Source organism: Polymorphospora sp. NPDC051019, assembly GCF_040683055.1.
Lineage (GTDB): Bacteria > Actinomycetota > Actinomycetes > Mycobacteriales > Micromonosporaceae > Polymorphospora > Polymorphospora lycopeni.
Genome location: NZ_JBFBCH010000001.1, coordinates 815,435 through 872,070, shown reverse-complemented (window position 1 = coordinate 872,070; position 56,636 = coordinate 815,435). Strand labels below are relative to the sequence as shown.

General features: G+C 72.9%; 53 protein-coding genes (2 of these 53 running past the window's edge). 13 read left to right on the top strand and 40 right to left on the bottom strand.

The features are described from left to right. The 7 genes in view from AB0M79_RS03900 to pyrR are tightly spaced (at most 29 nt apart) and all read right to left on the bottom strand, a layout consistent with a single transcriptional unit that may run on beyond the window. Nucleotides 1-47: the 5' portion of an adenosylmethionine--8-amino-7-oxononanoate transaminase gene (locus AB0M79_RS03900; protein ID WP_364207504.1), read on the bottom strand. 1,228 nt of this gene lie to the left of the window's left edge; the window shows 47 of its 1,275 coding nt (coding positions 1-47); the start codon lies at nt 45-47; the stop codon falls past the left edge of the window. Beyond that, nucleotides 44-1,183: a quinone-dependent dihydroorotate dehydrogenase gene (locus AB0M79_RS03895; RefSeq protein ID WP_364207502.1), complete on the bottom strand. Its 1,140-nt coding sequence runs from the start codon at nt 1,181-1,183 to the stop codon at nt 44-46. Before AB0M79_RS03895 ends, AB0M79_RS03900 begins: the two co-directional genes overlap by 4 nt. Beyond that, nucleotides 1,180-4,545 (bottom strand): carbamoyl-phosphate synthase large subunit, encoded by a 3,366-nt coding sequence (carB, locus tag AB0M79_RS03890; protein WP_364207500.1) that lies wholly within the window; start codon nt 4,543-4,545, stop codon nt 1,180-1,182. Before carB ends, AB0M79_RS03895 begins: the two co-directional genes overlap by 4 nt. Beyond that, nucleotides 4,545-5,708 carry a glutamine-hydrolyzing carbamoyl-phosphate synthase small subunit gene (gene carA, locus AB0M79_RS03885; protein ID WP_364207498.1) on the bottom strand — a complete coding sequence of 388 codons (1,164 nt, stop codon included), beginning with the start codon at nt 5,706-5,708 and terminating at the stop codon, nt 4,545-4,547. The genes carB and carA overlap by 1 nt, the downstream gene beginning before the upstream one ends. A gap of 29 nt (nt 5,709-5,737) precedes the next feature. Continuing rightward, on the bottom strand, nt 5,738-7,015 hold the full coding sequence (locus tag AB0M79_RS03880) for a dihydroorotase (protein ID WP_364207496.1): 1,278 nt from the start codon (nt 7,013-7,015) through the stop codon (nt 5,738-5,740). Continuing rightward, nucleotides 7,015-7,935 carry an aspartate carbamoyltransferase catalytic subunit gene (locus AB0M79_RS03875; RefSeq protein ID WP_364207494.1) on the bottom strand — a complete coding sequence of 307 codons (921 nt, stop codon included), beginning with the start codon at nt 7,933-7,935 and terminating at the stop codon, nt 7,015-7,017. Before AB0M79_RS03875 ends, AB0M79_RS03880 begins: the two co-directional genes overlap by 1 nt. Next, a complete protein-coding gene (gene pyrR / locus AB0M79_RS03870; protein WP_364207492.1) occupies nt 7,932-8,519 on the bottom strand; it encodes a bifunctional pyr operon transcriptional regulator/uracil phosphoribosyltransferase PyrR in 588 nt (195 codons plus the stop codon). Before pyrR ends, AB0M79_RS03875 begins: the two co-directional genes overlap by 4 nt. A 284-nt stretch (nt 8,520-8,803) precedes the next feature. Between pyrR and AB0M79_RS03865 the strand changes: the two genes are divergently transcribed. Continuing rightward, nucleotides 8,804-9,292, top strand: coding sequence for a transcriptional regulator (locus AB0M79_RS03865; RefSeq protein WP_212817128.1), 489 nt, complete (start codon nt 8,804-8,806; stop codon nt 9,290-9,292). Between the two features lie 136 nt (nt 9,293-9,428). Here AB0M79_RS03865 and nusB read toward each other — a convergent pair whose 3' ends face one another. From nusB to AB0M79_RS03785, 16 genes are all read right to left on the bottom strand, one after another. After that, complete coding sequence (nusB, locus tag AB0M79_RS03860) at nt 9,429-9,839, bottom strand: transcription antitermination factor NusB (protein ID WP_357540146.1); 411 nt, start codon at nt 9,837-9,839, stop codon at nt 9,429-9,431. A gap of 23 nt (nt 9,840-9,862) precedes the next feature. Then, the gene (efp, locus tag AB0M79_RS03855) at nt 9,863-10,420 is read right to left on the bottom strand and encodes an elongation factor P (RefSeq protein ID WP_364207490.1); all 558 of its coding nucleotides are present in this window, start codon (nt 10,418-10,420) and stop codon (nt 9,863-9,865) included. A gap of 207 nt (nt 10,421-10,627) precedes the next feature. Further along, on the bottom strand, nt 10,628-11,068 hold the full coding sequence (gene aroQ / locus AB0M79_RS03850) for a type II 3-dehydroquinate dehydratase (RefSeq protein WP_364207488.1): 441 nt from the start codon (nt 11,066-11,068) through the stop codon (nt 10,628-10,630). Beyond that, nucleotides 11,065-12,141: a 3-dehydroquinate synthase gene (gene aroB, locus AB0M79_RS03845; RefSeq protein WP_364207486.1), complete on the bottom strand. Its 1,077-nt coding sequence runs from the start codon at nt 12,139-12,141 to the stop codon at nt 11,065-11,067. Before aroB ends, aroQ begins: the two co-directional genes overlap by 4 nt. A gap of 87 nt (nt 12,142-12,228) precedes the next feature. Further along, nucleotides 12,229-13,980 (bottom strand): hypothetical protein, encoded by a 1,752-nt coding sequence (locus AB0M79_RS03840; RefSeq protein ID WP_364207484.1) that lies wholly within the window; start codon nt 13,978-13,980, stop codon nt 12,229-12,231. A gap of 82 nt (nt 13,981-14,062) precedes the next feature. Next, nucleotides 14,063-14,566: a shikimate kinase gene (locus AB0M79_RS03835; protein ID WP_364207482.1), complete on the bottom strand. Its 504-nt coding sequence runs from the start codon at nt 14,564-14,566 to the stop codon at nt 14,063-14,065. Next, nucleotides 14,566-15,744: a chorismate synthase gene (aroC, locus tag AB0M79_RS03830; protein ID WP_364207480.1), complete on the bottom strand. Its 1,179-nt coding sequence runs from the start codon at nt 15,742-15,744 to the stop codon at nt 14,566-14,568. Before aroC ends, AB0M79_RS03835 begins: the two co-directional genes overlap by 1 nt. A gap of 138 nt (nt 15,745-15,882) precedes the next feature. Further along, nucleotides 15,883-16,701 (bottom strand): shikimate dehydrogenase, encoded by an 819-nt coding sequence (locus AB0M79_RS03825; RefSeq protein WP_364207478.1) that lies wholly within the window; start codon nt 16,699-16,701, stop codon nt 15,883-15,885. Further along, complete coding sequence (gene mltG / locus AB0M79_RS03820) at nt 16,698-17,885, bottom strand: endolytic transglycosylase MltG (RefSeq protein WP_364207476.1); 1,188 nt, start codon at nt 17,883-17,885, stop codon at nt 16,698-16,700. The genes AB0M79_RS03825 and mltG overlap by 4 nt, the downstream gene beginning before the upstream one ends. Continuing rightward, complete coding sequence (gene ruvX, locus AB0M79_RS03815; protein WP_364207474.1) at nt 17,885-18,340, bottom strand: Holliday junction resolvase RuvX; 456 nt, start codon at nt 18,338-18,340, stop codon at nt 17,885-17,887. The genes mltG and ruvX overlap by 1 nt, the downstream gene beginning before the upstream one ends. Before the next feature lie 129 nt (nt 18,341-18,469). Next, nucleotides 18,470-21,151, bottom strand: a complete 2,682-nt coding sequence (alaS, locus tag AB0M79_RS03810; protein WP_364207472.1) for an alanine--tRNA ligase — start codon at nt 21,149-21,151, stop codon at nt 18,470-18,472. Continuing rightward, nucleotides 21,148-21,453 (bottom strand): hypothetical protein, encoded by a 306-nt coding sequence (locus tag AB0M79_RS03805; protein WP_357540008.1) that lies wholly within the window; start codon nt 21,451-21,453, stop codon nt 21,148-21,150. Before AB0M79_RS03805 ends, alaS begins: the two co-directional genes overlap by 4 nt. Before the next feature lie 42 nt (nt 21,454-21,495). Next, nucleotides 21,496-21,957 carry a DUF948 domain-containing protein gene (locus tag AB0M79_RS03800; RefSeq protein ID WP_357540006.1) on the bottom strand — a complete coding sequence of 154 codons (462 nt, stop codon included), beginning with the start codon at nt 21,955-21,957 and terminating at the stop codon, nt 21,496-21,498. Between the two features lie 144 nt (nt 21,958-22,101). After that, a complete protein-coding gene (locus AB0M79_RS03795) occupies nt 22,102-22,791 on the bottom strand; it encodes a hypothetical protein (RefSeq protein WP_364207627.1) in 690 nt (229 codons plus the stop codon). A 2,417-nt stretch (nt 22,792-25,208) separates the two neighbouring features. After that, entirely contained in the window at nt 25,209-26,888 is a 1,680-nt protein-coding gene (locus tag AB0M79_RS03790) for a replication-associated recombination protein A (RefSeq protein WP_364207469.1), read from the bottom strand. 74 nt (nt 26,889-26,962) lie between these two features. Next, entirely contained in the window at nt 26,963-27,151 is a 189-nt protein-coding gene (locus AB0M79_RS03785; protein WP_357540002.1) for a hypothetical protein, read from the bottom strand. A 148-nt stretch (nt 27,152-27,299) separates the two neighbouring features. Between AB0M79_RS03785 and AB0M79_RS03780 the strand changes: the two genes are divergently transcribed. Beyond that, nucleotides 27,300-28,049, top strand: a complete 750-nt coding sequence (locus AB0M79_RS03780; protein ID WP_364207467.1) for a GNAT family N-acetyltransferase — start codon at nt 27,300-27,302, stop codon at nt 28,047-28,049. 9 nt (nt 28,050-28,058) lie between these two features. Here AB0M79_RS03780 and AB0M79_RS03775 read toward each other — a convergent pair whose 3' ends face one another. Next, the gene (locus AB0M79_RS03775; RefSeq protein WP_364207465.1) at nt 28,059-28,961 is read right to left on the bottom strand and encodes a sugar nucleotide-binding protein; all 903 of its coding nucleotides are present in this window, start codon (nt 28,959-28,961) and stop codon (nt 28,059-28,061) included. 112 nt (nt 28,962-29,073) lie between these two features. Beyond that, nucleotides 29,074-30,879: an aspartate--tRNA ligase gene (gene aspS / locus AB0M79_RS03770; protein WP_364207463.1), complete on the bottom strand. Its 1,806-nt coding sequence runs from the start codon at nt 30,877-30,879 to the stop codon at nt 29,074-29,076. Between the two features lie 145 nt (nt 30,880-31,024). Between aspS and AB0M79_RS03765 the strand changes: the two genes are divergently transcribed. The 4 genes from AB0M79_RS03765 (at nt 31,025) to AB0M79_RS03750 (ending at nt 33,312) form a co-directional block, all read left to right on the top strand. Continuing rightward, the gene (locus AB0M79_RS03765) at nt 31,025-31,342 is read left to right on the top strand and encodes a hypothetical protein (RefSeq protein ID WP_364207461.1); all 318 of its coding nucleotides are present in this window, start codon (nt 31,025-31,027) and stop codon (nt 31,340-31,342) included. A gap of 137 nt (nt 31,343-31,479) precedes the next feature. Next, the gene (locus tag AB0M79_RS03760; RefSeq protein WP_357539991.1) at nt 31,480-31,683 is read left to right on the top strand and encodes a hypothetical protein; all 204 of its coding nucleotides are present in this window, start codon (nt 31,480-31,482) and stop codon (nt 31,681-31,683) included. Between the two features lie 191 nt (nt 31,684-31,874). Then, nucleotides 31,875-32,195, top strand: coding sequence for a DUF5713 family protein (locus AB0M79_RS03755; RefSeq protein WP_364207459.1), 321 nt, complete (start codon nt 31,875-31,877; stop codon nt 32,193-32,195). Between the two features lie 250 nt (nt 32,196-32,445). Beyond that, entirely contained in the window at nt 32,446-33,312 is an 867-nt protein-coding gene (locus AB0M79_RS03750) for a CPBP family glutamic-type intramembrane protease (RefSeq protein WP_364207457.1), read from the top strand. Between the two features lie 46 nt (nt 33,313-33,358). Here the strand turns inward: AB0M79_RS03750 and AB0M79_RS03745 are convergent, their stop codons facing one another. Together AB0M79_RS03745 and AB0M79_RS03740 are read right to left on the bottom strand one after the other, a co-directional pair. Then, complete coding sequence (locus AB0M79_RS03745) at nt 33,359-34,963, bottom strand: MFS transporter (RefSeq protein ID WP_364207456.1); 1,605 nt, start codon at nt 34,961-34,963, stop codon at nt 33,359-33,361. A gap of 110 nt (nt 34,964-35,073) precedes the next feature. Further along, nucleotides 35,074-35,547, bottom strand: a complete 474-nt coding sequence (locus AB0M79_RS03740) for a helix-turn-helix domain-containing protein (protein ID WP_357539983.1) — start codon at nt 35,545-35,547, stop codon at nt 35,074-35,076. Between the two features lie 55 nt (nt 35,548-35,602). On the opposite strand from AB0M79_RS03740, the gene AB0M79_RS03735 reads away from it, so the two are divergent. Next, nucleotides 35,603-36,124, top strand: coding sequence for a PaaI family thioesterase (locus tag AB0M79_RS03735; protein WP_364207454.1), 522 nt, complete (start codon nt 35,603-35,605; stop codon nt 36,122-36,124). A 164-nt stretch (nt 36,125-36,288) separates the two neighbouring features. Here AB0M79_RS03735 and AB0M79_RS03730 read toward each other — a convergent pair whose 3' ends face one another. From AB0M79_RS03730 to AB0M79_RS03720, 3 genes are all read right to left on the bottom strand, one after another. Continuing rightward, complete coding sequence (locus tag AB0M79_RS03730; RefSeq protein ID WP_364207452.1) at nt 36,289-37,239, bottom strand: acyl-ACP desaturase; 951 nt, start codon at nt 37,237-37,239, stop codon at nt 36,289-36,291. Nucleotides 37,240-37,315: 76 nt separating this feature from the next. Next, complete coding sequence (gene hisS, locus AB0M79_RS03725; RefSeq protein WP_364207450.1) at nt 37,316-38,644, bottom strand: histidine--tRNA ligase; 1,329 nt, start codon at nt 38,642-38,644, stop codon at nt 37,316-37,318. A 46-nt stretch (nt 38,645-38,690) separates the two neighbouring features. After that, complete coding sequence (locus tag AB0M79_RS03720) at nt 38,691-39,404, bottom strand: MBL fold metallo-hydrolase (protein WP_357539975.1); 714 nt, start codon at nt 39,402-39,404, stop codon at nt 38,691-38,693. A 283-nt stretch (nt 39,405-39,687) separates the two neighbouring features. Here AB0M79_RS03720 and AB0M79_RS03715 point away from each other — a divergent pair, with 283 nt between their 5' ends. Then, nucleotides 39,688-40,572 (top strand): peptidylprolyl isomerase, encoded by an 885-nt coding sequence (locus tag AB0M79_RS03715; protein WP_364207448.1) that lies wholly within the window; start codon nt 39,688-39,690, stop codon nt 40,570-40,572. Nucleotides 40,573-40,623: 51 nt separating this feature from the next. Continuing rightward, nucleotides 40,624-41,457, top strand: a complete 834-nt coding sequence (locus AB0M79_RS03710) for a peptidylprolyl isomerase (RefSeq protein ID WP_364207446.1) — start codon at nt 40,624-40,626, stop codon at nt 41,455-41,457. A gap of 138 nt (nt 41,458-41,595) precedes the next feature. Here the strand turns inward: AB0M79_RS03710 and AB0M79_RS03705 are convergent, their stop codons facing one another. From AB0M79_RS03705 to ruvC, 8 genes are all read right to left on the bottom strand, one after another. Then, nucleotides 41,596-44,412: a RelA/SpoT family protein gene (locus AB0M79_RS03705; RefSeq protein WP_364207444.1), complete on the bottom strand. Its 2,817-nt coding sequence runs from the start codon at nt 44,410-44,412 to the stop codon at nt 41,596-41,598. Between the two features lie 297 nt (nt 44,413-44,709). Continuing rightward, a complete protein-coding gene (locus AB0M79_RS03700) occupies nt 44,710-45,228 on the bottom strand; it encodes an adenine phosphoribosyltransferase (protein WP_364207625.1) in 519 nt (172 codons plus the stop codon). A 258-nt stretch (nt 45,229-45,486) separates the two neighbouring features. Then, the gene (secF, locus tag AB0M79_RS03695) at nt 45,487-46,707 is read right to left on the bottom strand and encodes a protein translocase subunit SecF (RefSeq protein ID WP_364207442.1); all 1,221 of its coding nucleotides are present in this window, start codon (nt 46,705-46,707) and stop codon (nt 45,487-45,489) included. Nucleotides 46,708-46,788: 81 nt separating this feature from the next. Next, on the bottom strand, nt 46,789-48,690 hold the full coding sequence (gene secD, locus AB0M79_RS03690) for a protein translocase subunit SecD (RefSeq protein ID WP_364207440.1): 1,902 nt from the start codon (nt 48,688-48,690) through the stop codon (nt 46,789-46,791). Nucleotides 48,691-48,861: 171 nt separating this feature from the next. Further along, entirely contained in the window at nt 48,862-49,194 is a 333-nt protein-coding gene (gene yajC / locus AB0M79_RS03685) for a preprotein translocase subunit YajC (protein ID WP_364207438.1), read from the bottom strand. Nucleotides 49,195-49,373: 179 nt separating this feature from the next. After that, nucleotides 49,374-50,438, bottom strand: coding sequence for a Holliday junction branch migration DNA helicase RuvB (gene ruvB / locus AB0M79_RS03680; protein ID WP_364207436.1), 1,065 nt, complete (start codon nt 50,436-50,438; stop codon nt 49,374-49,376). Nucleotides 50,439-50,442: 4 nt separating this feature from the next. Then, nucleotides 50,443-51,045, bottom strand: coding sequence for a Holliday junction branch migration protein RuvA (ruvA, locus tag AB0M79_RS03675; protein WP_364207434.1), 603 nt, complete (start codon nt 51,043-51,045; stop codon nt 50,443-50,445). Then, nucleotides 51,042-51,572: a crossover junction endodeoxyribonuclease RuvC gene (gene ruvC / locus AB0M79_RS03670; RefSeq protein WP_212817100.1), complete on the bottom strand. Its 531-nt coding sequence runs from the start codon at nt 51,570-51,572 to the stop codon at nt 51,042-51,044. Before ruvC ends, ruvA begins: the two co-directional genes overlap by 4 nt. A 278-nt stretch (nt 51,573-51,850) precedes the next feature. Here ruvC and AB0M79_RS03665 point away from each other — a divergent pair, with 278 nt between their 5' ends. The 4 genes from AB0M79_RS03665 (at nt 51,851) to AB0M79_RS03650 (ending at nt 55,251) form a co-directional block, all read left to right on the top strand. Next, entirely contained in the window at nt 51,851-52,192 is a 342-nt protein-coding gene (locus tag AB0M79_RS03665; RefSeq protein WP_357539958.1) for a cupin domain-containing protein, read from the top strand. A gap of 67 nt (nt 52,193-52,259) precedes the next feature. Next, the gene (locus AB0M79_RS03660; protein WP_364207431.1) at nt 52,260-53,042 is read left to right on the top strand and encodes a 3-hydroxybutyrate dehydrogenase; all 783 of its coding nucleotides are present in this window, start codon (nt 52,260-52,262) and stop codon (nt 53,040-53,042) included. 18 nt (nt 53,043-53,060) lie between these two features. Further along, on the top strand, nt 53,061-54,980 hold the full coding sequence (locus AB0M79_RS03655) for a helix-turn-helix domain-containing protein (RefSeq protein WP_364207429.1): 1,920 nt from the start codon (nt 53,061-53,063) through the stop codon (nt 54,978-54,980). A 13-nt stretch (nt 54,981-54,993) separates the two neighbouring features. Then, nucleotides 54,994-55,251, top strand: coding sequence for a hypothetical protein (locus AB0M79_RS03650; protein ID WP_364207427.1), 258 nt, complete (start codon nt 54,994-54,996; stop codon nt 55,249-55,251). Between the two features lie 132 nt (nt 55,252-55,383). Here AB0M79_RS03650 and AB0M79_RS03645 read toward each other — a convergent pair whose 3' ends face one another. Next, nucleotides 55,384-56,418: an aminotransferase class V-fold PLP-dependent enzyme gene (locus AB0M79_RS03645; RefSeq protein ID WP_364207425.1), complete on the bottom strand. Its 1,035-nt coding sequence runs from the start codon at nt 56,416-56,418 to the stop codon at nt 55,384-55,386. A 12-nt stretch (nt 56,419-56,430) separates the two neighbouring features. After that, nucleotides 56,431-56,636, bottom strand: the 3' end of a protein-coding gene (locus AB0M79_RS03640; protein WP_357539946.1) for a YebC/PmpR family DNA-binding transcriptional regulator. 544 nt of this gene lie beyond the right edge of the window; only the last 206 of its 750 coding nucleotides appear in the window; its start codon lies off the right edge, out of view; its stop codon occupies nt 56,431-56,433.

Below are 56,636 nucleotides of genomic sequence, written 5' to 3'. Positions count from 1 at the left end.
TGCCAGACGTGGCGGCGGTCGATCGCGACGACCTCGTCGGGTGTCACGCCCCGCTCCCACCCGCGCCGCCCGGTTGCGCTGATCGGGGGGAAGCTGATCGAGGGGAAGTCCTGGATGGAATGTCCCCTTCCAGGGACGACTTGTCCTTGATCGACGCACTAGCCGCCCGGGACGCACGACTGCGGCGGGCCACCGCGCGGACCAGCCCCGGGCCGCCGTAGATGAAGCCGGTGTAGAGCTGCACGAGGCTCGCCCCGGCGTCGAACATCCGGGCCGCGGCGTCCGGGTCGACGATGCCGCCGACCCCGATCACCGGCAGCTTCCCGCCGGTCTCCCGGTGCACGAAGGCGACCACGTCGCGGGCCCGGCCGGTCAGCGGCCGCCCGGACAGCCCGCCCGTCTCGGCGGCGCGGTCGGCATCGGCGGCCGCCAGTCCGTCGCGGCGCAGCGTCGTGTTCGTGGCGATGATCCCGGCGGCGCCCCGGTCGAGGCAGACCTGGATCACCTCGGCGACCGCCGGCTCGGTCAGGTCGGGCGCGATCTTCACCAGCACCGGCTTGTCGCCGGCCAGCGCCCCGAGCAGCGCGTCGAGGTGTTCGCGGTCCTGCAACGCGCGCAGCCCGGGGGTGTTGGGCGAGGAGACGTTGACCGCGAAGTAGTCGCCGTGTTCGCGCAGCGCCTTGTACGAGGTCAGGTAGTCGTCGACCGCCGCGTCCAGCTCGGTGACCTTGGACTTGCCGAGCGAGATGCCCAGCGGTACGCCCAACGGCCGGGGCAGCGCGTCGAGCCGCGCGGCCAGCGCCGCCGCGCCGGCGTTGTTGAAGCCCATCCGGTTGATCACCGCGCCGCTGTCCGGCAGCCGGAACAGCCGCGGCCGGGGGTTGCCCGGCTGGGCGTGCGCGGTGACCGTGCCGACCTCGACGAAGCCGAAGCCGAGCGCCGGCCAGGCGGGCAGCGCCGCCCCGTCCTTGTCCATGCCGGCGGCCAGCCCGACCGGGTTCGGGAACCGTACGCCGAAGACGGTGCGCGGCGCGGCCACCGCGTACCGGGCGCGTAGCGCGGCCAGCGCCACCCGGTTGCGGGACAGGCCGGCGAGCCGGTGCAGGGTCCACTCGTGGGCGGTTTCCGCGTCCCCGCCCCCGAGCCGGAACAGCGCCGGCCGGACCAGCCGCTCGAAGATCACTCGCCGGCCCGGAGTGTGGCGTGCAACTGCTGGAGCGGGCGGACCGCCATGTCGCCGCGGATCAGCGCCTCGATGCCCATGACGGCGGCGGCGGCGCCGGGCACCGTGGTGACGCACGGGATGTCGGAGGCGACGGCGGCGCTGCGGATGCCGTACCCGTCGGTGCGGGCACTGGCCCCCGCCCCCTGCGGGGTGTTGATCACCAGGTCGACCTCGCCGGCGGCGATCAGCGACACCGCGTCCGGGCCGGCACCGTCGTCCTCCCAGTGCTTGCGGATCACCTCGCAGTCGATGCCGTAGCGGCGCAGCACCTCGCCGGTGCCGCTGGTCGCCACGATCCGGAAGCCGAGGTCGGCCAGCCGCTTCACCGGGAAGATCATGCCCCGCTTGTCGCGGTTGGCGACCGAGACGAAGATCGTTCCCTGGGTCGGCAGCGAGCCGTACGCGGCCGCCTGCGACTTGGCGAACGCGTGCCCGAACGACACGTCGACGCCCATCACCTCACCGGTCGACTTCATCTCCGGCCCGAGCAGCGAGTCGACACCCCGGCCGGCCGGGGTACGGAACCGCTTGAACGGCAGCACCGCCTCCTTGACCGCGATCGGGGCGCCGGCCGGCGGGCTGCCGCCGTCACCGTCCGGCGGCAGCAGCTTCTCGGCCCGCAACTCGGCGATGGTCGCGCCGAGCATGATCCGGGCCGCGGCCTTGGCCAGCGGGACCGCGGTCGCCTTCGACACGAACGGCACGGTCCGCGACGCGCGGGGGTTCGCCTCCAGTACGTAGAGGGTGTCGTCCTTGAGCGCGTACTGGACGTTGAGCAGGCCGCGTACGCCGACCCCGCGGGCGATCGCCTCGGTGTAGCGGCGCACGGCGGCCAGGTGCGGGCCGGCGAGCGTGATCGGCGGCAGGGCGCACGCCGAGTCGCCGGAGTGGATGCCGGCCTCCTCGATGTGCTCCATCACCCCGCCGAGGAACACCTCGCCGGTGGCGTCGCAGAGCGCGTCGACGTCGATCTCGATGGCGTCGTCGAGGAACCGGTCGACGAGCACCGGGTGGTCGGGCGAGATGTCGGTGGCCCGGCCGATGTAGTCCCGCAGCGTCGCGTCGTCGTACACGATCTCCATGCCGCGCCCGCCGAGCACGTACGACGGGCGGACCAGGACCGGGTAGCCGATCTCGTCGGCGATCGCCTTGGCCTCGTCGTACGAGGTGGCGGTGCCGTGCGCGGGGGCGCGCAGCCCGGCCCGGGCCAGTACGTCGCCGAACGCGCCCCGGTCCTCGGCCAGGTGGATCGACTCCGGGCTGGTGCCGACGATCGGCACCCCGGCGTCCTTGAGCCGCTGGGCGAGGCCGAGCGGGGTCTGGCCGCCGAGCTGCACGATCACCCCGACGACGCCGGGGCCGCCGGCCGCCTTGCCGGAGGCGTCCTCGGCGTGCCACGCCTCGAACACGTCCTCGAAGGTCAGCGGCTCGAAGTAGAGCCGGTCGGCGGTGTCGTAGTCGGTCGACACGGTCTCCGGGTTGCAGTTGACCATGACGGTCTCGAACCCGCCGGCACCGTCGGACCCGCCGGCCGGCGCCGACCGCAGCGCCATGACCGCGTGTACGCAGGAGTAGTCGAACTCGATGCCCTGGCCGATCCGGTTCGGCCCGGAGCCGAGGATCAGCACCTTGGGCCGGGCCGACGGGGCGACCTCGGTCTCCGCGTCGTCGCCCCAACCCTCGTACGTCGAGTAGTGGTAGGGCGTGGTCGCCTCGAACTCGGCGGCGCAGGTGTCGACGGTCTTGTAGACCGGGCGTACGCCGAGGCGGTGCCGCAGCGCGCGGACGGCGTCCTCGCCGCCGACCTCGGGGCGCAGCGCGGCGACCTGACGGTCGGACAGGCCGGCCCGCTTGGCCCGGCGCAGCAGGAACCCGTCGAGTTCGGCGGCCTCGACGATCTCGGCCCGCAGCTCGATGAGCGCGGCGATCTGGTCGAGGAACCACGGGTCGATCCCGCCGGACGCGGCGGCGACCTGCTCGATCGTGCCGCCGAGCCGCAGCGCGCGCTCGACGGTGTAGAGCCGCCCGTCGTGCGGGGTGCCCAGCGCGGCGAGGGTGGATTCGAGGGTGGCGCCGTCCGGGTCGGGCTGGGTCCAGAAACCGGCCGCCTTGGTCTCCATCGACCGCATCGCCTTGTTGAGCGCCTCGCCGAAGTTGCGGCCCAGGCTCATCGCCTCGCCGACCGACTTCATCGTGGTGGTCAGCTCGGGGTCGGCGCCGGGGAACTTCTCGAACGCGAACCGCGGGATCTTCACGACCACGTAGTCGAGGGCCGGCTCGAACGCGGCCGGGGTCTTCAGGGTGATGTCGTTCGGGATCTCGTCGAGGGTGTAGCCGATCGCCAACTTCGCCGCGATCTTGGCGATCGGGAAGCCGGTCGCCTTCGACGCCAGCGCCGACGAGCGGGACACCCGCGGGTTCATCTCGATGACGACCAGCCGGCCGTCGACCGGGTTGATCGCGAACTGGATGTTGCAGCCGCCGGTGTCGACACCGACCTCGCGCAGCACCGCGATGCCGACGTCGCGCAGCCGCTGGTATTCCCGGTCGGTCAGCGTCATCGCCGGGGCGACGGTGACGCTGTCGCCGGTGTGCACACCCATCGGGTCGACGTTCTCGATGGAGCAGACGACCACCACGTTGTCGTGCCGGTCGCGCATCAGCTCCAGCTCGTACTCCTTCCAGCCGAGCACGCTCTCCTCGATGAGGACCTCGTGCACCGGGCTGGCGGCCAGGCCGGCGCCGGCGATCCGCTCCAGGTCCTCGTCGGTGTGCGCCATGCCGGAGCCGAGGCCGCCCATGGTGAAGCTGGGCCGGATGACCACCGGCAGGCCGAGGTCGGCGACGGTGGCGCGTACCTCGTCCATCGAGTGGCAGACCCGGCTGCGCGGGGTCTCCCCGCCGGCCTTGGCGACGATCTCCTTGAACAGCTGCCGGTCCTCGCCGCGCCGGATCGCCTCGATGTCGGCGCCGATCAGCTCGACGCCGTACTTCTCCAGGACGCCGGCCTCGTGCAGCGCGACGGCGGTGTTCAGCGCGGTCTGGCCGCCCAGGGTCGGCAGCAGCGCGTCCGGGCGCTCCTTGGCGATGACCAGCTCGACGAACTCCGGGGTGATCGGCTCGACGTACGTCGCGTCGGCGAACTCCGGGTCGGTCATGATCGTCGCCGGGTTGGAGTTGACCAGGCTGACCCGCAGCCCCTCGGCGCGCAGCACCCGGCACGCCTGGGTGCCGGAGTAGTCGAATTCGCAGGCCTGCCCGATGACGATCGGGCCGGAGCCGATCACCATGACGTGGCGCAGGTCGGTCCGTTTCGGCATCAGGCGGCCTTCCCGTCTCCGATGAGTTCCGCGAAGCGGTCGAACAGGTGGTCCGCGTCGTGCGGGCCGGCCGCCGCCTCCGGGTGGTATTGGACGGTGAACGCGGGCACGTCCCTGGCCCGCAGCCCTTCGACCACGTTGTCGTTGAGGCACACGTGACTGACCTCGACCCCGCCGAAATCCGTGTCGACGACGCCGCCGAGATCGGCGGGATCGGAGGCGCGGCCAAGCTGTCGCGAGTGGCGGGGCCACTCGACGGCGAAGCCGTGGTTGTGGCTGGTCACCTCCACCTTGCCGGTGACCCGGTCCATCACCGGCTGGTTGATGCCGCGGTGGCCGTACCCGAGCTTGTAGGTGCCGAAGCCGAGCGCCCGGCCGAGGATCTGGCTGCCGAAGCAGATGCCGAACAGCGGCACCTTCCGGCCCATCACCTCGCGGGCCAGGCCGACCGCGTGGTCGGCGGTCGCCGGGTCGCCGGGGCCGGGCGAGAAGAACACCGCGTCGGCGCCGGTGGCCAGCAGTTCGTCGATCGTCGAGGTGGCCGGCAGGACGTGGGTGGTGACGCCGCGCTCGGCGAGCCGGCGCGGCACGTTGCGCTTGATGCCGAGGTCGAGGGCGGCGACGGTGAACCGGTGCTCGCCCTGCGCGGCCACCGTGTACGCCCGCGGCGTGGTGACCTGTTCGGACAGGTCGGCGCCGACCATCGACGGGGCCTGGCGGACCCGCTCCAGCACCGCCGCCGGATCGTCGTCCACACTGGACACGCCGACCCGCATGGCGCCGCGCTCGCGCAGGTGCCGGGTCAGCGCCCGGGTGTCGACCCCGCTGATCCCGACGATGCCCTCGGCGGCCAGCCGGTCACCGAGTTCGCCGCGCGACCGCCAGTTGGAGCCGACCCGGGCCGGGTCGCGCACCACGTAGCCGGCCACCCAGATCCGGTCCGACTCGTCGTCCTCGTCGTTGACGCCGGTGTTGCCGATGTGCGGGGCGGTCTGCACCACCACCTGCCGGTGGTAGGACGGGTCGGTCAGCGTCTCCTGGTAGCCGGTCATGCCGGTGGTGAAGACCGCCTCGCCGAACGTCTCCCCCACCGCGCCGTACGCCTCGCCGCGGAAGGTCCGGCCGTCCTCGAGCACGAGGATCGCCGGCTTGTGCCTGGTCATTCGGATCTGCCTCTCGTCGTCACGCACGCTCACCGGACCGCCTTGCCGTCCAGCACCGTCGGCACGCCGCGCAGGAACGTCGCGACGATCCGCCCGGGCAGCACCAGGCCGGCGTACGGGTTGTTGCGGCTGCGGCTGGCCGAGTCCATCGGGTCGACCGTCCGCCGCGCCTTCGGGTCGACCAGGGTGAAGGTCGCCGGGGCGCCGGGCGCCGGGTCGTGCCCGTGCTCGGTCAGCCCGGCGATCCGGGCCGGCGTGCGCGACATCCGGTCGGCGATCAGGTCCCAGCGCTCACCGAGCACGTCCAGCACCACCGACAGCGCGGTCTCCAGCCCGACCATGCCGGGCCGGGCGTAGCCCCACTCGCACTCCTTGTCCTCCACCGCGTGCGGCGCGTGGTCGGTGGCGACGATGTCGATGATCCCGTCGGCGAGCGCGGCGCGCAGCGCCGCCACGTCGTCCGCCGTACGCAGCGGGGGGTTGACCTTGAAAACCGGGTCGTACGTCGCCGCCCGCTCGTCGGTCAGCAGCAGGTGGTGCGGGGTGACCTCGGCGGTGACCCGGACCCCGCGCTCCTTGGCGTGCCGCAGCACCTCGACGCTGCCGGCGGTGGAGACGTGGCAGATGTGCAGGCGGCTGCCGACGTGCTCGGCCAGCAGCACGTCCCGGGCGATGATCGCCTCCTCGGCCACCGCCGGCCAGCCGGTCAGGCCCAGCCTGGTCGAGACCTCGCCCTCGTGCATCTGCGCGCCCTGGGTCAGCCGGGGCTCCTCGGCGTGCTGGGCGATGACACCGTCGAACGCCTTCACGTACTCCAGCGCCCGGCGCATCAGGCGCGGGTCGGCGACGCAGTGCCCGTCGTCGGAGAAGATCCGCACGTTCGCGGCGCTGGTCGCCATCGCCCCGAGTTCGGCCAGCCGCTCGCCGGCCAGCCCGACGGTGACCGCGCCGATCGGCTGCACGTCGACCAGCCCGGCCTCCCGTCCCAGCCGCCACACCTGCTCGACCACCCCGGCGGTGTCGGCGACCGGCGAGGTGTTCGCCATCGCGCAGACCGCGGTGTAGCCGCCGAGCGCCGCCGCCCGCGAACCGGTCTCGACCGTCTCGGCGTCCTCGCGGCCCGGCTCGCGCAGATGGGTGTGCAGGTCGACCAGGCCCGGCAGGGCCACCAGGCCGTCCGCCTCGACGACCTCGGCGCCGGCGGCGGCCAGCCCGCGGCCGGCCTCGACCACCAGGCCGTCGCGCACCAGCAGGTCGGTCGGCTCGGCGCCGACCACCCGGACCCCCCGGATCAGGTACGACGACATCACTTGCCCCCAAGCAGTAGGTAGAGGACCGCCATCCGTACGGACACGCCGTTGGCGACCTGTTCGACGATCGTGGAACGTGGCGAGTCGGCCACCTCGGGCGCGATCTCCATGCCCCGGTTCATCGGTCCGGGGTGCATGACGATCGCGTGCCCGGGCAGCCGGCGCATCCGCGGCCCGTCCAGGCCGTAGCGGCGGGCGTACTCGCGGGCCGACGGGAAGTAGGAGTCGGCCATCCGCTCGCGCTGCACCCGCAGCATCATCACCACGTCGGCGGTGGGCAGCACGGCGTCGAGGTCGTACGAGACCTCCACGCCGGGGGCGAGCGCGGTGCCGATGTGCACCGGGATCAGGGTCGGCGGCCCGACCAGGGTGACCTTGGCGCCCAGCGTCGACAGCAGCAGCACGTTGGAGCGGGCCACCCGGCTGTGCAGTACGTCGCCGACGACGGCGACGTGCAGGCCGGCGAGCCGGCCCAGCCGGGCCCGCATCGTGTACGCGTCGAGCAGCGCCTGGGTCGGGTGCTCGTGGGTGCCGTCGCCGGCGTTGACCACCGAGCCGTCGATCCAGTTGGCCAGCCGGTGCGGCGCGCCGGAGGCGGGGTGCCGGATCACGACCGCGTCGGCGCCCATCGCCTGGAGGGTGAGCGCGGTGTCCTTCAGGCTCTCGCCCTTCGACACGCTCGATCCCTTGGCCGAGAAGTTGATCACATCGGCGGAGAGGCGCTTGGCCGCCGCCTCGAACGAGATCCGGGTCCGGGTGGAGTCCTCGTAGAAGAGGTTGACGACGGTGCGGCCGCGCAGCGTCGGCAGTTTCTTGACCTCGCGGCCGGCCAGGGCGGCCATCTCGGCGGCGGTGTCCAGGATCAGGGTCGCGGTGGTGGCATCCGCGTCGGCACCGGACAACAGATGTTTGATCATGCTTGAGAAGACCCCCCGTAGAGCCTTACCTCGTCCTCCCCGTCGCACTCGGCGAGGGTGACCTTGACGCTCTCGCTGAGCGCGGTCGGGATGTTCTTGCCGACGTAGTCGGCGCGGATCGGCAGCTCGCGGTGCCCCCGGTCGACCAGGACCGCCAGCTGCACGCTGCGCGGCCGGCCGATGTCGGCCAGCGCGTCGAGCGCGGCCCGGACGGTGCGGCCGGAGAAGAGCACGTCGTCGACGAGAATGACCCGGCGACCGTCGATGCCGCCCGGCGGCACCTCGGTCGGGCCGATGGCCCGGGTCGCCTTGAGACGAAGATCATCGCGGTAGAGGGTGATGTCCAACACACCGACGGGTACGTCGAGCCCCTCGAAGGTGCGGATCCGGGCGGCCAGCCGGCGGGCCAGCGGCACACCCCGGGTCGGGATGCCGAGCAGTACGGTGCCGGCGGCCCCCTGGGTCTTCTCCAGGATCTGGTGGGCGATCCGGTCGACCACGCGGTGCAGGTCGGCGCTGTTCAGGATGACCTTCACGGACGGTGGCGACGCCACCGGTGGCTGGGCAGCCTGCGGGTAGGCCACGTCGGACCTCCTTCCCCGCCTCACGGGACGGGTCGTTAAAGGATGTCGGAACCTGCTCCGGCCGGGACGGATCCCGATCAGCGCAGGGCTGACGCTACGTTACCAGCGACCAGGCCGCCCACCTGGGCGGGGGCACCCTGAGGGGCGGCTCCGCCGCCGGATTCGGGTACGTCGCGGCGAAGGCTTTCGGTAATCGCCACTTGACCACTAGTCGCAATCCCCGTACCGTCACGCTCCGTAGCGATCGCTGGGGAAAACCCCGGGCCAGCACTGGGAGTGTCCGTATGCCCTCTGAATACGCCAAGTCGTTGGGAGCCCGCCTGCGCTCCATCCGTCAGCAGCAGGGCCTGTCCCTGCAGGGGGTGGAGGAGAAGTCGAACGGGCGCTGGAAGGCCGTCGTCGTCGGTTCGTACGAGCGCGGCGACCGGGCCGTCACCGTCTCGCGTCTCGCCGAACTCGCCGACTTCTACCGGGTACCCGTGTCGGAACTGCTGCCGGACGGCAGCGGGGTCCGGCACGAGCCCACCAACAAGATCGTTCTCGACCTCGAGCGGCTCTACGACGAGGCATCCGAGGAACTCGCCTACGTCGCCCGCTACGCCCGCGCCATCCAGCAGCAGCGGGGCGACTACAACGGCCGGGTGCTGTCGATCCGCGCCGACGACCTGCGTTCGCTCGCGATCGTCTACGACTCGTCGCCGTCGGGTCTGATCGAGCGGCTCAACGAGCACGGCGTGCTCGTCGCCGACCCGCGGGCGTTCTTCGCCTCCTGAACCACCCGTCGAGGGGTTCCCGGCCGCCGCCGGGGACCCCTCGACGCATTCGGGCAACCGGAACGGCGACGGCTCCCGGTCGGGAGCCGTCGCCGTTCGGATCTGCTTCGCGCGCCGCCGCCCGGGCGCGGCCGGGTCAGCGGGTCGCGTATTCGGCGATCCGGCCGAGGACGCCGTTGAGGAACCTCGGCGAGTCGTCGGTCGACATCTGCTTGGCCAACTCGACCGCCTCGGTGATCGCCACCGCGTCGTCGATCTCGTCGACGTAGAGCATCTCCTGGACCGCGATCCGGGCCAGGTTGCGGTCGACGGTCGGCATCCGGTCGATGGTCCAGCCCTCGGCGTAGCTCGCGATCAACTCGTCGATCCGGTCGAGGTTGGCGGCCACCCCCTCGACCAGGCTGGTGGTGTAGCCGATGTGCTCCGGCAGCGGCCGGTCCAGCCGGGCCAGGTAGGTCGTCAGCACCTGCGCCGGTGGTAGGTCACGCAGATCGGCCTCGTAGAGCACGTCCAGGGCCCGCTTGCGCGCCTTGCGGCGCGCGGGCATCTGGGTCTTGGGGCCCTCGGCCATCAGGCCCGGCCGAGGTAACGACCGTCGCGGGTGTCGACCTTGATCTTCTCGCCGGTGGTGATGAACAGCGGCACCTGCACCGTCGCACCGGTCTCGACCGTCGCCGGCTTGTTGCCGCCGGTCGACCGGTCGCCCTGCAGGCCCGGCTCGGTGTACGTCACCTCCAGCACCACGCTGGTCGGCAGCTCGATGTAGAGCGGCACCCCCTCGTGGGTGGCGACCACGGCCTCCGCCTCGGGCAGCAGGTAGTTGGACGCCTCGCCGACCGTGCCGCCGGCCACCGGGATCTGGTCGTAGGTCTCCAGGTCCATGAAGACGTAGTCGTCGCCGTCGGCGTAGAGGTATTGCATGGTGCGCTTGTCGACCGTGGCGGTCTCGACCTTGGTGCCCGCGTTGAAGGTCTTGTCGACGACCTTGCCGGAGAGCACGTTCTTCAGCGTGGTGCGCACGAACGCTCCACCCTTGCCGGGCTTGACGTGCTGGAACTCAACGACGGACCACAACTCGCCATCGAGGTTGAGGACCAGGCCGTTCTTGAGGTCGTTCGTGGAAGCCATTGCCTGCCTTGATTCTGTGTCGACGGTTCGGTGCTGACGGTTCGGTACTGACGATTTTGGTACTGACGATTTCGGTACTGACTATTCGGTACAGACTATTCAGTGCTGAGGGGGTGCTTCGACTTGCGGAAGGACCTGACAAGTCTACTGGTCGCGCGGTCGTACCGGGCACCGGCTACGCGGCACCGGCGCGATCCGGCCGGCCGGTCACCCCGAGGTGGCGGCCAGCCGGGCGACGTGGGCCAGCGCCAGCCGGTATCCGTCGACCCCGAGCCCGCAGATCACCCCGGTCGCCACCGCCGAGACCACCGAGTGGTGCCGGAACTGCTCCCGGGCGTGGATGTTGGAGATGTGCACCTCGATCAGGGGCCCGCGCAGCATCGCGCAGGCGTCCCGGACCGCGTACGAGTAGTGCGACCAGGCGCCCGGGTTGAGCACCACGGCGGCCCGCTCGTCGGCGGCGGCGTGCAGCCAGCCCAGCATCTCGTGCTCGGCGTCGGTCTGCCGCACCTCGACGTCGAGGCCCACCTCGCGGCCGGTCTCCCGGCACAGCGTGACCAGGTCGGCGTAGCTGGTCACGCCGTACACGTCGACCTGGCGGGTGCCGAGCCGGCCGAGGTTGGGGCCGTTGAGGACGTACGCCTTCACCGCGCCACCGCCGCGTAGGCCGCCCGCAGCAGGTCGTCGTCCGGACCGTCCAGGATGGACGGCCGGGCCGGCCCGTCGAGTACGACGAAACGCAGCCGCGACCCGCGCGCCTTCTTGTCGACCCGCATCGCGGCCAGCAGCCCCGGCCAGGCGTCGGCCGGATAGCCGGTCGGCAGGCCGAGCGCGGTCAGCGTGGCCCGGTGCCGGTCGGCGGTCGCCGCGTCCAGCCGGCCGGCGAGGCGGCCCAGCTCGGCGGCGTAGACCAGGCCGACCGCGACGGCGTGGCCGTGCCGCCACCGGTAGCCCTCGACCTTCTCGATCGCGTGGGCGAGGGTGTGCCCGTAGTTGAGGATCTCCCGACGGCCGGCCTCGCGCAGGTCGCCGGCGACCACGTCGGCCTTGACCCGGACCGCCCGCTCGACCAGTTCCCGCACCACCGGCCCGTCCGGGTCGGCGGCCCGGGCCGGGTCGGCCTCGACCAGGTCGAGGATCGCCGGGTCGGCGATGAATCCGCACTTGACCACCTCGGCCAGCCCGGCGACCAGGTCGACGGCGGGCAGGGTGGACAGCAGCGAGAGGTCGCACAGCACCCCGGCCGGCGGGTGGAACGCGCCGACCAGGTTCTTGCCGGCACCGGTGTTGATCCCGGTCTTGCCGCCGACGGCGGCGTCGACCATGCCGAGCAGGCTGGTGGAGACCGGTATCCAGCGCACCCCGCGCAGCCAGCAGGCGGCGACGAAGCCGGCCAGGTCGGTGACGGCGCCGCCGCCGATCCCGACGACCGCGTCGGTGCGGGTGAAGCCGGCCGCGCCCAGCGCCTCCCAGCACCGGTCGGCGACCCCGATGTCCTTACCCGCCTCGGCGTCGGGCACCTCGATCGGCAGGGGGCGCCGGCCGGCGGCGGCCAGCCGCCGCCCGACCGCGTCCGCGTACGCCTTCAGCGGCGGGGCGTACAGGATCGCGACCTGGTCGGCGCCGGCCAGCAGCGGCGGCAACTCGTCGAGCAGGTCCCGCCCGACGAGTACGTCGTATGGCCGCTCGCCCCCGACGGTGATCCGCGTCATCTCGTCCATCGCCCCCGACCCTAGCCGCCCCCACGATCCCGACGACCGGGGGCCGGCACCCCGCGTGTCGCGGATGCCGGCCACCGGGGTCGACGCTCAGATCAGCTTGAGCTCGCGGGCCAGGACGGACGCCTTGTTGCCGCCGACGGCGAGCTTGCCCTGGTCCAGCTTGAACACCTCCGCGATCAGCGCGTCCCGCAGCGTCTTGTACCTGGTGAAGTCCGCCTTCTGGAACAGCCGGGGCGAGTCCAGGTCGGCGGGTACGTGGTACGGGCGCGTGATCGGGCGCGCCGACGCCGTGAACTTCTTGGCGCCATCCGGGGCCGGTGCGATGCCGTCCCGCGCGTCCCACTGGCCGATCCGCTTCGCCATCGACAGGGCGGTCGGCGTACCGCCGGCGGTCAGGCCGGGGTGCCCCACGCCGAACTCGAAGCTGTACACGACCGCCTCGGCCTCCTCACCGGGAAGCGTGCCGGTGGCGACGTCGGCGCTGAAGTCGATCACGGTGGCGTCGTCGAACTTCATCCCGTACTTCCACCGCCGCGAGACGACGGTGAGGACGTGCCGCACCTTCCACTCCTGCTTCAGCAGGGCGGTGAGTCCACGGGCGGCCAGTACGTCGTGCAGGACCCGGGCGAACGCGTTGTCGATGTTCTCCCCGTCGCACAGCAGCCGGCCGAGGGCCGCCATGCCCTCCTCCGTCTTCATGGCCGACTCGATCAGGTTGATCTGCGCGGCGAGCCGGATGCGTTCGCCGCCCTTGTCGACCGTACGGCCCTTGACCGAGACCAGGTAGGTGCCGACCGGGTCGCTGCCGACCATCCGGCGGCGCAGCACGATGTTGTTGGCCAGCAGCGGGTACGCGGTGTCCCCGCCGACCAGGTCGAAGTAGTGGTCGGTGTAGGTCTTGACGCTCTTCTCCACCGAGACGAGCTGGTAGGGCCGCTTCGGGACCTCGACGTCCTTCTTCGGCGCCGTCCGGGACTCCTCGATCAGCTCCGCGGCGGTCTTGACCCGGTCCGCCAGCCCGTCGAGGCCCTCGACGATCGCGGTGATCGTCTCCTGGTCGTCGACCTGGTACTCCGACTCGGCCTCCAGCGTGGTCGCCATCTCCCTGCCGTCGGCCAGGATGCCGGCGAAGGCGTCGTAGACCGGCCGGCGCCGGCCCTTGGAGAGCCGCTCGGCCATGTTCCACTCGCTGTTGCGTACGGACTCGGACGCCTTGAGGTCGTCCGTGGTCCGCTCACGCAGAATGATCTTGCCGGAACCACCCTTCTCGAGCACGCCGCCGCTGGCGTGGTTGGGGTCGTTGCCCTGGCCCTTCGTGTCGGCGAGCCAGTGTGCGGTGATCCCGAGTTCCGGGTAGTCCCGCTTGAGCGATTCCAGCGTCTTCGGTCCGACCTCCACGCCGAGCGCGCGGGCGAGATCCGTGACCGGGTACGTGAACTCGACGGTGTGGACGTTCTCGTCCACGGTCGGCTCCAGCAGCGCGACCATGAACACGTACTGGTTGGTCGCGCTCTCCAGGTAGACCGGCACCAGGTCGTGCGGCGCACACATGTGCTTCGGGTTGCACCACACCTCGAACCGCACCGTGAGGGTTTTGGCGTTGACGACGGCGTCGAGCACCTCGACGCGGGCCCAGTCGTCGAACTTCCGGCCTTCGCCGTTGACCCGGACGTCGCGCAGCCCGAACCTCTTGTGGTCATCGGCCAGGCGGGCCTTCAACACCTTCGGCGTCTTCATCTTCGTCTGCTCGGCGAGCAGGACGCGGTCGGTCAGGCCCTTGAACATCTCGTCGTCGTCGGTGACGATCCGCTTGTCCAGGGCGGGCTGCTTCGGCTGCATCGCTCTTCTCCTCACGCATCGGGGGTGCGTCAGGCAGACGGGCGGCGGCCGGCCAAGATACGTCGGGTCGGACAGGCGACAGTCAGTGGCGAAGGTGGGCGCGGATCTCGGTGACGACGTCCTCCGGCGTCCGGTCGTCGGTCGGCACGGTCAGGGTGGCGACCTCGGTGTAGAGCGGCAGCCGCTGCTCGAGCAGGTGCCGCAGCGTGGCCCGGGGGTTGACGGCGAGCAGCGGCCGGCCGGCACCGAACCCGACCCGCTTCACCGCCTCGGACAGCCCCACCGACAGGAAGACCACGGTGTGGCCGGCCAGCGCCGCCCGGGTCTTCTCGGCCAGGATCGCCCCGCCGCCGAGCGCCAGTACGCCGTCGAACGACTCCAGCGCCGCGATCACCGCGGCGTGTTCGAGGGCCCGGAAGTGCTCCTCGCCGTCGTCGAAGAAGATCTCCGGGATCGGCTTGCCGGCGGTCGCCTCGACGTCGGCGTCGGTGTCGCGGAACCCGACCCCGAGCGCGTCGGCGAGCGCCTCGCCGACGGTGGACTTGCCGGCGCCCATCGCACCGACGAGCACGCAGACCGGCGCCACTAGCGGATCACCAGGTGGTCCAGGTAGCCGGCGAGGTTGCGGCGGATCTCGGTGACCGAGTCGCCGCCGAACTTCTCCGTCGCCGCCTCGGCGAGCACGAGGGCGACCATCGCCTCGGCGACGACCGCCGCCGCCGGCACCGCGCACACGTCGGAGCGCTGGTTGATGGCGGTCGCCGGCTCGCCCGTGCTCACGTCGATGGTCGACAGTGCCCGGTTGAGCGAGGAGATCGGCTTCATCGCGGCCCGGACCCGCAACGGCTCGCCGGTGGTGATCCCACCTTCGAGACCGCCGGCACGGTCGGTGACCCGCCGGACCCCGTTCGCCGTCGGGATGATCTCGTCGTGGGCGACCGAGCCGCGCGAGCGGGCCTGGGTCCACGCGTCACCGATCTCGACACCCTTGATCGCCTGGATCGACATCAGCGCGGTGGCCAGGCGGGCGTCGAGCTTGCGGTCCCACTGGACGTGGCTGCCCAGTCCCGGGGGCAGCCCGTACGCCAGCACCTCGACGATCCCGCCGAGCGTGTCGGCGTCCTTCTTGGCGGCGTCGACCTCGGTGACCATCCGGGCGCTCGCCTCCGGGTCGAGGCAGCGCAGCGGGTCGGCGTCGACGCGTTCGGCGTCCTCGGGACGGGGTACCAGGCCGGTCTTGGCGGCCACCGATCCCAACTCGACCACGTGCGAGACGATCTCGACGCCGAGCGCCTGGCGGACCAGTGCCTTGGCGACCGTGCCGACGGCGACCCGGGCCGCGGTCTCCCGGGCGCTCGCCCGCTCGAGGATCGGCCGGGCGTCGGTGTGCCCGTACTTCTGCATGCCGGCCAGGTCGGCGTGGCCGGGCCGGGGCCGGGTCAGCGGGGCGTTGCGGGCCTGTCTCGCCAACTCGTCGGGGTCGACCGGGTCGGCGGCCATCACGGTCTGCCACTTGGGCCACTCGGAGTTGCCGACCCTGATCGCGACCGGGCTGCCGAGGGTCACCCCGTGCCGTACGCCGCCGATGATCTCGATCTCGTCGCGCTCGAACGACATCCGCGCGCCGCGGCCGTAGCCGAGCCGGCGGCGGGCCAGTTCGCGCCCGATGTCGGCGGTCGTCACCTCAATCCCGGCGGGTACCCCTTCGAGGACCGCCACGAGGGCGGGACCGTGCGATTCACCTGCAGTCAGCCAACGCAACACGGTGCCCAGTTTGTCACGCAACCACCGGGGCCCCGCGGGCCGGCCACGCCGTCCCGCCCTGCGGAACCGGCGCCCGGTCCCGGGCCGGTGGGCCGGGGACCGGTTTGGCCCGCCGGCACCGGTGGGACGCGGGCCGGGTCAGCGGGCGGCCCGCAGGGCCGCCCGCATCGCGTCGACCGGAGCGGTGACCCCGGTGAACTGCTCGAACTGGCCCACCGCCTGGGCCAGCAGGAGGTCGAGGCCGGACAGCACGGGGCAGCCGGCCGCGGCCGCCGACTCGGCCAGCGGGGTCGGCCACGGGTCGTAGATCGCGTCGAACAGGACGGTCGCCGATCGCCACGACGCGTGGGACGCCAGCGGGTCGGCGACGCCCTTCGGCACGGTGGAGATGACCACGTCGGATTCGAGGTGGGCGGCCACGTCGGGCCAGGCGCCGATGGCCAGTCCGACGCCGAGCGCCTCGGCGACCGGCCGCAGTTCGTCGACCGCCGCCGCCCGGCGGGCGACGACGGTGACCGTCGGGGCGCCGAGTTCGGCCGCGGCGGCCAGCGCCGCCCGGGCCGTGCCGCCGGCGCCGAGCACCGTCACGGCCGGCGACGGCGCCACCCGGGCGCCGCGCAGCACCTCGACCATGCCGGGCACGTCGGTGTTGTCGGCGTACCAGCCGTCGGGCCGGCGGACGAGGGTGTTGGCGGCGCCGACCGCGACGGCGACCTTGGAGGCGGCGCCGGCCACGGCGAGCGCCGCCTCCTTCAACGGCATGGTCACCGAGAACCCGGCCCACTCCGGGCCGCAGGCGGCCAGCCGGTCGGGCAGTTCGGCCTCGGCGCACTCGATCGCGGTGTAGGACCAGTCGGTCAGCCCGGCCGCCGCGTAGCCGGCGTTGTGGATCACCGGCGAGAGGGAGTGGGCGATGGGCTTGCCCAGCACCGCCGCGCGACGTAAGGAGACCGTCACAGTACGCCGTTCTCCCGGGCCTTCTGGATGTTGCGCTCGTGCTCGGCGTTCGTCTCGGCGAACTCCGAGTTGCCCTGCTTGTCGACCGCCACGAAGAACAGCCACTTGCCGGCCGGCGGGTTGAGCGCGCCCTCCAGGGCGAGCTTGCCCGGGTTGTTGATCGGGGTGGGCGGCAGGCCGGCCTTGGTGTGCACGTTGTACGGGTTCTTCGGGTCCTGGAGCTCAGCCGTCGTCATGTCCTTCGACGCCTTCGTCGGCTTGCCGGTCAGCTCCCAGTAGTAGTTGACGCTGACGTCGAACTGGAGGCAGCTGCACGGGAAGGTGCCGCTGTAGACCCGGTTGTAGGCGACCCGGGCGACCTTGCCGAGGTCCTGGGCGTTGCCGGCCTCGGCCTGGGCCAGCGATGCCACGATCAGCGCCTCGTAGGGGCTGATGCCGCCCCGCTCGGCCTGGACCTTGTCGGCGAAGTCCATCTCGCCGGTGACGCTGAGGAACCGGTTGACCATCATCTGGAGGATCTCCGGCGCGGTCACGTCGGGATCGAGGTCGTAGGTGTCGGGGAACAGGAAGCCCTCCGACGACATGGTGACCTCTTTGCCGTCGTTGCGGGTGAACCACCAGTCGGGCACCTTGAGCTTGAGCGGGTCCTTGGCCGCCTCCTCGAACTCCTCCGCCGGGATGTCGGTGGCCTCGGCCAGCAGCTTGTAGATCTGTTTGGCGGTCCGCCCCTCGGGGATGGTGACCTTGTTGGAGATCTTGTTGGTCAGGTCGAGCAGGAGGCTGAGCGCGGAGGCCGCGTTCATCTCCTTGCGCACCTTGTAGTGCCCCGGCTGGATGTTCTGGCTGCGCGAGTTGGCCTCGGCCGCCTCGACGAACGCCTTCGAACTCTTCACCACGCCCGCGGTGACCAGGGTGTTGCCGATCTCGGCGATCGTCTGGCCGGACATGACCTCGACGACGATCTCGCCGCTGCCGCCGCCGGGGTAGTCCGGGGTGGAGAAGTAGCCGGAGATGCGGTCGAAGCCGTACCAGGCACCGCCCGCGAGTCCGCCGAGAAGCACGACGACGACCAGGAAGGCCGCGGCGGTCTTGCCCCGACCGCTCTTGCGGCGCCGCGTTCCGCGCCGGCGACGCCCCCTGCCCTCTTCGCGTTCGTCAAACGCGGAATCCAACTCGTCGATCATCACATCCGCCTCCGCTGCGCATCTAGCCAGCTCTGCAGGATCTCCACCGCGGCCGCCTGGTCGACGACCGCCCGTTGCCGCCTCCCCCGGACGCCACGCTCGGACAGCCTACGGGTTGCGACGACCGTAGACATCCTCTCGTCCACCAGGCGTACCGGCACCGGCGCGATGACTTCGGCCAGTCTGTCGGCGTAGGCACGGACGGAGACTGCCGCCGGTCCGTTTCCACCCGAGAGTGTCACCGGCAGCCCGACCACCACTTCGGGCGTTTCGTGTAGCGCTACCAGTCGCGCAAGTTCCGAAATATCGGTTGGAATGCCATCAATTGTGGTGACATCACGGGGCAAAGTGACCAGTGGGGTGGCCAGGATGCCGTCGGGGTCGCAGATGGCGACACCGACCCGCACCTGCCCGACATCGACGCCGAGGCGTACCCCGCGCTGGAAGCCGCTCATCAAGACCCTTTCACGCGATCAAGGGCTCGCCGTCCGCTCCGGAGGTCCCGGATCGGGCAGGCGAGCCCTTGATCGACACTGCTCAAGACAAACCCGTACGGCCGCCGGGGCCGCACGTCGGAAACCGGATCAGCCTACCTCCGCCACCGCCCGCTCGACCGCGACGAGCAGGTTGGCCGCCTCGGCCGCCGGCACACCGCCACCCTGCGCCAGGTCGGCGTTGCCGCCGCCCCGGCCGGACAGCGCGCCCTTGACCAGGTCGACCGCTGCCACGCCCCGCCCCTTGGCGGCGGCGTTGACCGCCACCACCAGCGACGCCTTGCCCCCGGACCGGGCCGCGACCGCGACCACCGCCGGCCGGGCCGGATCGACCCTGCCACGGATCTCCTGCGCCAGGGTCCGTACGTCGTTGCCGGCCGCACCCTCGGGTGCCTCGGTGCCGACGTAGGCGATGCCCCGGACGTCCTTGGCCTGCCCCGCCAGCGCCGCCGCCCCACCGAGCACCAGTTGGGCGCGCAGCTTCTCCAGCTCCCGCTCGGCGTCGCGCAACTGCGTCACCGTCTGCTGCACCCGGTCGGCGACCTGGTCGCCCGGCACCCGGAAGAGTTCGGCGAGCCGGGCCACCAGCAGGTGTTCCCGGGCGAGGAAGCTGAACGCGTCGATACCGACGAGCGCCTCGACCCGGCGTACACCGGAACCGATCGACGACTCGGACAGGATCTTGACCAGGCCGAGCTGCCCGGACCGGGACACGTGCGTGCCACCGCACAGCTCGCGGGCGTAGTCGCCGACCTCGACGACCCGCACCTCGTCGCCGTACTTCTCGCCGAAGAGCGCCATCGCGCCGAGCCGGCGCGCCTCCTCCTGCGAGGTGATGAACGCGTTGACCTCCAGGTCGCGCAGCAGCACCTCGTTGACCTGCTGCTCGACATCGTGCAGCACGCTCGCCGACACCGCGCCCGGGGTGTTGAAGTCGAACCGCAGCCGGCCCGGCGCGTTCAGCGAACCCGCCTGGGTCGCCGACTCGCCGAGGAAGTTGCGCATCGTCTGGTGCACCAGGTGGGTCGCGGTGTGCGACCGAGAGATCGCCCGGCGCCGGGTGATGTCGATCTCGGCGTAGCCGGCCTCACCGGCACGTACCTCACCGCGGACCACCCGTACCTTGTGCACGATCAGGCCGGGCACCGGCGACTGGACGTCGAGCACCTCGACCTGGCCGCCGCCGACCGTGATCAGGCCGAGGTCGGGCTGCTGGCCACCGCCCTCGGCGTAGAACGGGGTGGTGTCGAGCACCAGCTCGACCGTCTCGCCCTCGCCGGCCACGTCGCGCCGGCCGCCGCCACCGAGCAGCGCGCGCACCCGCGACTCGCGGGTGACCTCGGTGTAGCCGGTGAACTCCACCGGCCCGCCGTCCTCGAGGACGGTGCGGTAGGCGGACAGGTCGACGTGCCCCGTCTTGCGCGCCTGCGCGTCGGCCTTCGCCCGGGCCCGCTGGTCGGCCATCAGCCGCCGGAAGCCGTCCGCGTCGACCCGCAGGCCCTGCTCCGCCGCGATCTCCAGGGTCAGGTCGATCGGGAACCCGTACGTGTCGTGGAGCTGGAACGCCTTCTCGCCCGACAACGTGTCGCCACCGGCCGCCTTCGTCGCCGCGACCGCCGTGTCCAGGATCGTCGTCCCCGACCGCAGCGTGGCCAGGAAGGCGTCCTCCTCCGCGTACGCGTACTGGGAGATCCGGTCGAACTCCTCGGCGACCTCCGGATAGGACGGCGCCATGCAGTCCCGTGCCACCGGCAGCAGCTCGGGCAGCGCCCGCTCCTGCCAGCCGAGCAGCCGCATCGCCCGGATCGCCCGCCGCATGATCCGCCGCAGCACGTAGCCGCGGCCCTCGTTCGACGGGGTCACCCCGTCGGAGATGAGCATCAGCGACGTCCGGACGTGGTCGGCGATCACCCGCAGCCGTACGTCGTCCGGATGCGACTCGCTGGCCACCGTGCCGGACCTCGCCCCGTAGACGGTGCCGGTCAGCTCCGCCGCCCGCGACAGGATCGGCCGGACCTCGTCGATCTCGTACAGGTTGTCGACCCCCTGCAGGATCGACGCCATCCGCTCCAGGCCCATGCCGGTGTCGATGTTCTTCGCCGGCAGGTCGCCCAGGATCGGGTAGTTCTCCTTGTCGGTGCCCGGCCCCCGCTCGAACTGCATGAACACCAGGTTCCAGAACTCCAGGAACCGGTCCTCGTCGACCTCCGGACCGCCGTCGGGCCCGTACGCGGGGCCCCGGTCGTAGTACAGCTCCGAACACGGGCCGCACGGGCCGGGAATGCCCATCGACCAGAAGTTGTCCTTCTTGCCGCGCCGCACGATCCGCTCGGTCGGCACGCCGGTCCGGCGCCAGATCTCGTACGCCTCGTCGTCGTCGAGGTAGACCGTCGCCCAGATCCGCTCCGGGTCCAGCCCGAACCCGCCCTGCTCCACCGGCTTCGTGGACAGCTCCCAGGCGAGCGGGATCGCGCCGTCCTTGAAATAGTCACCGAACGAGAAGTTCCCGTTCATCTGGAAGAACGTCCCGTGCCGGCTGGTCTTGCCGACCTCGTCGATGTCCGGCGTACGGATGCACTTCTGCACGCTCGCGGCCCGCCTGTACGGCGCCGACCGCTGCCCGAGGAAGAACGGTACGAACTGCACCATCCCGGCGTTGATGAACAACAGGTTCGGATCATCGATCGCCGGCAACGGAGCCGACGGCACCACGGCATGCCCGTTCGCCTCGAAATGCGCGAGGAACCGCCGCTTGATCTCCGCCGTCTTCATCGCTTGCCTTCCTCCGGGAATATGTGCCGGTCGCCGATCCGTTCGTCGTCGCGCAGGTCGGCGAACTCGTCCTCGTAGAGCACGCCGTCGGCGAACGCCTGGTGGATCTCCAGCTCACGCTCGGCCATGCCCTCGCGTACGTCGTCCACGAAGCTACGCAGCGACGCGACGAGACCGCCAGCGGATTCCGACAGCGACTCGGCGATGCCGCCGGGGGTGTAGGAGTGTGCCTTGCGGGTCAGCTTGTGGACCACCACCGCCCCCACGGCGAGCCCGACGCCCAACCACAGCAACCGTTTCATTGCCTCTTCCTTCCTCGTGCCGAGCCGTGGGGTGCGGCGGGATCAGCGGTTGCCGCGCTTGGCGGCCCGCCGCTGCTGCTTCAGGGTGGCGCGGACCTCGCGATCCTCGTCGGCCTGCCGCCGGGCGGAGGCCGCCTTTCGTACCCCGTATCCGAACGCGGCGACCTTGACCAGCGGGTTGGCCGCCGCGGCCGAGACCACGGTGGCCAGGTTGGCGACGTTCGCGGTGACGTTCTGGGCGTGCCCGGTCATCGTGTCGATCTTGGCGAGCTGGATGTTCACCCCGTCCAGCGAGGTGTGCACCTGCGTCAGCGCGACGTTGACGTTCTCCACCGTGCTGTTGACGTTGCCCAGCAGCGGCGCGGTGCGCTCGTTGAGATCGTTGATCGTCCGGGTGGCCGCGTCGACCGTGTGCCGCAGCCGAAGGATCGGCACCGCGAGCACCAGTACGAGCATCAGAAACGCCCCGGCCGCGATCAAAGCCGCGATCTGTCCACCGTCCACGCGTGTCCTCCTCAACCGAAGCGTGATCGTCGGCGCGCCGTGCCGTCCACTGTCGGGGGTGTCGCTACCGGACGGAGGGTCCGGTGCGCCGACGCCCTCTCTGCGCCAACGTGCAGACCCTACCGTCCGTGACGGCTCCCGGCCTCACGACGGGGAGGGTGTCAGGTCCAGAAGTGGATCGTCGGTGAAGATCGGGTCCGGGTCCTCGCCGGTGAGCGACGGATCGGTGCTCGGCTGCGGTCCGGTGCGCTCGTCGGCGATCGCGTTACGTACCTTGACCGTCACCACCGAACCGGTGCAGCCCTCGGCCGCCGGCTCCTCCGACTCCTGCGGATTCGGGTCGGTGCCCGGCTCACCGGTCGGCAGCAGGTCGGGCTCCACCGCCGGCTGCTCCACCGCACAGGGTGGCTCGCGTACCCACAGGTCCAGTGTCAGCTCGTCGCGCCGCCAGCAGGTGTAGCGCCCCTCGACCGGCTGGTCCGGGCAGAACTGCGGCGTCCACGGCCGCCAGCCGTCGTCGGTGAGCGCCTTCTCGTAGACCGTCGCGGTCTCCTCGGAGCCGCGCTCGGACTGCACGGTCCGCTCCCGGAACCGGCACTCGATGAAGCACCACCGGCTGCCGTCGACCCCGTCCTGCACCGACGTCGACGCCCACGCCGGAACGGCGAGCGCGTCGAGGGAACTGAAGACCGGGTCGCGGGTCGCCGCCCGGATACCGAAGTAGAGCGGCAGCGCGCCGAGCACCAACAGGCTGACCATGATCAGGGCGGCCAGCCGCAGCCGCCGCTGCTCGCGCATCTGGCGGCGGATCTCCGACCGGGCGCCCCGGAACATGCCGGCTCCCGGCCGCCGGGCCCCGGGCCGGTCCCCGTCCTCGTCGTCGTCGAATCCGCCGTCCCGGTCGGCCGGCGGGGCGTACCCCCGCAGCGCCGGGTCGTCGGGCCGGGCGACGGCGGAGCCGGGCGGGGCCGCCCGGCCGGCGGCCGGGTCACCGGCCGGCGGCCGGACCGGGGCGGACGCCGTACGCAGCGGCGGCACCGTGGAGATCAGCGACGTCAAGGCACCGGGGTCGACCGGCGCGGGTCCGTCCGGCCGTCCGCCGGGGCCCGCCCGGTCGGGACCGGGCCGGTCGGGGCCAGGCCGGTCCGGGCCGGGCCTGTTCGGACCGGGGTGGTCGGGACCTGGGCGGTCGGGACCGGGCCTGTTCGGACCGGGCGGGGGTGGCACGGCCGCGGCACGGACCACCGCCGCGGCGCGGGGTGGACCCTCGGCCGGCGGCACCGGGCCGGCACCGGGCGGGGCCGGTTCGGACCGGCGCGCCCGGTCGTCGGCGGCCGGTTCCCCGGGGTACGGCCGGTGCGGCTCGCCGTGCGCCGGCCCGTCCGGCCGGGCGTGCGGTGGGACCGGCGCGGCGGACGCGGTCCGGTCGGCCGGTGGCGGGCCGACCGTCGACCGGCCGGCCGGCGGTACGGCCGCGCTACCCGCGGGTGGTACGGAGGCGCTACCGGCGGGTGGTACCGACGCGCTACCGGCCGGGGGCCGGACCGGTGCGGCCCCGGCGGGCGGCACGACCGAGGCTGAGCCGGCCGCTCCCGGCGCGCTGCCGATCCGCGGCGGAATCGCGGCACCGCCGGGCGGCGGGGGCACCGCCGCGGTGCTGGGCGGCGGCACCGAGGCCGTTCCCGTCCCGCGCCGGTCGGTCGCCCCGTCGGGTGCGGGCGCGTGGCCGGGTACGCGTGCCGACGGGGGGCGGGCACCGGTACCCGGCTCGGCGGGACGTACCGGGACGCGTCCCGCCGGCGGGCCGTCGCCGCCGCCACGGATGTCGCCGGTCCGGTCACCGCGCCGCCCCGTACCGTCCGCCAGGACGTCGCCGGTGCGGTCGCCGTGCCGACCCGCCGCGATGTCACCGGTCCGGTCGCCGTGCCGGCCTCCGGCGATATCGCCGGTGCGGTCGCCGTGCCGGCCCGGATAGGCCGCACGGGGGTCGCCGGTCCGGTCGCCGGTCCGGTCGCCGCCGGGGGGCGGCCCGGGCCGGGTTTCGGGTAGTACCGGGCCGCCGGCCGGACCGGCGACGCCCGGCGGTGGCCCGCCGGGTCCGCCGCGGGCGGGCGTCTGCGGCCAGCCGGCGGTGGGGGCGTCGCCCCCGCCGTCCGGCTCGGGGGCCCGGCGGCGTCCGCCGCCGGTCGGCTCGTCCGCCGGCGGGCGCTCGGCCCGCCGGAACCCGTCGAACGGTTCGCGACCCGCCTCGAAGTCGGGTATCTCGCGGCCCCGTGGCCCGGGCCCGGCCGGTGGCCGGGCGGCACCCGGGGTCTGCTGTGGAGCGGGTGGCGGCACCGGTGGGGCGTTGCCGCTCCTGGGTACGACCGGTCCGGTCCCGTCGGGGTCGGTGCCGGCGGCCCGCAGCGGCACGAAGCCACCGGACCGCGTTCCGGGCCGCTCGGCGGCGGGCGGCGGCACCGGACCGGTCGGCGGCACTGCCCGGCCGGCGGGTGGCGGTACCGGAGCAGCGGGCGGCACTGTCCGGCCGGCGGGCGGTTGCGTACCCGGCTCGGCGGCGGGTCGACCGGGCGGCGGTCCCGGCGGCGGGCCGGGGCGGGCGGCGGCCGGCGGCCAGGCGCCGGTGCCCGGCGGCGGGCCGGCCGGACCGGCCTGCCGGGGATCGGCCTGGCGAGGAGCGCCCGGAGCCGCCTGCCGGGGGTCGGTCGGCATGGCCTGCCGGGGATCAGCCGGGTCGGGACGCCGGGGGTCGGTCGGCATGGCCTGCCGAGGCTCAGCCGGCCCGGCACGCCGGGCGTCGGGGTGCGCCGGTCCCTCGCCGGGCCGGGCCGGTGGCGTCGACGCGGGTGGCATCGATCCCGGCGGTATCGACCACGTCCGGGTCGCATCCGGGTCCGGGGCGGCGCGGCGGGCCGGCGGCGGACCGGCGGCGGACCGGGGATCGAGGGCCGGCTCGCCACGCTCGGACCGGGATTCGGGGGCCGCCTCGCCCCGCCGGGCGGCGGGTGGCAGGTCGCCGGGGAAGGGCTCGGGCGCGCCACCCCGCGGGCCGGTCGGCTCGGCGCCGCCGGGGCCGATGTCGGCGCGCTGCTCGCGTGCCGTCCGCAGGTCGGCGATCCAGCCGAGTTCCTCGCCGGACACCTGCTCCGGTTCGGCCGGCTCGGGCCGGTTACGACCCCACCGCCGGCCCTTGGGCCGGGCGTCCCGGCCCTCCTCGGAGCCGTCTTCGGGCCGCTCGGAACCGCGCGATCTCACTGGTGAGCCTCCCCGGCAGGGGTCCTGCCGTCGTCGTCGGATGTGCTGCCGGGCCGGGCCTGCCCGCCCGCCGGATCGTTCCTGGCCGCCACACCATTGGCGGGAACCGCCACCTCGTCGGCGGCAGCCGGCGCGGCACCGGCGGGCGGCTCCCCGGCGGGTGACGGTCCGTCGATGGGCGTGGCCCGCGGCGGGCCGTCACCGGCGGACCCGCCGGCCACGGCCGGCGAGCCGTCGGTGCCGGGGTCACGCCGCGCCTCGGCGGCGCGCCCGGCGGTCGCCGGCGCGGGACCACGGGCGGGCGGGGGCAGGCCGCGCACGATCCGGCGCAGCACCGGCAGCCGGGCCGCGACGGGCCGCTCCGCGCCGTGCTCGGTCGGCCGGTAGTAGTCGACGCCGGCCAGCTCGTCCGGGGCGTACTGCTGGGTCACGACACCGCGCTGGTCGTCGTGCGGATACCGGTAGCCGATGCCGTGCCCCAGCCCCTTCGAGCCGGCGTAGTGGGCGTCGCGCAGGGCCCGCGGCACCGCCCCGCCCCGGCCGGCCCGTACGTCGCCGATCGCGGCGGCGATCGCCGAGGTGGCCGAGTTGGACTTCGGCGCGGTCGCCATGTGGATCACCGCCTGGGCGAGGTTGAGCTGCGCCTCGGGCAGGCCGACGTATTCCACCGCGTGCGCGGCGGCGGTCGCCACGCTGAGCGCGGTCGGGTCGGCCATCCCGACGTCCTCACTGGCGAAGATCACGATGCGCCGGGCGATGAACCGGGCGTCCTCGCCGGCGACCAGCATCCGGGCCAGCCAGTGCAGGGCCGCGTCGACGTCGGAGCCCCGCATGCTCTTGATGAAGGCGCTGGTCACGTCGTAGTGCGCGTCGCCGTCGCGGTCGTAGCGCACGGCGGCCACGTCGACCGCGCGTTCCGCGGTGGCCAGGTCGATCTCGGCCTCCCCGGTCGCGGCCGCCGAGCCGGCCGCCGCCTCGAGCGCGGTCAGTGCCTTGCGTACGTCGCCGCCGGCGAGACGTACGAGGTGGTCCTCGGCCTCGGGCGCCAGGGTGACGGCACCGGCCAGGCCGCGCCCGTCGGTGACGGCGCGGCGCAACAGGTCGCGGACCGCGGCGTCGTCGAGCGGCTGGAGGGTGAGCAGCACGCACCGCGACAGCAGCGGCGAGATGACCGAGAAGTACGGGTTCTCGGTGGTCGCCGCCAGCAGCGTCACGGTACGGTCCTCGACGGCGGCGAGGAGCGAGTCCTGCTGCGTCTTGCTGAAGCGGTGCACCTCGTCGATGAACAGCACGGTCGGCGGGCCGCCGGCGCGCCGCTGGCGGCGGGCCGTGTCGATCACCGCCCGGACGTCCTTGACCCCGGCCGACAGCGCCGACATGGCCACGAACCGGCGGTCGGTCGCCGCCGCGACCAGGTGCGCGATCGTGGTCTTGCCGCAGCCGGGCGGCCCCCACAGGATCACCGACATCGGGGCGGCGCCGCCGACGAGTTGCCGAAGCGGCGACCCCGGCGCGAGCAGGTGCTGCTGGCCGACGAGTTCGTCGATCGTGGCCGGTCGCATCCGGACCGGCAGCGGCGAGTCGGCGCCCGGGGTGGTGAACCCGTCGCCGGCACCGGGCTGCGCACCGCGCTGGCCACCGGGGTCGGCGAGCGGGAAAAGACCGTCGGGCTCCATCACGAAGACAGTACCGGCCCGGCGACAGGCGCCGAAAAGACGCCGAAGCCGGGCCGGTGACCTGCGAACGGCCGTCAGCGGCGACCTCGGCGGCTCCACCGCCGGCCGCCGGCGCCGGCCCCGCCGAGATGCAGGGCGACCAGGAGCAGTCCGATGAGTACGAGGGTGTTCCAGTTGAACAGGTCGGGCGCACCGAAGTCGGTGCTCAGCAGGTCGAGGAGCAGTGCGAAACCGAAGACCACAGCCGCGGCGATGGCGAACATGACATTTCCTCCGAGAGGGGGTTTCCCAGTGGGTCGGCGCCGGAAGTACCCAGCGGCGACCGCCGCCAATCTCCGCCGCCGCATCGACCACCGTGATCAGGCACGACGTCGGTCCGGGCGGACCGGACCCGGTCGGTACGGTGGGTCGGTGACCAGGACCGGGGAACCGCTGGCCGGGCGGGCCGAGGTGCTGGCCGCGGCCGGCGACCACACCTACGTACGGCTGACGACCGCCGGGTACCCGGCCGGCGGCGGCATCACCGGTTTCCGGCTCGGTACGGACACCGTCGTATGGTTCGGCGCCGGTCCGGGCGGACCGGTCGGGTACGCCCTCGGCGACGGGATCCGGGCCGCCAGGTTCTTCGCCTCGACCGGGCCGGACGGTCCGGTGCCGCGCCCCCGGCACCTGCACCTGCCGGACGTGTCGGCGCCGGTGCTGGCGCCGCACCTGGCCTTCACCCGGATCGGCCGGTGGCTCTTCCTCGACACGGCGGCGCCACCGTCGGCGTGTCCCGGCGAGGACGCGGTGGTGCCGCTCACCGCCGCCGACCACGACGCGATCGACGAGCTGCTCGACGACGTCCTACCGGACAGCACCACCCGGCCCGGCGACGCGCGGGTCGCCGGCTGGTACGGCATCCGTGCCGGTGGCCGGCTGGTGGCCTGCGGCGCCGACCGCAGCCGCGGCGACGTCGGCTTCCTGGCCTCCCTCGCGGTCGCCCGCGACGCCCAGGGCCGGGGCCTGGGCGGTGCGCTCACCACGGCACTGACCCGCCGGCTGGTCGACCGGTACGGACGGGCGAGCCTCGGCGTGTACGTGGAGAACGTCGGCGCGATCCGGCTCTACCGGCGGCTCGGCTACACCGGCGCCCTCCCCCGCACCTCCATCTCCCTCTGATCCCGGTGATCAGGGAGTACGTCGCGCGTGTCGCCGGCGGGTCGGGGCGCGAACTCCCTGATCACGCGGATCACCGGGGGGCCGGGAGGGCTGGCCGGGGGTCAGGTAGGTGCTCACCGGCCGGAGCCGGGTCCTCAGCAGGGCGACCGCCCGCGCCGGGTCGAGACGTACCTCGGCCGGGCTCGGCCGCCCGGACGAGGCGATGGTGCCGGTCCGCAGCCGCGCCGGGTCGATCCCGTGGCGGCGGGCGACCAGGACACCGAGCTCGACGCGGCTGAGCGGCTCCGGGCCGCACACGTTCAGCGGGCCGGCGACCGGGTGGTCGACGAGTTCGAGCACCGCCGACGCCAGATCCTCGACACCGAGCGGGCAGCGGATCTGATCGGCGAACAGCCGCGGCCCGCCGTCGGTGGCGGCGGCCAGGCACAGGCGTACCTGCTCACTGTTCTCGTCGCCGACGATCAGCGAGGTACGCACCAGCACCGCACCGGGGTCGACCAGCCGTACGGCGGTCTCGGCCGCCGCCTTCGCCGCCCCGTACGCGAAGACCGGGCTGGGCGGTTCGTCGTCGGCGTACGGCGTGGACCGTCCACTGTGGATGGCGTCGCTGGACACGTGCACGAGGCGGGCGCCGACCGACGCGGCGGCCAGCGCCACGTGGGCCGCCCCGTCGGCGGTGACCGCCCAGTCGTCGTACCGGTAGGCGGTGTTGACCACGGCGGTCGGGCGTACCCGACCGGCGAGGGCGAGCACGGCGGACCGGTCCCGTACGTCGAGCGGCGTCCAGGTGACGTCCGGCACCGCACCGGCGGTGCGGTGGTGGGTGCCGACGACCCGGCGGCCGGCGGCGACCGCCTGCCGGCACACCTCGCCGCCGAGCAGCCCGGTGGCGCCGACGACGAGCAGCGTCACAGTGCTCCCCGCCACGGTCCTGCCGCGCCATGATCCGCGTGATCAGGGAGTTTGACGCACGCCGCGCCGGCGACACGCGCGACGCGGTCCCTGATCACGCGGATCTTCGGCGTCAGGAGGGTTCCACCGGGGCGGCCACGCCGGTGGTGCCGGCCGCCGGGGCGGCGGGCTTGGGCTTGGCGTCCACGCCGGCCTCCAGCCGCTGCTGGGCGGTGATCGGGGTCGGGGCGCTGGTCAGCGGGTCGAAGCCGCCCCGGGTCTTCGGGAAGGCGATCACCTCGCGGATCGAGTCGGCACCGGCGAGCAGCATGCAGATCCGGTCCCAGCCGAACGCGATGCCGGCGTGCGGCGGCGGGCCGTACTTGAACGCCTCCAGCAGGAAGCCGAACTTGTCGGCGGCCTCGTCCGGGCTGATGCCGAGCAGGTCGAAGACCCGGCGCTGCACGTCGCCCCGGTGGATACGGACCGAGCCGCCACCGATCTCGTTGCCGTTGCAGACGATGTCGTACGCGTATGCCAACGCCCGGTCCGGCGCCTCCTCGAACCGGTCCAGCCAGTCGGAGTTCGGCGAGGTGAACGGGTGGTGCACCGCCGTCCAGCCGCCGTCGTCGGTCTTCTCGAACATCGGCGCGTCGACGACCCAGCAGAAGGCCCAGGCGCTCTCGTCGACCAGGCCGGCCCGCTTGGCGATCTCGATCCGGGCGGCGCCGAGCAACTCCTGCGCGTCCCGCCGGTCGGCGCCCGCGGCGAAGAAGACCGCGTCGCCCGGCTTGGCGCCGACGGCGTCGGCGAGACCGCCGAGGTGCGCCGCCGACAGGTTCTTCGCGACCGGGCCGCGCGGCTCGCCGGTCTCGGCGTCGAGGACCACGTACGCCAGGCCACGGGCACCCCGTGCCTTGGCCCAGTCCTGCCAGCCGTCGAGTTCCTTGCGGGTCTGGCCCGCCCCGCCCGGCATGACCACCGCGCCGACGTAGCCACCGGCGTCGATCGCACCGGCGAACACCCGGAACTCGGTGCCGCGCAGGTAGTCGGTCAGCTCGGTCAGCTCCACGCCGTAGCGCAGGTCGGGCTTGTCGGAGCCGTACCGGTCCATGGCGTCGTGCCAGGTGATCCGCGGGATCGGCGTGCTGATCTCGTGGCCGGCCAGGTCCTTCCAGAGCGCGCCGACGATCGCCTCGCCGAGTTCGATCACGTCGTCCTGGACGACGAACGACATCTCGATGTCGAGCTGGGTGAACTCCGGCTGCCGGTCGGCGCGGAAGTCCTCGTCGCGGTAGCAGCGGGCGATCTGGTAGTAGCGCTCCATGCCACCGACCATCAGGAGCTGCTTGAAGAGCTGCGGCGACTGCGGCAGGGCGTACCAGGTGCCGGGCTGGAGACGGACCGGGACCAGGAAGTCGCGGGCGCCCTCCGGCGTCGACCGGGTCAGGGTCGGGGTCTCGATCTCCAGGAAGTCGCGGTCGTGCAGCACGGTGCGGGCGATGTGGTTCGCCCGCGACCGCAGCTTCAGGTTGCGCGACGGGCCGCTGCGGCGCAGGTCGAGGTAGCGGTACTTGAGCCGTACGTCGTCACCGGCGTCGACGTGGTCGTCGACCGGCAGCGGCAGCGGGGCGGCCTCCGACAGGATGACCAGCTCGGAAGCGGTCACCTCGATCTCGCCGGTCGCCAGTTCCGGGTTCTCGTTGCCCTCGGGCCGGCGGTCGACCTGGCCGGTGATCCGTACGCAGTACTCGTTGCGCAGGGCGTGGGCGGTCTCGATCTCCTCGCGGAAGACGACCTGCACCACGCCGGACGAGTCGCGCAGGTCGACGAAGATCACGCCGCCGTGGTCGCGCCGGCGGGCCACCCACCCGGCGAGCGTCACCGTCGTGCCGGCGTGCGTGGCGCGCAGGGTGCCGGCGTCATGGGTACGGATCACGGCAGGCGTCTCCTTCGACTGTTGCGGGCTGCACCGGCATTCTCTCAGCCGTCCCGCCGTCCGCACGCCACCACCCCGCCGTCGCCGTGCCGTCGCCCCCGACCGTCACGGCGGCAGGCCGGTCGCCCCACCGTACGGTGGGCTGGTGCGTGCGGTGCCCTGGTGGGCGATTGCCTCGTCGGCCGCGGTCGCGTTCGGCGCCCTCGGCCTGTGGCCGGCGCTCGGCTTCCGCCGGGATACGCCCCGGCCCCCGACGCTGCGCCCGGCGGTCGCGGTGACCGCCGCCGTGGTGCTGCTGGCCCTGGTCGGCTGGTTCGTCGCCAGTCTCGGCGGCAGCGGGTACGCCGGCCTCGCCGAGCGGGTGGCGGCCGGTGCCCAGACGCTGTGGCCGCTCGCCGTCGTGCTCGACAGCCGCCGTTCCCGACCCGTGGTACGGACCACGAAGTCGCGCGGTTCCGCTTAGCCGGGCGCCGTCCCGGGTACGCAACCGGTCAGGACACGTCGAACCAACTGCACGGCAGGTGTCATGAGCGAGCCCAGCGAGCGAATCAACCCGCTCAGTTCGAATCATGACACCGGCGAGCGAAGGGAGCAGGTGTCATGATCCGCAACGCGGTACGTCGTTGGGCGGTCGTCGCGGTCGCTGTTCCGGTGGCGGCGGCCGGGGTCCGGAAGGTGAGCCAGACGCTGGAGGCCCGGCGCGGCTCGTCGAAGGCGACCCGGCTGATGCACAACGCGGCCGACCAGGCTCAACGCCTGTTCGGGCGCAAGCCGAAGCGGAACCGTCTGCGATTCGGCCGCTGACCCGTTCCACCCGCGTGGGGGCGGCACCGTGAGGTGCCGCCCCCACGCGTACGCCGCGATCTTGCACTTGTCGCCGGACGAAAGCCGCGGATGGGGGAGACAACCGCAGGATCGCGGAGAGGGGTGGGGCATGATCGGCGCGTCCAGCCGTCGAAGGGATGTGGGGCACCGTGCCGATCACGAACGAACAGGTGACAGGGCATGACTTTCTGCACGGGATGTACGCGGACCCGTACTTTCCGGATCATGTCGTCGACAAGGGCAGGGCGATCCTGCTGCGGTTGTGCGGGCGGATCGAGGCGGAGCGGCCTTCCGACCTGGCCGCCCTGTACGCCCTGACGGAGGCGGCGACGGAGGAGTTCAACCTGCTGGAGGCCGACTTCGAGGCGGCGGGGAGCGAGATCGAGACCGTCGCGCGCGAGGAGATCGCGGGCGACTTCCGGTTCGTGGCGTCGGCCTACGGGTTCACCGACGCGGACACTGAGAAGCTGGTGGCCGCCCGGGACTGGTGAGCGGTGGCGGCCACAGCGAATTCGCTGTGGCTACGCCGAATTCGCTGTGGACCGCGACAGCAACACCCCGCCGGGGCGGCGCGACAGCAGTACCGGCCCCCAGGGCAGGCGGCGTCCGTCCCGGCTGTGATCGTCTGCGGCTGGCGCACTCGACATGCCGGGACCGGGCCGGGCGGTCCCTCCAAGGATGTAGCCGACGATCGTCGCACAGAGGGATTCTCCGGGCTCCCCTGGACAGCACGCTGGAAACATGCGTACCAAGGTGCTGACCGCCGCCGGTCTGCTGCTGCTCGCCGCCGTACCCGTGGTCTTGCTGCTGTCCGGCCGTACCGACCTGCGGACCTCGGCCGACGAGGAGGCCGGTCCGATCCCGCTGGCCGCCGTGGTCGTCCCCGTACTCGCCGCGCTGCTGCTGACCCGGCTCGTCCCGCCCAGGCTGCCCGGCCTGCCGCCGATCGACCCCGACCAGCGGGCGGTGTACCGCCGCCAGGCCGTCGGGCTGACCCTGATCGCGCTGGTGTTCCCGGTGGTCGCGGTGGTCGTCTTCGCGCTGCCCGACGGCGGACTGTTCTACGGCCCGGTCAAGGTCCTCCTGCTGATCGGCGTGAGCTGGCTGGTGCTGCGCCGGTGGCCGGCCCCGTCCCCGGCCGCCGCGCACCGGGCGCTGCTCCCCCGCCGCTGGTACCTGTTCGGCGCGGTGCCGGCCGTGCTGGCCTGGGGATACCTGCTCTACTACAGTCCACTCTCCGGCGACCGGGACATGTCCGGCTACGAGGCGTACGACCCGGCGGTGCTGGCCGGTGCCGCGGTGCTCACGTTCCTGACCGCGAGCGTGACGGAGGAGATCTTCTACCGGGTGTTCCTGCAGACCCGGCTGGAGGTGCTGCTCGGCCGGTGGCCGGCGATCGTGGCGACCGCGCTGCTGTTCGCCGCGATGCACGTGCACCGGTTCGGTGACGGCCCGTTCGGGGAGAATCTCGCGGTGATCCTGGCCTGGAACGGCGGCTTCGGGCTGCTGACCGGCTACCTGTGGGCCCGCTACCGCAACGTGTGGGTGCTGATCGTGGTCCATGGCGCGGTGAACAGCATGGGCCTGCTGCCGCTGCTGTTCGGCTGACCCGTCACGGCGGCCGTCCGGCCGACCTTTCAGCCGGGCCGACCCTTCAGCCGGGCCGGGCCGGCAGCAGGTGGGTGACCTCCGGCTCGCCGTCGGCCAGGGCCCGCGCCCGCTCCTCGGCCGCCTGGTCGGCGCCGGTCATCCGGCCGCCGTGCTGGCGCAGGTGCTCGTCCCACGACGACACCCGGTAGACCTCGACGAACCGGTCCGGCCGCTCCCCGGACCGGTAGAGGCCCCAGTGGGTCGCGCCGGTGCGCTGGCGGGAACGGCGGACGAACTGCATCGCCGCGACGAACTCGGCCTCCCGTTCGGGCCGTACGGGGTAGGTCACGGTGACCAGGACCGGGCCGAGCCGCCGGTCGGGGTCGGGGGTGAGGTGCGGCTCCGGCCAGTAGACGGCCGGCGCCCGGTCGAGGTGGCCGACCTCGCGCAGCGGCCACCAGCGGACCGTCGCGGCGCCGACGAGCATCAGCGCGCCGGCCGCCACGTGCGCGACGACGAGGTTGGTGGCCTGGGCCAGGGCGCCCCAGGCGAGTGCGCCGAGGGCCTGCCCGCCGGCGAAGACGATCTGCCACATCGACATGCCGCGGGCGCGTACCCAGCCGGGCAGGAACAGTTGCATCGACGCGTTGACGCTGGACAGCACGGTCAGCCAGGCCATTCCGGCCGGCACCAGGGCGATGGTGACAAGCAGCGGCCGGGGTACGGCGCCGACGACCAGCAGCGCCGCCCCGAAGACCAGGCCGGCGGCGAGCAGCAGTTGACTGGCGGACAGCCAGGCGCGCAGCCGGGGCAGCACGAACGCCCCGGCGACGGCCCCGACGCCGAGTGCGGCGAGCAGGAGCCCGTACCCGCTGGAACCGAGCCCGAGACGGACGCTGGCGATCAGTGGCAGCAGCGCCCACAGCGCGGTGCCGGGCACGATGAACAGGGTGGCGCGCAGCAGGATGCGGCGGACGACCGGCGAGTGCCGTACGTATCGGCCGCCGGCGCGTAGCGCGGCCAGGAAGCGTTCCGGGTGGTCGCCGCCGGCCTGGCGCGGTGCCCGCCAGCGCAGCAGCACCAGCGTGAAGACCAGGAACGAGGCCGCGTTGACCGCGAAGACGACCGCGACGCCGGCCTGGGCGACCAGTACGCCGGCGATCGCCGGGCCGACCGCGCGGGCCAGGTTGATGCTGATCGAGCCGAGCGCCGACGCGGACTGCAACTGCGGGCGGGGCACGAGTTCGGGGATGACGGCCTGCCAGGCGGGCAGGGTCAGCGCCTGGCCGACGCCGAGGGCGAAGGTCAGGCCGAGCAGGAGAGCGGGCGGCATCCGGCCGGCGGCGGTCAGGGCGGTGAGGGCGACGCCGACCACGAACAGGAACGCCTGTACGGCGATCAGCAGGCGCCGCCGGTCGAAGGTGTCGGCGAGCGCCCCGGCCGGCAGGGCGAGCAGCAGGACCGGCAGCATGCTCGCGGTCTGGACGAGGGCGACGAGCGTGGTGGCACCGGGTTCGTCGACGAGCAGCCACTGGGCACCGACGGTCTGCATCCAGGCGCCGATGTTGCTGCCGAGCACGGCGAGCCACAGGCTGCGGAAGGCGGTGACGCGCAGCGGCGCCCAGGCCGAGGGGGGCGCCGCCGGGCGGACCGGTTCGGTGGCACTCATCGGGCGCACCGTACCGCGCGGTGCCGCCACCGGCGGCCGGAAGTGATCGACGGAACTGCCCGTGAGCAGCCCGGAAGGGGGTACCGCGGTCAGGACCCGCGCGGTTTCGGTCAGGCGCGGCGGCGGGCGCCGGGGCCGGGCCGGGGCAGCACCTCGCGCGGGTCGGCGACCTCGTGCCCGGCGGCGCAGCGCAGGACGGCGCGCACCGGCGCGCCGCAGTCGCGGTGCGCGGTCTCCAGCGGCGGCCCCTCCGGGTCGGCGAGGTAGCGGTCACCCCATTCGAGTACGGCGACCAGCACCGGCCACAGGTCGAGCCCCTTGTCGGTGAGGCGGTATTCGTGGCGCAGCCGGGCGCCCGGCTCCCGGTAGGGTTCCCGGCGCAGCACGCCCTGCCCGACCAGGCCGGCGAGCCGGTTGGTGAGCACCTGGCGCGGGATGCCGGTGCGTTCGCGCATGTCGTCGAAGCGGCGTACGCCGTTGAAGACCTCGCGGAGCACCACGACGGTCCACCGCTCGCCGAGGATCGCCATGGCGCGGCCGATGGTGCAGTTGTCGATCTCCCAGTCGAGTGCGGCGGGTCTCACCCCGCCAGGCTAGGTCTCATTGACAGACTCAGCAAGCTGCTGCGAGGCTGCGTCCATGACGCAGACCCAGACCGGGCCGGCGGCGGCCCGCACCCGTACCTTCTCGTGGACCGACCCGGCGGCGACCGCCGCGACACTGGGCCGGCGCGCCGGCCTGGAGACCATCCAGGCGATGATCCGGGGCGAGGTGCCCGCTCCGCCGATCATGCACACCATCGGCGCCGACGGCATGACGGCCGACGAGGGGCGGGCCCGGGTGACCCTCACCCCGCAGGAGTTCCACTACAACCCGCTCGGCTCGGTGCACGGCGGCGTCATCTCCACCCTGCTCGACACCGCCGCCGGCTGCGCCGTCCACACCACCCTGCCCGCCGGGTACGGCTACACCTCGCTCGACCTCAACGTGAAGTTCGTCCGGCCGGCGACGGTCGCCTCCGGCCTGCTCACCTGCGAGGGCGTCGTGGTGCAGCGCGGCCGGCGGGTGGCGCTGGCCGAGGCCCGGCTCACCGACGCCGCCGGCCGCCTGGTCGCCCAGGCCACCTCGAGCTGCCTGGTCTTCGAACTCCCACCCGCCTGACCCGCCCCCGCGCCGCCCGGGGCGCGCCCGCCGGCGCCCCGACCCCGGCCCCGGCGCCGGCTGGCGCCGTCCGGTGCAAGATCCGCGTGATCAGGGAGTTCGCACCCCGACACACCGGCGACACGCTCGATTCAGCCCCTGATAACGCGGATCTTGGTGACTGGTCAGGCGGATCTCGCGGCGGTGCGGGCCTCCCGGGCGGCGCGCTTCTCCTCGAACCGGGTCGCCGCCACGTCCAGCTCGGACAGGTGCTCGGCCAGCTGCTCGCGGGCCAGCTCGCCGTCGGCGTCCAGGCCGGTCACGTTCCAGATGTCCCACTGCCGCAGCACCGGGTTGACCACGTCGTCGCGGTGCTGCCGCAGGTCGTAGATGCCGGCCAGGGCGATCTGCACCGACTTGCGGGCGAACCCGTCGATGCCGTTGCCCGGCATCTGGAAGTCGCCGACCACGTCGGCGACCGCCCGCATCGCCTGGCTGGGCGCGAACTCGAACGCCGCGGCCAGCAGGTTGCGGTAGAAGACCATGTGCAGGTTCTCGTCGGCCGCGATCCGGGCCAGCAGCTGCTCGCAGAGCGGGTCGCCGGTGGCCCGGCCGGTGTTGCGGTGCGAGATCCGGGTCGCCAGCTCCTGGAACGAGACGTACGCCAGCGAGTGCAGCACCTCGTCGTCGTGCTGGTTGGAGTAGCCGGCCGACATGTGCACCATCCGGGCCCGCTCCAGCGCCACCGGGTCGACCGCCCGGGTCACCGTCAGGTAGTCGCGGATCGCCGTACCGTGCCGCCCCTCCTCCGCCGTCCACCGGTGCACCCAGGTCCCCCACGCCCCGTCCTGGCCGAACAGCGTGGCGATCTGCCGGTGGTACGACGGCAGGTTGTCCTCGGTCAGCAGGTTGACGATCAGCGCGGTGCGGGCCGCCTCCGGGATGGTGGAGTCCGCGGGCGACCACGCCTCGCCGCCCAGCACGCCGTCGAAGGTGCGCCCGTCGCTCCACGGCACGTACTCGTGCGGGAACCACTCCTTGGCCAGCCCGAGGTGCCGGTCGAGGTTCGTGGCGACGACCGGCTCCAGTTCGATGAGCAGGGCTTCCTGGCTGAGCGGCGTACGGGTGGACGGCACGATGGGTTCTCCCTACCTACGGTGGCGTAACTTACGGTACCGTAGGTCGAGTTCGGCCGTCACGGCAACCGGCGGCTCAACTGATGAGCGGCCGCAGGTCGGCGGGGGGTGGCGACCAGTCGTCGGCGGTCGCGTCGACCTGCTCCCCGGACCGGATGTCCTTGACCGTGTCGCCGGCACCGTCCGCACCCGGGAACCACACGTACGGGATGCCGCGCCGCTCCGCGAACCGGATCTGCTTGCCGAACCTGGCCGCCGTCGGCGCCACCTCGGTCGGGATGCCGCGCCGCCGCAGCCCGGCCGCGATCCGGTCGCAGTCGCGCCGCCGCTCCTCGTCGGGCAGCGCCACCAGCACGCAGGTCGGCACGTCGCGCGACACGGTCAGCTCGCCGGCGCCGAAGAGCAGCCCGAGCAGCCGGGACACCCCGATCGAGATCCCGACCCCGGGGAAGCGGGTGTCGCCGGCGCTGGCGAGGTTGTCGTACCGGCCGCCGGAGCAGATCGACCCGAACCTCTCGTACCCGATCATCTGGGTCTCGTAGACCGTGCCGGTGTAGTAATCGAGGCCACGGGCGATCCGCAGGTCGGCCACGCACAGGCCGGGCGCGTGCGCGGCGGCGGTCTCCACCACCGCGACCAGCTCGGCCAGGCCCTCGTCCAGCAGCGGGTGGGTCACCCCGAGCGCGCGTACGGCGTCGGCGAACGACGCGTCCGGCGCGCAGATCTCGGCCAGCGACAGGCACGCCTTGGCCTGCGCCTCGCTCGCCCCGGCCGTCTCGGCCAGCAACGCCGCCACCTTCGCCGGACCGATCTTGTCGAGCTTGTCGACGGCGCGCAGCGCCGCCTCCGGGTCGGTCAGCCCGATCCCGCGGTAGAAGCCCTCGCAGACCTTGCGGTTGTTGACCTGGATCCGGACCGGCGGGATCGGCAGGCCGCCGAGCGCGTCGCCGATCACCAGCGGGATCTCGGCCTCGTAGTGGGCCGGCAGGGTGTCCCGGTCGACGATGTCGATGTCGGCCTGGAGGAACTCGCGGTAGCGGCCCTCCTGCGGCCGTTCGCCGCGCCACACCTTCTGGATCTGGTAGCGCCGGAACGGGAACTGCAGCTTGCCGGCGTTCTCAAGCACGAACCGGGCGAACGGCACGGTCAGGTCGAAGTGCAGGCCGAGCGCGTCGTCGTCGGTCGCGCCGGCCGGATCCTCCTGCAGCCGGCGCAGGACGTAGACCTCCTTGGACGTCTCGCCCTTGCGCAGCAACTGGTCCAGCGGTTCGACCGCCCGGGTCTCCAGCGGCGCGAAGCCGTACAACTCGAAGGTGTCGCGGATGCGGTCCACGACGTACTGCTCGATCATCCGCTGCGGCGGCAGCCATTCGGGAAAGCCGGAGATCGGCCTGGGCTTGCTCATGATTCTCCTCGGACGGCGCCGCGCCGGGCGCGGCGCCGGAAAGTTCTTAGAGACCCCGCGCCGGTCCGGCGGCCTGGCCGCCCGTCATGACCTGACGCAGGTACGGGTTGGTCGCGCGCTCGCGCCCCATCGTGGTGGCGGGGCCGTGGCCGGGCAGTACGACGGTGTCGTCGGCGAGCGGGAGCACCTTGTCGCGCAGGCTCCGCATCATCGTGGGGAGACTGCCGCCCGGCAGGTCGGTGCGACCGATCGAGCCGGCGAAGAGCACGTCACCGGTGAGGCAGAGCTGTTCGGCCTCGAAGGACGAGCCGGCGCCGGGCAACCGGAACATCACCGACCCGCCGGTATGGCCCGGCGCGTGGTCGACCGTGATCTCCAGGCCGGCCAGGGTCAGCGTGGCGCCGTCGGTCAGCTCGGCGACGTCCTCGGGCTCGGTGTAGGGCAGCCGGCCGCCGAAGAGCTGGGCCGGGTCGATCGACAGCGCCTTGCCCGGGTCGGCGAGCAGCTCACGGTCTGCCGGGTGCACGTAGGCGGTGATGCCGCGGGCACCGCAGACCGGGGTCACCGAGAAGGTGTGGTCGAGGTGGCCGTGGGTCAGCAGCACGGCGGCCGGGTGCAGCCGGTGCTCGGCGAGCAGCGCGTCGAGCTGGTCGACCACCCCGATCCCGGGGTCGACGACCACGCACTGCTCCCCCGGCGCGGTGGCCACCACGTAGCAGTTGGTGCCGAAGGCGTCCGCGGGAAAGCCGGCGACGAGCACGTGCGGCCCCTCCTCCTACAACGGTTGTCGACGGGTCGAGCCTAGCCGCAGCCGCCACCGGGTTCCGCGCCGAACCCGCCCCGGCGGCGGTCGTGGCGGGCGGCGAAGGTGAGGCCCGATAACATTCGGCTACCTCGCACACCAAATTCTTAGTGACTACCCGTACACTCTGGCGGGCGTGTGGCGTGGCGCACTTGACGCCCGACGATGCGGCGACGACGCCGCCACCGGGTCGAGGCGACGCCGTCGCCACCGGATCGAGGTAAGAGGAAGGGGAGCGCGGGTGGCTTCCAGCAAGGACCGGCAGCGCAAGTTGGCGCGTGCCAAGCTCGATCGGCAGATGGCCCGCAGGGCCGCCGGCCTGCGTCGGCGCCGCCGGATCCAGGCCGGTGTCGGTGCGGCGGCCGCGCTGCTGCTGATCGTTGTCGGTTCGTTCTGGGCGCTCGGCGGCTTCGACCGCGATCCCGAGGAGGAGCAGGCCGGCCCGCCGGAGGTCTGCACCTGGACCCCGCAGAACGCGGCGAACAACCCCAGCCTCAAGGAGGTCGGGACCCCGTCGACGACCGACGTGCCGACCACCGGCACCCGGCCGATGACGATCACCACCAACCAGGGCGCGCCGATCACGGTCGACCTCGACCTGACCAACGCGCCGTGCGCCGGTGCGAGCTTCGCCCACCTGTCCGGCCAGGGCTTCTTCGACAACACCACCTGCCACGAGATCACCGAGGAGGGCGCGCTGCTCTGCGGTGACCACAGCGGCACCGGAGCGGGCGGCCCGTCGTACACGTTCTTCAACGAGAACGTGCCCCCGGCGGTGTCGGCGAGCCCGGCCCCGGACGCTCCCCCGCTGTACCCCGCCGGCACGGTGGCGATGATGGGCACCCCGCCGGGCGCCAACGGCAGCCAGTTCCTGATCTTCTTCCGGGACTACACCACGGCCGAACCCATGTATCCCATCGTGGGCCGCGTCACCGCCGGCCAGGATGTCGTCGACACGATCGGCAAAATGGAGACCGTGGACAACGGTATGGGCGCCAAGGTCAAACCGGCGACCGACGTCCTGATCCAGAGCCTGACCGTCGGCGAGGTGACGACCGCCCCGCCGGCGCCCGACCTGACCGACGCGCCGCCCACGGCCTCGCCGAGCGCCACCGGCCAGTCCTGACCAGCCCCGCGCACGCCCCGCGCGCAGAAACAAGTTCCAGGAGGAGCGACCGTGACGTCGACCAAGGAGCGGCAACGGGCCGCCGCGCGCGCCCGGCTCGAGAAGGAGATGGCCCAGCGCGCCGCCGCCGCCCGCAAGCGTCGCCAGATCCAGGCCTCGGTCGGTGCCGGCGTGGCCCTTCTGGTGGTGATCACCGGAACGGTGCTGCTGGTCACCAACCTCGGCGGCGACGACCCGGAGACCACCACGGCCCCGCCGTCGGCCGACACCGCCGCCTGCGACTGGATCGAGGTGCCGGCGGAGATGCGCAGCCCGCAGACCAAGGACGTCGGCCTGCCGCCGACCGAGGTGCCGGCCAAGGGCGCCGAGACGCTGACGTTCGACACCAACCTCGGGCCGATCAGCGCCAAGCTCGACCTGACCAAGGTGCCGTGCACGGCGGCCAGCTTCAAGCACCTGGCGACCACCGGGTTCTACGACAACTCCAAGTGCCACCGGCTGGTGACCGAGGGGCTGAAGGTGCTCCAGTGCGGTGACCCGAGCGCGACCGGTGAGGGCTACCGGGAGACCGACGGCACCGGCGGCCCGACCTACCGGTTCGCCGAGGAGAACCTGCCGGTCGACAAGCGCCCCGCCTACCCGGAGGGCGTCATCGCGATGGCGAAGACCAGCGAGCCGAGCAGCACCGGCAGCCAGTTCTTCATCGTCTACGGCGACAGCGAACTGTCCCCGGACTACACCGTCCTGGGCACCGTCACGGCGGGCATGGACATCGTGAAGAAGGTCGGCGCCGATGGGCACGACAACGCGTTCGCCGAGTCGGCCGGTGGCGGCCACCCCAAGACCGAGGTCCTGATCAAGTCGCTGACGCTCACCGCCGGCTGACGACCCGTACCACCGACGAAAGATCGGCGCGATCCCCGCGGGGATCGCGCCGATCTTTCGTTTCCGCTCTTCTCGTTTCCGCCGGGTCGGCGCCCGCCGGATCGTTCCGGTCAGGTCGGCGCCGGCCGCCAGACGGCCTCAGGCGCCCGACGTGACCCGGTAGGCGTCGAAGACCCCGTCGACCTTGCGTACGGCCGCCAGCAGGTGTCCCAGGTGCTTCGGATCGGCCATCTCGAAGCTGAACCGGCTGACCGCCACCCGGTCGCGGGTCGTGGTGACCGTCGCGGACAGGATGTTGACCCGCTCCTCGGACAGCACTCGGGTGACGTCGGCGAGCAGCTTGTGCCGGTCGAGCGCCTCGACCTGGATCGCGACCAGGAACGTCGACGCCGAGGTCAGCTTCCAGCTCACCTCGACGATCCGCTCCTCCTGGACCTTCAGGTCCTCGGCGTTGGCGCAGTCGTCGCGGTGCACGCTGACCCCGCCGGACCGGGTCACGAACCCGAAGACCGCGTCCGGCGGTACGGGCGTGCAGCACCGGGCCAGCTTGATCCAGACGTCGCTGACCCCGCGTACGACCACCCCCGGGTCGTGGCCGGTGACCCGACTGCGCGGCGGGCGGGTGGCGATCGCGGTCTCGGCCAGGTCCTCGGCCGCGCCCTCCTCGCCGCCGTAGCCGGCCATCAACCGCTGGACGACCGACTGCGCCGACACCTGACTGTCGCCGACCGCCGCGTACAGCGACGCCACGTCGGGCAGGTGCAGGTCGCGGGCGATCGTCATCAGGTTGTCGGAGCTGAGCATCCGCTGCAACGGCATGCCCTGCTTGCGCATCGCCTTGACGATCGCGTCCTTGCCGGCCTCGATCGCCTCCTCGCGGCGCTCCTTGTTGAAGAACTGCCGGATCTTCGTACGCGCCCGCGGGCTCTTGACGAACCCGAGCCAGTCCTGGGTCGGGCCGGCGGTGTCGGACTTCGAGGTGAAGATCTCGATCACGTCGCCGTTGGACAGCGTCGACTCCAGCGGCACGAGCTTGCCGTTGACCCGCGCCCCGATGCACTTGTGCCCGACCTCGGTGTGCACCGCGTACGCGAAGTCGACCGGCGTCGACGCGGTCGGCAGCGGGATCACGTCGCCCTTCGGCGTGAAGACGTAGACCTCCTGGCTGGACAGGTCGAACCGCAGCGCGTCGAGGAACTCGCTCGGGTCACTCGCCTCCCGCTGCCAGTCCAGCAGCTGCCGCAGCCAGGTCATCTCGTCGATGTGCGCCGGCGGGCCGACGATCGTCGCGCCCTTCTTCTCCTTGTACTTCCAGTGCGCGGCGATGCCGAACTCGGCGGTGCGGTGCATCGCGTACGTCCGGATCTGCATCTCGACCGGCTTGCCGGTCGGGCCGATCACGGTGGTGTGCAGCGACTGGTACATGTTGAACTTCGGCATCGCGATGTAGTCCTTGAACCGGCCCGGCACGGGCTGCCAGTTCGCGTGGATCACACCGAGGGCCGCGTAGCAGTCGCGGACCGTGTCGACCAGGATGCGGACCCCGACCAGGTCGTAGATGTCGTTGAAGTCCCGACCCCGGACGATCATCTTCTGGTAGATCGAGTAGAGGTGCTTGGGCCGCCCGGTCGTCTCCGCCTTGATCTTGGCGGCCTTCAGGTCGACCTGTACCTTCTGCGTCACCTGGCGCAGCAGCGCCTCCCGCTGCGGCTGGTGCTCGCCGATCAGCCGGTTGATCTCCTCGAACCGCTTCGGGAACAGCGTGCCGAACGCCAGGTCCTCGAGCTCCCACTTGATCGTGTTCATACCCAGCCGGTGGGCCAGCGGGGCGAGGATCTCCAGCGTCTCCTTCGCCTTCTGCTCCTGCTTCGGCCGGGGCAGGAAGGTCAGCGTGCGCATGTTGTGCAGCCGGTCGGCGAGCTTGATGACCAGCACCCGGGGGTCCTTGGCCATCGCGACCACCATCTTGCGGATGGTCTCGGCCTTCGCCGCGTCGCCGAGCTTGACCTTGTCGAGCTTGGTCACCCCGTCGACCAGCAGCGCCACCTCGCCGCCGAAGTCGGCCCGCATCTGGTCGAGGCCGTAGTCGGTGTCCTCGATCGTGTCGTGCAGCAGCGCCGCGACGAGCGTGGTCGTGTCCATGCCCAGGTTGGCCAGGATCGTCGCCACCGCGAGCGGGTGCGTGATGTACGGGTCACCGGACTTGCGGTACTGCCCGGAGTGCCAGCGGGCGGCCATGTCGAAGGCGCGCTGGAGCAGCCGGGCGTCGGCCTTGGGATGCGACGCCCGGTGGGTGGCGATGAGCGGCTCCAGCACCTCGCTCACCTGGGGTGTCTGCCACGGCGCGTTGAACCGGGCCAGCCGGGCCCGGACCCGCCGGCCGGTGGGCGCGCCGACCAGGCCGAAGCTCGACGACTGCGACTCCGGGTCGTCGGTCGCCGGACCGGGCGACGTGCCCGGGGTCGGGAAGGCCACCACGACCCCGCCGGCCGGGTCGCCGGCCGACCGGTCCGCGCCGCCGTTGCGGCCCGCGCCGTTGGCGGCCGGGGTGTTGCCCGCCGGCCCGGTGCCGTTGGCCACCTGGCCGGTGCCGTTGGCCACCTGGCCGGTGCCGTTGGCCGCCCGGCCGGTGGGGTTCGCCGTCGAGGCCGGGGACGGAACGGCACCGGAACGCGTGCCGGCGGGCACGGCGGTGCCGGACAGCGCACCGGCGGCCGGGCCACGGCCCGCCGACACGTCGGCCGCCGGCCCGTGGCCGTTCGTCAGGGCCTCGCCGTCGGCCCGGCCCGTGGCCCGGTCGGACGCCGCGCCACGCGGCGCCCGCCCAGATGACAGTTCGAATTCGTCGGCCGGGGCGGCCACCTGGCCCACCTCGCCCGATCCGTTTGCGGCGGCGTTGTCCTCGCCAGTCGGGTGCACCGTGTCCTCCACCGAAGGGGCGACGTCGTGGGACACCGGCCTCCTCACACCTCGCCGGAAAATGAGCCAGCCGGGTATCCGGCCGACCAGCCCGAATCAGCCGACCGTAACCGGCCGGTGCCTTCCTCCGCTAGCCGGGTGGAACGGTTCCCGCCCGGTCCTGGCCAACTTCCCGCCCGGTCCTGACTGACCGCCCACCTGCTCCTGGCCAGACAGATCACTCCCCACCTGGTCAGAAGGCCCATCCTACCCGTCCGGGAGACCCGACGCCGTTCGCTCGGCCAGCGGGTCGGGCGCCCGGGGACACTTCCGCCGTACGGGCACCCGATGGGATCAGACCGTCAGCAGGGCATGGACCGCCCGGGGAGACAACCGCTCCCGGCCGCCGAGAAACGACAACTCCAACAGCACGGTGAACCCGGCGATCGTGCCACCGGCCCGCTCCACCAGATCGAGGGTCGCCCGCGCCGTACCGCCGGTCGCCAGCACGTCGTCGACGACCAGAACCCGCTGCCCGGCGGCGAACGCGTCCTGGTGCACCTCCAGCGTCGCCTCCCCGTACTCCAGGGCGTACGACTCGGCGTACGCGGCCCGGGGCAGCTTGCCCGCCTTGCGCACCGGTACGACACCGGTGCCCGCCGCGTACGCGATCGCCGCCGCCACCACGAAGCCGCGGGCCTCGATGCCGACCACGACGTCGAAGGAGTCCCGGCCGTGGTAGGCGACGATGCCGTCGACGACCTCGCGGAAGGCGGCACCGTCGGCGAAAAGCGGCATCAGGTCCTTGAAGAGGACGTCCGGCTTGGGAAAATCGGGTACGTCCAGGACCCGGCTCGCCACCAGGCGCGCCATCTCCGGGCCACTGTCGCCCCGCAGCTCGGTGCCGGCCCGCGCCACCGCGTCAGCGGCCGCGCCGCCGAGCCTGACAGTTCCCTCACTCCACTCGGTCACGGCGTCACCTCGCTTCGCTCGGCACCACCGTGAACACCACTGAGCCCAATGGTTCCCTCGCTCCGCTCGGTCACAGCGCCCCCTCTGGCATCGAGAACGGCGTCCGGCACGCCGTACGAGACAGCATGCCGGACGCCGGTTTCAGTTCTGGTGCGTGGGTCAGCGGCGCTTGCCACCGGGGCGGTTGCCGCCACCGGGACGGCCGCCGGCGCGTCCTCCCCCACCGGAGGACCGCTTGCCCGCCGGCCGGGCGCCCGCCTTCGGCGCCGCCCCGGCCAGGGCGGCCACCTCGGTCTCCTCGGCCGGCGCGACCGCCGCCGAGGTCTTCGCGCTCTTGGCCGCGCGGCCGGCACCCTTCGGGCTCACGTCGCCGCGGGCGACGGCGGCCCGACGGGAGAGAACCCGCTCGGTGTGCGCCCGGATCTTCGGCTCGTAGTCCTTGAAGGTCACCAGGACCGGCGGGGCGAAGAAGAGCGACGAGTAGACGGCGACCGCCATACCGACGAAGAGCACCAGACCGAGGTCCTTCAGCGTGCCGGCGCCGAGCAGGCCGGCCCCGATGAAGAGCAGACCGCCGACGGGCAGCAGGGCCACCACGCTGGTGTTGATCGACCGCATCAGGGTCTGGTTGACCGCCAGGTTGGTCGACTCGGCGTACGTCCTGCTGCTGCCGCCGGTGATGCCGCGCGTGTTCTCGTGGACCTTGTCGAACACCACGACGACGTCGTACAGCGCGAAACCGATGATGGTCAGGAAGCCGATGATCGTCGACGGGGTGACCTCGAAGCCGACCAGCGAGTAGACACCCGCGGTCAGGATCAGGTCGAGCAGCAGCGAACTGACGGCGGCGATCGCCATCCGCCACTCGAACCGCAGGATCAGGTAGACCGTGACGACCGCGATGAAGACCAGCAGACCGAGCAGGGCCCGCTCGCTCACCTGGGCGCCCCAGGCGCCGCTGACCCGGCTGGAGCTGATCTCACCGGCCGGCAGGCTGAACTCCTCGGCCAGGATGTCCTGGACCTCCTGGGAGTTCGCCGGCGTCAGCTCACCGGTGCGGATCAGGTAGGAGCCGGTGGTCGCGTTGCCGACCTGCTGGACCGAGACGACCTCGCGCGCCTCATCGTTTCCGTCGAGGCTGCCCAGGGCGTCCTCGACCGCGGTCTCGGCCCGCTCCATGGTGCCGATGCTGGCCGGGATCTGGAACTCGTTGCCGCCCCGGAAGTCGATGCCGAGGCTGAAGCCGCGGAACGCGAAGCTCAGGACCGCCACGAGGACGAGTGCGCCGGCGACCGAAAACCACACCTTGCGGCGGTTGACGATGTTGAGGCCGGCCTCGCCCCGGTAGAGGCGGCTTGCCAGACCATTGCGGCCGCTCATGCCGCTACCTCGTTTCGTTCTGCACCGGCCTTCGGCACGGCGGCACTGACCTGGATGGTTCGCTCGCTGGGCCCGTACACGTCAGGCCTCCTTGGTGCGCGGGGCGCCGGGCTTGACCGGCTGCTCCGCCTCGTCGTCCTGCTCCAGGATCCGACCGAGACCGCTGACCCGTGGCGACAGGAACGCCTTGGTCCGGGCGAACATCGTCATGATCGGGTGCCGGAAGAGGAAGACCACGACCAGGTCGAGGATGGTGGCCAGGCCCAACGCGAAGGCGAAGCCCTTCACCACACCGACCGAGACGATGTAGAGCACCACCGCGGCGAGGATCGTGATCACGTTGGCCGAGATGATCGTCCGGCGGGCCCGGACCCAGGCGCGCGGCACCGCGCTGCGCGGGCTGCGGCCCTCCCGGATCTCGTCCTTCAATCGTTCGAAGTAGATGACGAACGAGTCGGCGGCGACACCCAACGAGACGATGAACCCGGCGATGCCGGCGAGGGTCAGGGTGAAGCCGATCTGCCGGCCGAGCACGATCAGCGCGCCGAAGACCAGCAGCGCCGACAGGATGAGGCTCAGGAAGATCACGGTGCCGAGCAGCCGGTAGTAGAAGAACGCGTAGATCGCGACCAGGGCCATGCCGATGCCCATGGCGAGCAGACCGGCGCGCAGGTATTCGCTGCCCAGCGTCGCGGAGACGGCCTGCGCCTCCTGCTGCTCGAAGGTCATCGGCAGGGCGCCGAAGCGCAGGTTGCTGGCCAGTTCGTTGGCGTCGCGGCTGGTGAACTGGCCGGTGATCTGCGAGTCGCCGGTCAGCACGCCCTGGATCTCCGGCGAGGAGATGACGTCGTTGTCGAGCACGACCGCGACCCGGCACTTGCCGTCCTGGCCGAGCGCGGCCTGCTCGCAGGCCTGGCCCTCGTTGTTGAACGCCTCGCGGGTCAGGTTGGTCCACTTGCTCTGGCCGCCGCCGGTGAAGTTCAGGCTGACCACCCACTGGCTGGTGGTCTGGTCGAGAACGGCGTTGGCGTCGTTGACGTCGGTGCCGAGCACCTTGGCCACGTCGAGCAGGTACTTGACCTGCCCCTCGCAGGCCACCGCCTGCTCCCCCTCGGCCCGGATGGAGCCGGGCAGCCGGTCGGCCAGTTGCAGACAGCCGATGGTCGGCACGTTGAACTGGAAGGCCGGCGGCAGCACCCCGACCTCGCGGCCGGTCAGCTGGGCGAACGGCGCGAGGGCGGCGTCGAGGACCTCGTCCTGGCCGAGCTGGGCCGGCGCCTGGAGCTGCTCCGCGGCGGCCCAGGAGTTCGCGCCGAGCTTGGCCCGCACCGCGGCGAGCAGTTCCTCGTTGGTCTCGGCCTCCTCGACCGAGGGCCCGGAGGCGGCCGGGGTGGGCTCGGGGGTCGCCTCCGCCGACGGGGTGGCCGACGCGCTCGGCGCGGGGGCCATGCCGCCCTGGCCGGCGGCGCTGGCCGACGCGGACGGCGACGCCGATGCCGACGGGTCGGCGGAGCCGGACGGGGCCGGTTCGGCCGAGCCGCTCGGGGTCGGGGTGCCGCTCGGCGCCGGCGCCGAGGTGCCGCCACCGCCGTCGGTGACCTTGAGGACCTTGCGGAACCGCAACTCGGCCGCTGCCCCGACCTCGGACAGATCGCGGTTCTGGCCGGGCAGGGAGACGACGATGTTGCGGTTACCCTCGGTGACCACCTCGGCCTCGGAGACACCGAGGCTGTTGACCCGGCTCTCGATGATGTTGCGGGCCTCTTCGAGGTTCTCCGCCGGCGGGTCCTGGCCGTCCGGGGTGATCGCCTCGAGCGTCACGCGGGTGCCGCCGATGAGGTCGAGCCCCAGCCGGGGCTCCAGCCGCTCCTTCAGACCTCCGCTCGCGCCAGCGAAGAACACCAGGAGATAGAGAATGGCGAAGATGAGGCCGAGCACGGCGAGTTGCCGCCCGGGCCGCATCTGTCCCTGAGGTGGTGCCACGGCTGTCGTGTCTCCCTGCGCGGTCGGCCGCTGAGTGTGGTGGGCGGCGGGTGGTGGCGCGCCGGCACACCCTGGCCGGCGACGGGTATCTTGCGCGCCGGCCAGCAGGCCGACCGGCGCGATTATCCAGTATCTTCGATGTTCTCGCGACCCCGTCAGCGGGGTCGCGGGTCACTCCTTGCGGAGATCCGGTCCGGTGCTGGCCGTGTTCTCGGCCTCGGGCTCCGGCGTCTCCTCGATCTCCTCCGGCCGGTCGGCGCTGTTCACCACGCGGGCGATCGCCGGACGGGCGAAGCGGAGCTGCACGCCGGGCGACGGCTCGAGGGTGACGGTGTCGTCGTCGACGGCCGCCACGGTGCCGTGCAGGCCGCCGATGGTCACGACCTGATCGCCGGGGCCGAGCGCGGACTGCATCTGCTCAGCCTCTTTGCGCCGCTTCTGCTGCGGACGGATCATCATGAAATACATGACGCCGAAAAGCAGGGCGATCATCAGGATCGGCATGAAACTGCCGGCGCCACCGCCGGACTCTGCTGCCAAATGCACGCTACGACCTTCCCATTGGCCTCGACCACCAGCGTGGGGGCGCCGGAGCGGAGGAATGACTTCACATCCTGTGCGGACCGCGGCGAGTCTAGTCGCTGTGCCTGTAAACACCGAACTTGGTGCAGATCACGAACACATCACGCCTGCTGGCCGGAGCTGAAAAGGTCGGGTCCGGACTGGGGCGGCGCCCCGAAGGAACCCGGCGGCGGCGTACGCCCGAGATGCCTCCAGGCCGCCTCGGTGGCCACCCGGCCGCGTGGCGTACGCGCCAGCAGGCCGGCCCGGACGAGGAACGGTTCGCACACCTCTTCGACCGTGTCGGGCTGCTCCCCGACCGCGACGGCCAGCGTCGACAGGCCGACCGGACCACCCCGGAAGAGGTCGACGAGCGCGGTCAGCACGCCCCGGTCGAGCCGGTCCAGGCCCAGGTCGTCGACGTCGTAGACCTGGAGGGCGGCGCGGGCGGTCTCCAGGGTGACCACACCGTCGGCGCGTACCTCGGCGAAGTCACGGACCCGGCGCAGCAGCCGGTTGGCGATCCGCGGCGTGCCCCGGGACCGGCCCGCCACCTCGGCCGCGGCGTCGTCGGTGATCGGCACCCCGAGGATCCGGGCCGACCGCTGCAACAGCGCCTCCAGGTCGGCCGGCGAGTAGAAGTCGAGGTGGGCGACGAACCCGAACCGGTCCCGCATCGGACCGGTCAGCAGGCCGGACCGGGTGGTGGCGCCGACCAGCGTGAACGGCTCCACGTCCAGCGGGATCGCGGTCGCGCCCGGACCCTTGCCGACCACCACGTCGACCCGGAAGTCCTCCATGGCGCTGTAGAGCAGTTCCTCGGCCGGCTTGGCGATCCGGTGGATCTCGTCGATGAACAGGACGTCGCCCTCGGTGAGGCTGGTCAGGATCGCCGCCAGGTCACCGGAGCGCTCGATCGCCGGGCCGCTGGTGATCCGGATGCCGGAACCCAGCTCGGCCGCGACGATGTTGGCCAGCGTCGTCTTGCCCAGCCCGGGCGGCCCGGACAGCAGGATGTGGTCGGGCGGCGAGCCCCGGCGCATGGCGCTCTTGAGCAGCAGTTCGAGCTGGTCGCGGACCCGGTGCTGGGCGATGAAGTCGGCCAGCCGCTTCGGGCGGACGCTGACCTCGGCGTCACGCTCGGCGTCGGTCGCCCACGCCGACACCAGCCCCTCGGCGTCGCTCATCGGGTCACCTGGTCCGGCCCAGCAGGCGGATGGCCTGCTTGAGCAGGACAGGCACCGGCGGGGTCGGGCCGTCGACGGTCTCGGCGACCGCCGTGACCGCCTGGTCGGCCTGGGAAGCGGTCCAGCCGAGGCCGACCAGCGCCTGGCGGACCTGGTCGTGCCAGGCCCCGGCGGTCACCCCGGCCGCGCCGTCCGCGCCGACCGGGACCGGGCCGATCCGGTCGCGCAACTCCAGGACCAGCCGTTCGGCGCCCTTCTTGCCGATGCCCGGCACCTTGGTCAGGGTGGCGGTGTCGCCGCCGCCGATGGCCCGCCGCACGGTGTCGGGGCTGTGCACGGCCAGCACCGCCTGGGCCAGCCGGGGGCCCACGCCGCTGGCCGTCTGGAGCAGTTCGAAGAGCTGCTTCTCCTCGTCGTCGGCGAAGCCGTACAGCGTCAGCGAGTCCTCGCGTACGACCAGGCTGGTGGCCAGCCGGGCCGGCTGCCCGACCCGCAGGTTGGCCAGGGTGCCGGGGGCGCACTGCACGGCGAGCCCGACCCCGCCCACCTCGACCACCGCCCCGTCGGGCGACACGGCGGCGACGACGCCCTGGACACTCGCGATCATCGGGTTCCTCCCCTGCGGGCGGCCTGGGCCGCGGCGGCGGCGAGCCGGGACCGCGTCCCGCCGCGCCAGACGTGACAGATGGCCAGCGCCAGCGCGTCGGCGGCGTCGGCCGGTCGGGGCGGCGCGTCCAGCCGCAGCAGCCGGGTGACCATGGTCGTGACCTGGGCCTTGTCGGCCTGGCCGGAGCCGGTGACGGCGGCCTTGACCTCGCTCGGCGTGTAGGTCTGCACGGGCAGGCCGGCCCGTGCCCCGGCCAGGACGGCGACGGCGCTGGCCTGGGCGGTGCCCATCACGGTGCGGGTGTTGTGCTGGCTGAAGACCCGCTCCACGGCGACGCTCTGCGGCCGGTGCTCGGCGACCAGGTCGGTCAGTGCCCGGTCGAGGTGCAGCAGGCGCAGCGACAGGTCGTCGCCGGGATCGGTGTGGACCACGTAGTAGCCGACCAGGGTGCACGGCCGGCCGGGCACCCCCTCGACCACGCCGACTCCGCACCGGGTCAGCCCCGGGTCGACGCCGAGCACCCGCACCGGTTTCCTCCCCGCTCTACCGTCGCGCCCGCACTCACCCGTGCGCCCGCATCGACCTATGCGCCCGCACCCACCCGCACGCCCGCTTGTCCCCCGCCGGCCCCGGCTCGGGACCCACCTCCGGCAGTACGTGTGTTCGACACCCTACTGCGTGCGTACGACACCACCGTGCGGCGACACACCCGCCACAGGCCACCGGTCGCCGGTTGGCCGTCGTGCCCGGCCGGGCGCCGCCCTACCGTACCGATCATGAACAGGAACGGGGAGGCGACGCCGTCATGCACGTGATCGAGGGGGCCGGCCGGTGGGTGCCGCCGGCGGACGGGACGTCCAGCCGGTACGAGGAGCACCTGCGGGTTCCGGACATGTCGCTGGGTACGTACCGGATCCCGGCGGGCGGGACGGACGGGCAGAACCCGCACACCGAGGACGAGGTGTACGTGGTGACCGCGGGCCGCGCCCGGCTGGTCACGCCGGACGGGGCGGCACCGGTGGGTCCGGGGTCGGTGGTGTTCGTGCCGGCCGGCGAGGAGCACCGGTTCGTCGACGTGACCGAGGACCTGACGGTGCTGGTCTTCTTCGGTCCCGCCGAAGGGCTTCGCGGGCAGGCGGCCACATAGGTTCGGCGCCGAGTATGTGCCCGCCGCCCATGTGCCGCCGGGCGTGATGCTCGTAACTTCATGCGCCATGACGGCAGAACCCGTGGCGGTCCCCCACACCGTGCAGCTCGACCTGTCGGGGCGTACCGCCCTGGTGACCGGGGGCGGCAGCGGCATCGGCCGGGCGTGCGCCGTACGGCTGGCCGCCGCCGGGGCGGCGGTGGTCGTGGTGGACCGCAACGTCGAGGCGGCCAAGGAGGTCGCGGCGCTGACCGGCGGCCGCGCCGAGGGGATCGACCTCGCCGAGCCCGGTGCCGTCGACCGGCTCGACCCCGCCATCGACATCGTGGTCAACAACGCCGGCCTGCAGCACGTCGCCCCGGTCGAGGAGTTTCCGGCCGAACGGTTCGCCTACATCCAGAAGGTGATGGTCGAGGCGCCGTTCCTGCTGGTCCGCCGGGCCCTGCCGCACATGTACGCCACCGGCTGGGGCCGCGTGATCAACATCTCTTCGGTGCACGGGCTGCGGGCCTCGGCGTACAAGTCGGCGTACGTGACGGCCAAGCACGCGCTGGAGGGGCTGTCCAAGGTCGTCGCGCTGGAGGCCGCCGCGCACGGGGTGACCGCCAACTGCATCAACCCCGGGTACGTCCGTACCCCGCTGGTCGAGGGCCAGATCGCCGCCCAGGCCCGCAGCCACGGCATCCCGGAGACCGAGGTCGTCGAGCGGATCATGCTGGCCCGGGCGGCGATCAAGCGGCTGGTCGAACCGGAGGAGGTCGCCGAGCTGATGGCCTACCTGTGCACCCCGGCCGCCTCGTTCATCACCGGCAGTTCCCTGGCGCTCGACGGGGGCTGGACGGCGAACTGAGTCGGCCGGTCCACCACAATGGGGATCATGACCTCGCCGATCGAGTTCCTGGAACTGCTGGCCCGCGAGGCCGCGGCGGTCGAGTTCGAGGGACCGGTCGTGGCCGCCCGCGAGGCCGGGCTGCCCGCCGACCGGCTCGCCGACCTGGAGGCCGCCAAGCTCGTCGCGCTGCGGGTACGCGGCCTGCTGGAGCGCCGCCGCCGGCGCGAGGTGGAGCTGTCCGGCCTCTACGACACCGCCTCCGACCTGGCCGGGTTGCGCGACGTCGACGCGGTGTTACACGCCATCGTGCGCCGGGCCCGGCACCTGCTCGGCGCCGACGTGGCCTACATGACGCTCAACGACCCCGACCGCGGCGACACCTACATGCGGGTCACCGACGGTTCGGTGTCGGCGCGCTTCCAGCGGCTGCGGCTGCCGATGGGCGCCGGCCTCGGCGGCCTGGTGGCGCAGTCCGGCACCCCGTACGTGACCGCCGACTACGGCCAGGACAGCCGGTTCCGGCACACCGGCGAGATCGACGCCGGGGTCGGCGAGGAGGGCCTGGTCGCCATCCTCGGCGTACCGCTGCGGCTCGGCTCCGGGGTGATCGGGGTGCTGTACGCCGCCAACCGCACCGCGCGGCCGTTCGCCCGCGAGGAGGTGGCGCTGCTGGTGTCGCTGGCCGCGCACGCCGCCGTCGCGATCGACACCGCCCGGCTGCTCGCCGAGACCCGGGCCGCGCTGGAGGAGCTGTCGACGGCCAACTCCACCATCCGGGCGCACAGCGCGTCGGTGGAGCGGGCCGCCGCCGCGCACGACCGGATGACGTCGCTGGTGCTGCGCGGCGGCGGGGTCGAGGACGTGGCCGCGGCCGTCACCGACGTACTCGGCGGGGCGCTGCTCGCCCTGGACGCCGACGGCCGGCAGATCGCCCGGGTCGGCCGGATCGACGAGCCGGACCGGCCGTCGATCGTGGAGGCGGTCGCCGCGTCGCGCACCGAGGGACGCAGCGTCCGCCGGGGTCCACTGTGGTACGCGGCCGTCGTCGCCGGCACCGAGAACCTCGGCGCCCTGGTGCTGCGTCCCGACAGCGAACTCGTCGACGCCGACCAGCGGATCCTGGAGCGGGCGGCGCTGGTGACCGCGCTGCTGCTGCTCTTCCGGCGCACCGTCGCCGAGGCGGAGAGCCGGGTCCGCGGCGAACTGCTCGACGACCTGATCGCCCGGCCGGTGCACGACGCCGAGGCGCTGCGCGGCCGGGCCCGCCGCCTCGGTGTGGACCTCGACGACCCGCACGTGCTGGTCGCCGTCGGCGACGACGCGATCGCCGGCACCGGGTCGGCCCGGCAGCGGGTGGTGTCGTGGGCGACGACGTACGCGTCGACCCGCGGCGGGCTGGCCGCGGCCCGCGACGGGCGGGTGGTGCTGATGCTGCCCGGCAGCGACGCCGGCGGCTGCGCCCGGGCGGTGGCCCGCGACCTGTCCCGGATCACCGGGCGGCCGGTGACGGCCGGGGCGAGCGGCCCGTCGACCGGGCCGGCGTCGCTGGCGGTGGCGTTCCGCGAGGCCGACCGGTGCCTGACCGCCCTGGCCGCGCTCGGCCGGGCCGGGCAGGGGGCGAGCACCAGTGAGCTGGGCTTCGTCGGGCTGCTGCTCGGCGCCGTCGGCGACGACGCCGACCGGGACGTGACCCGGTTCCTGACCGACACCGTCGGCCCGGTCGTCGACTACGACGCCCGCCGGGGTACGGCGCTGGTCAAGACGCTGGAGGCGTACTTCGGGGTGGGTGGCAGCCTGGCCCGCGCGGCCGAGCAGTTACACGTGCACGTCAACACGGTGACGCAGCGGCTGGACCGGGTGGGGCAGCTCCTCGGACCGGACTGGCAGCGGCCCGAGCGGGCGCTGGAGGTGCAGTTGGCGCTGCGCCTGCACCGGCTGCGTACCCCGACGAACTGACCGTCGGCGGCCGGTGCCGGGGCGGCCCGCGCGGCACCGCGCCCGGCGGGCCGCGCGGATCGTCAGGCGCCGGCGGGCGGCCCGGGCCGGCCGGACCGGCGATGCCGGCCAGGAGGGTGTCGACGACCCGTACGGCGAGGTCGGTGTCGTCGAGGTTCGGCAGCGGCCGGACGACCCGGTGCAGCAGGACCGGCCCGGTCAGCATCGCCATGGTCAGCTCGACGTCGAGATCGGGGCGCAGCTCGCCGGTGGCGCCGGCACACGAGATTGATCTGGGCGGGAGGGACCCTACGGCTGGCGGCTGAGGGCCCTGGCGCTCAGATCAACGACGAGCCCACTGGCAACTCCGACAATTCGGCCCGCTGGCGGACGGCGGGTGGCCGGCACCCGGGCGCGGAGACCGTCAGGTCAGGGCGGACAGGGCGAGGTCGACGTCGTCCACGGTGGAGTAGAGGTGGAACGAGGCGCGGACCCGGCCGCCACGGACCGCCGCGCGCACCCCGGCCGCCGCCAGCCGCTCCTGCGCGCCCGGTACGTCGACGGTCACGATCGCGCTGTCCCCCGGCGGACGGCCGAGGCCGACCAGGAACCGGTTGGCCAGGTCCACGTCGTACGCGTGCACCGCCGCCACCCCGATCTCCGCCAGCAACTCCAGTGCGGGCGCGGCGCCGACCCAGTTCAGCCAGGCCGGTGAGATGTCGAACCGGCGGGCGTCGGACGCCAGCCGCAGCGGCGGGCCGTAATAGGACTCGTGGACCGCCGCCCCGGCGTACCAGCCGGCGGCCGACGGGGTCATCCGCTCGCGCAACCCGGGAGCGAAGTAGCCGAACGCGACGCCCCGTGGCGCCATCAGCCACTTGTAGGCGCTGACCACCACGGCGTCGGCGGCGGCGCCCGAGAACGGCAGCCAGCCACAGCCCTGGGTCGCGTCGACGACGACCAGCGCGCCGTGCGCCCGGGCCGCGGCCACGATCTCGTCGTACGCGGCGACGGCCCCGGTCGCGGACTGCACCAGGCTGAACGCGACCACGTCGGTCGACGCGTCGACGGAACCGGCGAGTTCGGCGGCCGGTACGGTGCGGACCCGCACTCCCCGCCCGGCCTGCGCCAGGTAGGGGAACAGGTTGGAGGTGAACTCCTCGACGGGCACCAGCACCCGGGCGCCGTCCGGCAGCGCCGCCGCGAGCGGGGCCAGCACCTGCGACGCGGCGGCCCCGACGGTCACGTCCGCGGCGGACACCCCGACGAGTCCGGCGAAGGCGGCCCTGGACCGGCCGACCGACTCGTCCCAGCCTTCCCACGACGTGCGGCCGACCCGCCAGTCGGCGAGCGCCGCCTGCATCGCGTCCCAGGCCGGCCGCGGCGGCAGTCCGTAGCTGGCCGTGTTGAGCCAGCCCGGCTCGGGCTGCCACAGTTCGCGGGCCGTCGCCAGGTCCATGGTCCGGTCCCGTCAGCCGACCGCGGCCATGACCTCGTCGGAGACGTCGAAGTTGGCGTAGACGTTCTGCACGTCGTCGCAGTCCTCGAGGGCGTCGATCAGCTTGAAGACCTTGCGGGCACCGTCCTCGTCGAGGGGCACGTTGACGCTCGGCACCAGCGACGACTCGGCCGACTCGTACTCGATACCGGCGTCCTGCAACGCGGTCCGGACCGCGA

What these genes read in the sequence shown, in the direction of transcription:
- carB (WP_364207500.1), bottom strand. Translation starts at nt 4,545, where the DNA reads ATGCCGAAACGGACCGACCTGCGCCACGTCATGGTGATCGGCTCCGGC.
- carA (WP_364207498.1), bottom strand. Translation starts at nt 5,708, where the DNA reads ATGACCAGGCACAAGCCGGCGATCCTCGTGCTCGAGGACGGCCGGACC.
- AB0M79_RS03880 (WP_364207496.1), bottom strand. Translation starts at nt 7,015, where the DNA reads ATGTCGTCGTACCTGATCCGGGGGGTCCGGGTGGTCGGCGCCGAGCCG.
- AB0M79_RS03875 (WP_364207494.1), bottom strand. Translation starts at nt 7,935, where the DNA reads ATGATCAAACATCTGTTGTCCGGTGCCGACGCGGATGCCACCACCGCG.
- AB0M79_RS03865 (WP_212817128.1), top strand. Translation starts at nt 8,804, where the DNA reads ATGCCCTCTGAATACGCCAAGTCGTTGGGAGCCCGCCTGCGCTCCATC.
- nusB (WP_357540146.1), bottom strand. Translation starts at nt 9,839, where the DNA reads ATGCCCGCGCGCCGCAAGGCGCGCAAGCGGGCCCTGGACGTGCTCTAC.
- efp (WP_364207490.1), bottom strand. Translation starts at nt 10,420, where the DNA reads ATGGCTTCCACGAACGACCTCAAGAACGGCCTGGTCCTCAACCTCGAT.
- aroB (WP_364207486.1), bottom strand. Translation starts at nt 12,141, where the DNA reads ATGGACGAGATGACGCGGATCACCGTCGGGGGCGAGCGGCCATACGAC.
- AB0M79_RS03840 (WP_364207484.1), bottom strand. Translation starts at nt 13,980, where the DNA reads ATGCAGCCGAAGCAGCCCGCCCTGGACAAGCGGATCGTCACCGACGAC.
- mltG (WP_364207476.1), bottom strand. Translation starts at nt 17,885, where the DNA reads ATGATCGACGAGTTGGATTCCGCGTTTGACGAACGCGAAGAGGGCAGG.
- ruvX (WP_364207474.1), bottom strand. Translation starts at nt 18,340, where the DNA reads ATGAGCGGCTTCCAGCGCGGGGTACGCCTCGGCGTCGATGTCGGGCAG.
- alaS (WP_364207472.1), bottom strand. Translation starts at nt 21,151, where the DNA reads ATGAAGACGGCGGAGATCAAGCGGCGGTTCCTCGCGCATTTCGAGGCG.
- AB0M79_RS03805 (WP_357540008.1), bottom strand. Translation starts at nt 21,453, where the DNA reads ATGAAACGGTTGCTGTGGTTGGGCGTCGGGCTCGCCGTGGGGGCGGTG.
- AB0M79_RS03795 (WP_364207627.1), bottom strand. Translation starts at nt 22,791, where the DNA reads ATGTTCCGGGGCGCCCGGTCGGAGATCCGCCGCCAGATGCGCGAGCAG.
- AB0M79_RS03790 (WP_364207469.1), bottom strand. Translation starts at nt 26,888, where the DNA reads ATGGAGCCCGACGGTCTTTTCCCGCTCGCCGACCCCGGTGGCCAGCGC.
- AB0M79_RS03785 (WP_357540002.1), bottom strand. Translation starts at nt 27,151, where the DNA reads ATGTTCGCCATCGCCGCGGCTGTGGTCTTCGGTTTCGCACTGCTCCTC.
- AB0M79_RS03760 (WP_357539991.1), top strand. Translation starts at nt 31,480, where the DNA reads ATGATCCGCAACGCGGTACGTCGTTGGGCGGTCGTCGCGGTCGCTGTT.
- AB0M79_RS03750 (WP_364207457.1), top strand. Translation starts at nt 32,446, where the DNA reads ATGCGTACCAAGGTGCTGACCGCCGCCGGTCTGCTGCTGCTCGCCGCC.
- AB0M79_RS03745 (WP_364207456.1), bottom strand. Translation starts at nt 34,963, where the DNA reads ATGAGTGCCACCGAACCGGTCCGCCCGGCGGCGCCCCCCTCGGCCTGG.
- AB0M79_RS03735 (WP_364207454.1), top strand. Translation starts at nt 35,603, where the DNA reads ATGACGCAGACCCAGACCGGGCCGGCGGCGGCCCGCACCCGTACCTTC.
- hisS (WP_364207450.1), bottom strand. Translation starts at nt 38,644, where the DNA reads ATGAGCAAGCCCAGGCCGATCTCCGGCTTTCCCGAATGGCTGCCGCCG.
- AB0M79_RS03700 (WP_364207625.1), bottom strand. Translation starts at nt 45,228, where the DNA reads ATGGCGCGCCTGGTGGCGAGCCGGGTCCTGGACGTACCCGATTTTCCC.
- secF (WP_364207442.1), bottom strand. Translation starts at nt 46,707, where the DNA reads ATGAGCGGCCGCAATGGTCTGGCAAGCCGCCTCTACCGGGGCGAGGCC.
- yajC (WP_364207438.1), bottom strand. Translation starts at nt 49,194, where the DNA reads ATGCCGATCCTGATGATCGCCCTGCTTTTCGGCGTCATGTATTTCATG.
- ruvB (WP_364207436.1), bottom strand. Translation starts at nt 50,438, where the DNA reads ATGAGCGACGCCGAGGGGCTGGTGTCGGCGTGGGCGACCGACGCCGAG.
- ruvA (WP_364207434.1), bottom strand. Translation starts at nt 51,045, where the DNA reads ATGATCGCGAGTGTCCAGGGCGTCGTCGCCGCCGTGTCGCCCGACGGG.
- AB0M79_RS03665 (WP_357539958.1), top strand. Translation starts at nt 51,851, where the DNA reads ATGCACGTGATCGAGGGGGCCGGCCGGTGGGTGCCGCCGGCGGACGGG.
- AB0M79_RS03660 (WP_364207431.1), top strand. Translation starts at nt 52,260, where the DNA reads ATGACGGCAGAACCCGTGGCGGTCCCCCACACCGTGCAGCTCGACCTG.
- AB0M79_RS03655 (WP_364207429.1), top strand. Translation starts at nt 53,061, where the DNA reads ATGGGGATCATGACCTCGCCGATCGAGTTCCTGGAACTGCTGGCCCGC.
- AB0M79_RS03645 (WP_364207425.1), bottom strand. Translation starts at nt 56,418, where the DNA reads ATGGACCTGGCGACGGCCCGCGAACTGTGGCAGCCCGAGCCGGGCTGG.